Origin of the sequence: Actinomadura alba, assembly GCF_014323705.1 — a bacterium.
In the GTDB taxonomy this organism is placed as follows: domain Bacteria; phylum Actinomycetota; class Actinomycetes; order Streptosporangiales; family Streptosporangiaceae; genus Actinomadura_C; species Actinomadura_C alba.
The window spans coordinates 288,358-344,591 of the sequence record NZ_JABVEC010000003.1 but is presented as its reverse complement, the minus strand read 5'-3'; the positions used below and the strand labels follow the sequence as shown (position 1 = coordinate 344,591).

Annotated in this window: 51 protein-coding genes (1 of these 51 running past the window's edge); 29 read left to right on the top strand and 22 right to left on the bottom strand. The window is 68.6% G+C overall.

Features of this window, described 5'->3' with window-relative positions; genetic code table 11:
- Positions 1 to 127 precede the first annotated feature (127 nt).
- From HKK74_RS07095 to HKK74_RS07080, 4 genes are all read left to right on the top strand, one after another.
- Positions 128 to 805, top strand: a complete 678-nt coding sequence (locus HKK74_RS07095; RefSeq protein ID WP_187242252.1) for an HIT domain-containing protein — start codon at positions 128 to 130, stop codon at positions 803 to 805.
- 31 nt (positions 806 to 836) lie between these two features.
- Positions 837 to 1,913: a thiamine-phosphate kinase gene (gene thiL / locus HKK74_RS07090; RefSeq protein WP_187242251.1), complete on the top strand. Its 1,077-nt coding sequence runs from the start codon at positions 837 to 839 to the stop codon at positions 1,911 to 1,913.
- 729 nt (positions 1,914 to 2,642) lie between these two features.
- Positions 2,643 to 4,163 (top strand): tetratricopeptide repeat protein, encoded by a 1,521-nt coding sequence (locus HKK74_RS07085; RefSeq protein ID WP_486303392.1) that lies wholly within the window; start codon positions 2,643 to 2,645, stop codon positions 4,161 to 4,163.
- Positions 4,164 to 4,310: 147 nt separating this feature from the next.
- On the top strand, positions 4,311 to 4,946 hold the full coding sequence (locus HKK74_RS07080; protein WP_187242249.1) for a hypothetical protein: 636 nt from the start codon (positions 4,311 to 4,313) through the stop codon (positions 4,944 to 4,946).
- Positions 4,947 to 5,029: 83 nt separating this feature from the next.
- Here the strand turns inward: HKK74_RS07080 and HKK74_RS07075 are convergent, their stop codons facing one another.
- A complete protein-coding gene (locus HKK74_RS07075; RefSeq protein ID WP_222721952.1) occupies positions 5,030 to 6,568 on the bottom strand; it encodes a N,N-dimethylformamidase beta subunit family domain-containing protein in 1,539 nt (512 codons plus the stop codon).
- A 212-nt stretch (positions 6,569 to 6,780) separates the two neighbouring features.
- Here HKK74_RS07075 and HKK74_RS40725 point away from each other — a divergent pair, with 212 nt between their 5' ends.
- From HKK74_RS40725 to HKK74_RS07065, 3 genes are read left to right on the top strand one after another with little or no spacing between them, the layout of a single operon-like run.
- Positions 6,781 to 6,903: a hypothetical protein gene (locus HKK74_RS40725; protein WP_281397693.1), complete on the top strand. Its 123-nt coding sequence runs from the start codon at positions 6,781 to 6,783 to the stop codon at positions 6,901 to 6,903.
- Complete coding sequence (locus tag HKK74_RS07070) at positions 6,903 to 7,895, top strand: aldo/keto reductase (protein ID WP_187242318.1); 993 nt, start codon at positions 6,903 to 6,905, stop codon at positions 7,893 to 7,895. The genes HKK74_RS40725 and HKK74_RS07070 overlap by 1 nt, the downstream gene beginning before the upstream one ends.
- A gap of 32 nt (positions 7,896 to 7,927) precedes the next feature.
- Positions 7,928 to 8,080 (top strand): hypothetical protein, encoded by a 153-nt coding sequence (locus HKK74_RS07065; protein ID WP_187242248.1) that lies wholly within the window; start codon positions 7,928 to 7,930, stop codon positions 8,078 to 8,080.
- A 55-nt stretch (positions 8,081 to 8,135) separates the two neighbouring features.
- Here HKK74_RS07065 and HKK74_RS07060 read toward each other — a convergent pair whose 3' ends face one another.
- Entirely contained in the window at positions 8,136 to 8,708 is a 573-nt protein-coding gene (locus HKK74_RS07060; RefSeq protein ID WP_187242247.1) for a DinB family protein, read from the bottom strand.
- Between the two features lie 204 nt (positions 8,709 to 8,912).
- On the opposite strand from HKK74_RS07060, the gene nadD reads away from it, so the two are divergent.
- On the top strand, positions 8,913 to 9,494 hold the full coding sequence (nadD, locus tag HKK74_RS07055) for a nicotinate-nucleotide adenylyltransferase (RefSeq protein WP_246491275.1): 582 nt from the start codon (positions 8,913 to 8,915) through the stop codon (positions 9,492 to 9,494).
- On the opposite strand, the gene HKK74_RS07050 is transcribed toward nadD, so the two are convergent.
- Both HKK74_RS07050 and HKK74_RS07045 read right to left on the bottom strand, forming a co-directional pair.
- The gene (locus HKK74_RS07050) at positions 9,482 to 10,306 is read right to left on the bottom strand and encodes an SIR2 family protein (RefSeq protein WP_187242246.1); all 825 of its coding nucleotides are present in this window, start codon (positions 10,304 to 10,306) and stop codon (positions 9,482 to 9,484) included. The genes nadD and HKK74_RS07050 overlap by 13 nt on opposite strands.
- On the bottom strand, positions 10,303 to 13,836 hold the full coding sequence (locus tag HKK74_RS07045) for an ADP-ribosylglycohydrolase family protein (protein WP_187242245.1): 3,534 nt from the start codon (positions 13,834 to 13,836) through the stop codon (positions 10,303 to 10,305). Before HKK74_RS07045 ends, HKK74_RS07050 begins: the two co-directional genes overlap by 4 nt.
- Before the next feature lie 145 nt (positions 13,837 to 13,981).
- Here HKK74_RS07045 and HKK74_RS07040 point away from each other — a divergent pair, with 145 nt between their 5' ends.
- The gene (locus HKK74_RS07040; protein ID WP_187242244.1) at positions 13,982 to 15,010 is read left to right on the top strand and encodes a glycosyltransferase family protein; all 1,029 of its coding nucleotides are present in this window, start codon (positions 13,982 to 13,984) and stop codon (positions 15,008 to 15,010) included.
- 192 nt (positions 15,011 to 15,202) lie between these two features.
- Positions 15,203 to 16,438, top strand: coding sequence for an epoxide hydrolase family protein (locus HKK74_RS07035; protein ID WP_187242243.1), 1,236 nt, complete (start codon positions 15,203 to 15,205; stop codon positions 16,436 to 16,438).
- Between the two features lie 223 nt (positions 16,439 to 16,661).
- Here the strand turns inward: HKK74_RS07035 and HKK74_RS07030 are convergent, their stop codons facing one another.
- Together HKK74_RS07030 and HKK74_RS07025 are read right to left on the bottom strand one after the other, a co-directional pair.
- Positions 16,662 to 17,978: a glycoside hydrolase family 16 protein gene (locus tag HKK74_RS07030; protein ID WP_187242242.1), complete on the bottom strand. Its 1,317-nt coding sequence runs from the start codon at positions 17,976 to 17,978 to the stop codon at positions 16,662 to 16,664.
- A gap of 354 nt (positions 17,979 to 18,332) precedes the next feature.
- Positions 18,333 to 19,046: a DUF998 domain-containing protein gene (locus HKK74_RS07025; RefSeq protein ID WP_187242241.1), complete on the bottom strand. Its 714-nt coding sequence runs from the start codon at positions 19,044 to 19,046 to the stop codon at positions 18,333 to 18,335.
- A 52-nt stretch (positions 19,047 to 19,098) separates the two neighbouring features.
- Between HKK74_RS07025 and HKK74_RS07020 the strand changes: the two genes are divergently transcribed.
- Positions 19,099 to 19,671, top strand: coding sequence for a PadR family transcriptional regulator (locus tag HKK74_RS07020; RefSeq protein WP_187242240.1), 573 nt, complete (start codon positions 19,099 to 19,101; stop codon positions 19,669 to 19,671).
- Between the two features lie 346 nt (positions 19,672 to 20,017).
- On the opposite strand, the gene HKK74_RS39675 is transcribed toward HKK74_RS07020, so the two are convergent.
- A complete protein-coding gene (locus tag HKK74_RS39675) occupies positions 20,018 to 20,500 on the bottom strand; it encodes a hypothetical protein (RefSeq protein ID WP_246491274.1) in 483 nt (160 codons plus the stop codon).
- Between the two features lie 38 nt (positions 20,501 to 20,538).
- Here HKK74_RS39675 and HKK74_RS39670 point away from each other — a divergent pair, with 38 nt between their 5' ends.
- Positions 20,539 to 21,297 carry an RNA-guided endonuclease TnpB family protein gene (locus HKK74_RS39670; RefSeq protein ID WP_246491273.1) on the top strand — a complete coding sequence of 253 codons (759 nt, stop codon included), beginning with the start codon at positions 20,539 to 20,541 and terminating at the stop codon, positions 21,295 to 21,297.
- On the opposite strand, the gene HKK74_RS07010 is transcribed toward HKK74_RS39670, so the two are convergent.
- From HKK74_RS07010 to HKK74_RS07000, 3 genes are all read right to left on the bottom strand, one after another.
- A complete protein-coding gene (locus HKK74_RS07010; RefSeq protein ID WP_187242239.1) occupies positions 21,284 to 21,790 on the bottom strand; it encodes a DUF6644 family protein in 507 nt (168 codons plus the stop codon). The genes HKK74_RS39670 and HKK74_RS07010 overlap by 14 nt on opposite strands.
- Complete coding sequence (locus tag HKK74_RS07005) at positions 21,787 to 22,428, bottom strand: hypothetical protein (protein WP_187242238.1); 642 nt, start codon at positions 22,426 to 22,428, stop codon at positions 21,787 to 21,789. Before HKK74_RS07005 ends, HKK74_RS07010 begins: the two co-directional genes overlap by 4 nt.
- A gap of 162 nt (positions 22,429 to 22,590) precedes the next feature.
- Positions 22,591 to 22,995: a hypothetical protein gene (locus HKK74_RS07000; RefSeq protein ID WP_187242237.1), complete on the bottom strand. Its 405-nt coding sequence runs from the start codon at positions 22,993 to 22,995 to the stop codon at positions 22,591 to 22,593.
- A gap of 209 nt (positions 22,996 to 23,204) precedes the next feature.
- Between HKK74_RS07000 and HKK74_RS06995 the strand changes: the two genes are divergently transcribed.
- Together HKK74_RS06995 and HKK74_RS06990 are read left to right on the top strand one after the other, a co-directional pair.
- Positions 23,205 to 26,018 (top strand): hypothetical protein, encoded by a 2,814-nt coding sequence (locus HKK74_RS06995; protein ID WP_187242236.1) that lies wholly within the window; start codon positions 23,205 to 23,207, stop codon positions 26,016 to 26,018.
- A 24-nt stretch (positions 26,019 to 26,042) separates the two neighbouring features.
- Positions 26,043 to 26,516 (top strand): hypothetical protein, encoded by a 474-nt coding sequence (locus HKK74_RS06990; protein WP_187242235.1) that lies wholly within the window; start codon positions 26,043 to 26,045, stop codon positions 26,514 to 26,516.
- 192 nt (positions 26,517 to 26,708) lie between these two features.
- On the opposite strand, the gene HKK74_RS06985 is transcribed toward HKK74_RS06990, so the two are convergent.
- Entirely contained in the window at positions 26,709 to 27,227 is a 519-nt protein-coding gene (locus HKK74_RS06985; protein WP_187242234.1) for a hypothetical protein, read from the bottom strand.
- Positions 27,228 to 27,598: 371 nt separating this feature from the next.
- On the opposite strand from HKK74_RS06985, the gene HKK74_RS06980 reads away from it, so the two are divergent.
- A complete protein-coding gene (locus HKK74_RS06980; RefSeq protein WP_187242233.1) occupies positions 27,599 to 29,185 on the top strand; it encodes an alkaline phosphatase D family protein in 1,587 nt (528 codons plus the stop codon).
- Here HKK74_RS06980 and HKK74_RS06975 read toward each other — a convergent pair.
- The 3 genes from HKK74_RS06975 to HKK74_RS06965 are packed head-to-tail and all read right to left on the bottom strand — an operon-like array spanning position 29,106 to position 30,991.
- Positions 29,106 to 30,389, bottom strand: a complete 1,284-nt coding sequence (locus tag HKK74_RS06975) for an MFS transporter (protein ID WP_187242232.1) — start codon at positions 30,387 to 30,389, stop codon at positions 29,106 to 29,108. The genes HKK74_RS06980 and HKK74_RS06975 overlap by 80 nt on opposite strands.
- Positions 30,390 to 30,426: 37 nt before the next feature.
- Complete coding sequence (locus HKK74_RS06970; RefSeq protein ID WP_187242231.1) at positions 30,427 to 30,774, bottom strand: type II toxin-antitoxin system PemK/MazF family toxin; 348 nt, start codon at positions 30,772 to 30,774, stop codon at positions 30,427 to 30,429.
- Positions 30,761 to 30,991: a DUF8778 family protein gene (locus HKK74_RS06965; RefSeq protein ID WP_187242230.1), complete on the bottom strand. Its 231-nt coding sequence runs from the start codon at positions 30,989 to 30,991 to the stop codon at positions 30,761 to 30,763. The genes HKK74_RS06970 and HKK74_RS06965 overlap by 14 nt, the downstream gene beginning before the upstream one ends.
- Before the next feature lie 202 nt (positions 30,992 to 31,193).
- Here HKK74_RS06965 and HKK74_RS06960 point away from each other — a divergent pair, with 202 nt between their 5' ends.
- From HKK74_RS06960 to HKK74_RS06950, 3 genes are read left to right on the top strand one after another with little or no spacing between them, the layout of a single operon-like run.
- A complete protein-coding gene (locus HKK74_RS06960) occupies positions 31,194 to 31,820 on the top strand; it encodes a dihydrofolate reductase family protein (RefSeq protein WP_187242229.1) in 627 nt (208 codons plus the stop codon).
- A gap of 28 nt (positions 31,821 to 31,848) precedes the next feature.
- The gene (locus HKK74_RS06955; protein ID WP_187242228.1) at positions 31,849 to 32,184 is read left to right on the top strand and encodes a YciI family protein; all 336 of its coding nucleotides are present in this window, start codon (positions 31,849 to 31,851) and stop codon (positions 32,182 to 32,184) included.
- Positions 32,181 to 33,437: an RNA polymerase sigma factor gene (locus HKK74_RS06950; RefSeq protein WP_187242227.1), complete on the top strand. Its 1,257-nt coding sequence runs from the start codon at positions 32,181 to 32,183 to the stop codon at positions 33,435 to 33,437. Before HKK74_RS06955 ends, HKK74_RS06950 begins: the two co-directional genes overlap by 4 nt.
- Before the next feature lie 20 nt (positions 33,438 to 33,457).
- On the opposite strand, the gene HKK74_RS41290 is transcribed toward HKK74_RS06950, so the two are convergent.
- From HKK74_RS41290 to lexA, 3 genes are all read right to left on the bottom strand, one after another.
- Positions 33,458 to 34,123 carry an endonuclease domain-containing protein gene (locus HKK74_RS41290; RefSeq protein WP_187242226.1) on the bottom strand — a complete coding sequence of 222 codons (666 nt, stop codon included), beginning with the start codon at positions 34,121 to 34,123 and terminating at the stop codon, positions 33,458 to 33,460.
- A gap of 412 nt (positions 34,124 to 34,535) precedes the next feature.
- On the bottom strand, positions 34,536 to 37,025 hold the full coding sequence (leuS, locus tag HKK74_RS06940; RefSeq protein WP_187242225.1) for a leucine--tRNA ligase: 2,490 nt from the start codon (positions 37,023 to 37,025) through the stop codon (positions 34,536 to 34,538).
- Between the two features lie 284 nt (positions 37,026 to 37,309).
- Positions 37,310 to 38,008: a transcriptional repressor LexA gene (gene lexA, locus HKK74_RS06935; protein WP_187242224.1), complete on the bottom strand. Its 699-nt coding sequence runs from the start codon at positions 38,006 to 38,008 to the stop codon at positions 37,310 to 37,312.
- A gap of 190 nt (positions 38,009 to 38,198) precedes the next feature.
- Here lexA and HKK74_RS06930 point away from each other — a divergent pair, with 190 nt between their 5' ends.
- The 9 genes from HKK74_RS06930 (at position 38,199) to fusA (ending at position 49,249) form a co-directional block, all read left to right on the top strand.
- Positions 38,199 to 38,564, top strand: a complete 366-nt coding sequence (locus tag HKK74_RS06930) for a LysM peptidoglycan-binding domain-containing protein (RefSeq protein ID WP_187242223.1) — start codon at positions 38,199 to 38,201, stop codon at positions 38,562 to 38,564.
- 317 nt (positions 38,565 to 38,881) lie between these two features.
- Complete coding sequence (gene nrdR, locus HKK74_RS06925) at positions 38,882 to 39,340, top strand: transcriptional regulator NrdR (protein WP_187242222.1); 459 nt, start codon at positions 38,882 to 38,884, stop codon at positions 39,338 to 39,340.
- Between the two features lie 139 nt (positions 39,341 to 39,479).
- Entirely contained in the window at positions 39,480 to 42,314 is a 2,835-nt protein-coding gene (locus HKK74_RS06920; RefSeq protein ID WP_187242221.1) for a vitamin B12-dependent ribonucleotide reductase, read from the top strand.
- A gap of 141 nt (positions 42,315 to 42,455) precedes the next feature.
- Positions 42,456 to 42,869 (top strand): hypothetical protein, encoded by a 414-nt coding sequence (locus HKK74_RS06915; protein WP_187242220.1) that lies wholly within the window; start codon positions 42,456 to 42,458, stop codon positions 42,867 to 42,869.
- Between the two features lie 2 nt (positions 42,870 to 42,871).
- Entirely contained in the window at positions 42,872 to 43,285 is a 414-nt protein-coding gene (locus HKK74_RS06910) for a type II toxin-antitoxin system VapC family toxin (RefSeq protein WP_312881309.1), read from the top strand.
- Between the two features lie 921 nt (positions 43,286 to 44,206).
- Positions 44,207 to 45,139 (top strand): hypothetical protein, encoded by a 933-nt coding sequence (locus HKK74_RS06905; RefSeq protein WP_187242218.1) that lies wholly within the window; start codon positions 44,207 to 44,209, stop codon positions 45,137 to 45,139.
- Between the two features lie 290 nt (positions 45,140 to 45,429).
- On the top strand, positions 45,430 to 46,422 hold the full coding sequence (locus HKK74_RS06900; RefSeq protein ID WP_312881307.1) for a Fic family protein: 993 nt from the start codon (positions 45,430 to 45,432) through the stop codon (positions 46,420 to 46,422).
- A gap of 174 nt (positions 46,423 to 46,596) precedes the next feature.
- On the top strand, positions 46,597 to 47,013 hold the full coding sequence (locus HKK74_RS06895; protein ID WP_187242216.1) for a hypothetical protein: 417 nt from the start codon (positions 46,597 to 46,599) through the stop codon (positions 47,011 to 47,013).
- Between the two features lie 142 nt (positions 47,014 to 47,155).
- Positions 47,156 to 49,249: an elongation factor G gene (gene fusA / locus HKK74_RS06890; protein ID WP_187242215.1), complete on the top strand. Its 2,094-nt coding sequence runs from the start codon at positions 47,156 to 47,158 to the stop codon at positions 49,247 to 49,249.
- Between the two features lie 145 nt (positions 49,250 to 49,394).
- Here fusA and HKK74_RS06885 read toward each other — a convergent pair whose 3' ends face one another.
- Positions 49,395 to 50,372, bottom strand: coding sequence for an AraC family transcriptional regulator (locus tag HKK74_RS06885; protein ID WP_187242214.1), 978 nt, complete (start codon positions 50,370 to 50,372; stop codon positions 49,395 to 49,397).
- Between the two features lie 89 nt (positions 50,373 to 50,461).
- On the opposite strand from HKK74_RS06885, the gene HKK74_RS06880 reads away from it, so the two are divergent.
- On the top strand, positions 50,462 to 51,295 hold the full coding sequence (locus HKK74_RS06880; RefSeq protein ID WP_187242213.1) for an NmrA family NAD(P)-binding protein: 834 nt from the start codon (positions 50,462 to 50,464) through the stop codon (positions 51,293 to 51,295).
- A gap of 41 nt (positions 51,296 to 51,336) precedes the next feature.
- On the opposite strand, the gene HKK74_RS06875 is transcribed toward HKK74_RS06880, so the two are convergent.
- The 3 genes from HKK74_RS06875 to HKK74_RS06865 form a co-directional block, all read right to left on the bottom strand.
- Positions 51,337 to 51,837 (bottom strand): TIGR03618 family F420-dependent PPOX class oxidoreductase, encoded by a 501-nt coding sequence (locus HKK74_RS06875; protein ID WP_187242212.1) that lies wholly within the window; start codon positions 51,835 to 51,837, stop codon positions 51,337 to 51,339.
- Between the two features lie 52 nt (positions 51,838 to 51,889).
- Complete coding sequence (locus HKK74_RS06870) at positions 51,890 to 53,377, bottom strand: DHA2 family efflux MFS transporter permease subunit (protein WP_187242211.1); 1,488 nt, start codon at positions 53,375 to 53,377, stop codon at positions 51,890 to 51,892.
- 78 nt (positions 53,378 to 53,455) lie between these two features.
- A complete protein-coding gene (locus HKK74_RS06865; protein ID WP_187242210.1) occupies positions 53,456 to 53,944 on the bottom strand; it encodes a MarR family winged helix-turn-helix transcriptional regulator in 489 nt (162 codons plus the stop codon).
- Positions 53,945 to 54,377: 433 nt separating this feature from the next.
- Here HKK74_RS06865 and gdhA point away from each other — a divergent pair, with 433 nt between their 5' ends.
- Entirely contained in the window at positions 54,378 to 55,769 is a 1,392-nt protein-coding gene (gene gdhA, locus HKK74_RS06860; protein WP_187242209.1) for an NADP-specific glutamate dehydrogenase, read from the top strand.
- 25 nt (positions 55,770 to 55,794) lie between these two features.
- Here the strand turns inward: gdhA and HKK74_RS06855 are convergent, their stop codons facing one another.
- On the bottom strand, positions 55,795 to 56,234 hold the 3' portion of the coding sequence (locus HKK74_RS06855) for a 3'-5' exonuclease (RefSeq protein WP_187242208.1). 184 nt of this gene lie beyond the right edge of the window; the window shows 440 of its 624 coding nt (coding positions 185-624); its start codon lies off the right edge, out of view; its stop codon occupies positions 55,795 to 55,797.

The window sequence follows — 56,234 nt, the reverse complement described above, 5'->3', positions numbered from 1 at the left end:
CTTACCGATTAGCCCAGGGTGTGCTTCAATGTATCTCACATGTCGGGCGGCGGTAAATACATTGAATCTGACGTTACGGCCCACCCGTAAATGGTAGGCATGTCGCTCCGGAATTGGCTGGTACTCGATGTCCGAATCACGAGTTGGCTCTTGTGCTGGCGCGGACCTCTGCCAAGAGCTGTCCGGCGCGGCCGATACTGACTTCACGCGCACGTATCAGGGAGATCCCGACAGCAGAGTCATCTGCCGTAGTGACAACCTCACGTTGCTGGCTGACATGTCACCTCTGGTGGTCGGCCATCTGCTACTGGCTTCAAACGATCATTATCTCAGCTTCGGAGAGGTGGTCCGCGATCACGTGGAAGAGGTCGAGGGCCTGCTAAGTGAGATATTTGACCAGTATGCGGCGACGTTCAGCGAGCCGGTGATCATGGAACACGGGTCATCGCAGGTTATGGAGGGTTCAGGGTGCATTACGCACGCTCATATGCACGTTCTCCCCTTGCGACTGGACGGCGTGCACAGGGTGATGACTCGGGATGGCCTGATCGCCTCGGAGTTGGCTGATCTAAGGGAATTAAAAGATCTAGGGGACCGTGGACTGCCGTATTTCTATTGTAGAGACAGGATGAGACATCGGGTGTATGGTGTAGCGCGCAAGATGCGCCGACAGTATTTGAGATCGGTGGCCGGTCGGTTACTCGGGATCGCCGACCCGGAGTGGGATTACGCTGTTGTAGTCCGTAAAGAACTCCTTAGAATCACCCTCAATCGGACGGCAGACTGGCGCATCCTTCCGTACTAAGAAAATCCGTGGCAGAGAGGCGAATTCCGACATGTCAACGACGAGTCCGGCCTCCGACGAACCCACCCGGCTCGCCAACATCATCAGCACGATGTTCGCCGGCCAGGCCGGCCGGTCACACCGCCTTTCCAACGGTGAAACCGTGCAACTGCTGGTCGGTGCCGACGCACAAGACGACTGCGCGGTGTTCCGCATGGACGGTTCCCAAGAGATAGTCCTGGGATCCGACTATGTCCGGGGATCCAAGTTCATCCTCTACGAACTCGGCTACCTCGATGACTATGACGTGGGCTACTACCTGGCGATGGCGAACTTCAGCGACATCGCCGCGATGGGCGCCCAGCCCATCGCTCTGCTGTCAGTCATCCGATATCCGAAGACGATGCCTGACGAACAGTTCGCCCAGGTATTGCGTGGCATCAACGATGCCTGTGAGTTGGTTGGCGCGCCAAATGTGGGTGGCGACATCGGCACGGCCGAACGCCTGATTCTCTCGGCCTCGGCGATGGGTGTCGTCGAGTCCGGAGGTTCACTTCTGCGCAGCGGAGCCCGTCCAGGTGACCGGCTGTGCGTCACGGGGCCGACGGGGATCGCGGCGGCGGCACAGAAGTACTTCACCAAGCCGCACATCGCTGACGGTGCGATATCTGCGGCCGCCGAGAAGGTCCTTCTCAACTCCTGGAGGAGGCCACAGGCACTGGTCGGTCAGGGACGGTGCCTGAGCACCAGCGGACTGGCGACAAGCTGCCAAGACTCCTCTGACGGGCTCAAGGCGGGAATTGAATCGATCGCGGCCCGCAGCGGCGTCGGGTTCATTGTAGAGGAGAAAGCACTGCCGGTCTTGGACGTGGTGAGGGAGGTCGCCGAACTGAGCAATATCGAAGTGACGTCCCTCATCCTCGGCGACTCGGTGGATTTTCAGTTGATATTCACCGTGCCCGAGGAATATCTGGAAGAGCTCAAGAAGATTTTTGAGGGCCACGGGTACACGTTCCACGACATCGGGTTCGCCACGGAATTGCCGGATATCGTGCTGCGTAGTAGCGACGGGGCGACGCGAGAGCTGCCAGGCGCCGCCTGGCGACACGCCAACCCTGATCTTCCGTAAGGCCGTTCCCGGGGCCGAGGATCGGGACGCTGTCCTGCCCGCACCAGGAGTCAACGAGCAGCAATCTGGCTGCGGCGTCGCCTGCCTTGAACATGACTCCCTTAGATCCATCCAACGATGTTGTAACTCGTCACCCTAACCATCGATTGTGCCCGGCACGAAATGTCATAAACTACACAAACCCTTGACTGGCCTGTGTTGCCAGGCGAATCTCAAAGTACTCAACGCCTGCACGAACACCACCAAGGAGGCAGTCATGGCGCTACGGTTCATTGGCATAGACCCTGACACCGCAGGGGGCAACTGTCCTTCGGTATGGGTTGACGAGGCCACCGGGGACTTCATTGTCCAGGGATGGGAGGTCACTGACGGTGCCACTTTGGCCGAAGTTGAGGCGGAAAGTCCCATAGCGGGACACGAGAAGGTCGTCAGGCTTCCAGCGCGTATGCGAGCGATCCTCCAGGAGGCATGTAGTGGCGGAGCAACCGGTCTTAGATGAGACGTTCGCCAGGTGTACGGAGTCAGCCGTACACCTGGAGATGCGAGACGGATGCCCAGGCCGCGCTTTTCCGGTCTCTTCTCGATGGGAAACGCATGCTCGTGCTCATCGACAATGCGTCCTCGTCGGCGCAGGTCCGTCAGTTGCTGCCGGCGTCGCCCCAGTGCTGTGTCGTAGTGACAAGCCGAAGTGCGCTCCCGGGTTTGGTCGCGAGGGAAGGAGCAGTACGCGTGACGCTGGACACGCTGTCGCCCGAGGAGTCCGTTCGGCTCCTGTCGGAAGCGGTAGGGAGTGCCAGGATCGAAGCCAAGTCTTCCAGCGCTTTGCGAGTCGCCGAACTCTGTGGCCATCTGCCGCTCGCTCTCAGGGTCGTCGCCGAGCGTGCGGCCGGCCGGCCTCGGCTTTCGATGGCAGAGCTGGTTGAAGAGATCGTTGGTGAGCAGCACCGGCTCGATGCCCTCGCATCGGACGAAGACGAGCTGACTGACGTACGTGCGGTCTTCTCCTGGTCCTATCAGGCCTTGGATCCGGCCCTGCGGCAGGCATTCCGGCGGCTGGGACTGCATGCCGGCGGGGAGATCGGGATCGAAGCCGCCGCTGCCCTCATGGGGATCGGCGTCGCGGGCGCCAAGCGCAGGCTGCGCGCGCTGGCCGACGCGCATCTCCTGCAGGAGATCACGGTCAACCGGTTCCGGCTGCACGATCTGTTGAGGTCTTACTCAGTAGAGCGTGCCCTTGCGGATGAGACGCAGGAGGAACGGACGCAAGCCGTACGTCGTGTGTTGAGCTGGTACTTGCTCACTGCTGATGCCGCGAGACGCGCGTACCTGCCGTACTCGCCGGCCGTTCCGCTGGTCCCGGCGGGCCAGGTCGAGGTCACTGAGGCATTCGCGGACGGGCCCGAGGCGATGCGATGGTTCGAAACGGAACGGCTGAATCTCCTTGCCGCACTTCGGCAAGCGATCGAACTGGGGCAGTACGACATCGGCTGGAAGCTGCCGATGGCCACGACGGGATTCTACGAGCTGCAGTCGCACGTCTCGGATTGGGAGAACAACCACCGGATCGGTCTGCAGTCAGCGCTTGCCTTGGGGGACCCATTGGGTGAGGCGACCAACCGGGTCATGCTGGGTGACGTTGCCTGGCGACTCGGTCGATGGGTGGAAGCGACGGATATGTACGAACACGTCGCACGTCTTGCCCACGATCTTTCGGTGGGATGGCTTGAGGGGTTCGCGCTGCGTGGACTTGGGCTGGTCCAAGAAGCGCAAGAGAACTTCGATGCGGCAGCTGAGCTCTTCGATTCGGCGCTGTCGGTGTTTCGATCGAGCGACTTCCGGCGAGGCGAGGGGATGTCGCTGCTCAGCCTTGGAAAGTGCGCTCGGTCAGTCGGCGACCTGTCAAGCGCCGTGGCCTACGGGGCGGAAGCCGTGGCGACCTTCGAGGACATCCAGGACACCTGGACCGTCGCGTGGGGCAAGGTCGCATTGGCCGAGAGCCTCACCGACCTCGGCCGCCGGGTTGAAGCGGTTGCACACCTTCGGTCGGCCGTAGAGGTGTTCAGGCGGTTCGGGGACCAGCGCAGCGAAACGCTGGGACTCCTGCCGCTGGGCGAACTGCTCCTGGAGTCCGGCGACGCGGACGGCGCACGGGACTGCTGGAGCAAGGCCGCAGACCTGCAGGAGGCTCTGCGCGATCCAACGGCTACGGAGACCCGGGCGAGGCTTGCGGGCCTGGAACCGCACGCGTGACATAGCCGCTCTCGTCACCCCGACTGCCGCACCGGTGCATGACCTACTCACCAGCTCGTAACGAACGGTTTGCCGTTACCAAGGTTCGATGGGAAGGTCTGATCGGCGGGGCGGATTGCCGGGTTGGTGCGGATTGGGGGCGGTCACATGTGGCCTGGGGCGAGCTCGCCCGGAGTACCGGCGGGTCCGCCGCCGCAGACGGCGGCGCCCATCCGGACGACGGCGCCCATCCGGCCGGCGGCGGGCTGGTATGTGCTTCCCGGTGCCCTGACCCTGGTCGCGGTGGTCGGGCTCGTGGTCTTCGTCATCCTCAACTTCGGCAGCCTGCGGGTCAGCGACGATCCCGAGGCGACGGGTTCCGCGGCGGCGGGAGCCCGGATCTATCTTGTCGAGGGCCATCGCTACTTCGTCTACGTCGAGGACTCCGCCGCCAAGCCCACGTCCTGCGGGGTCGCCGCGGCTGACGGGTCCGGGTCCGTTGCCCTTAAGAATTCCTGGAGCGCGCCGACGACCGAGTCCGTGGCCGGCCGGTCCTACCGATACACCGGGTCGTTCATGTCACCGGCTACCGGCACGGCCATCGTGAACTGCCAGGGCGTCGATGGCGAATTGATGGTGAAGCCCGACGGCACCGTGCTGGGCATGTTGGGCCTCCTCATGTTCGTCGCCGGTGGCCTGATGCTGCTGGCGTTCATCATCTTCCTGATCATCATTCTGCGGCGCAGCGGCGCCAAGCGAGCGGCGCTCGCCGCATCTCGTCCTTTCAAGGGGCCGTACGGCTGACCGCCCGCCAGCGCCATCCCCAGGGCTCCCCGAGGTTGCGGTAATGGGCCGTGCCATTCCAACTCACCGGTGCACAGCGCATCCTAGGACCCGACGCGCTCGGCGTTGTCACGCGCCGGATGCGCGAGCCCGAGCGGACCCGCCGCCATTCCGCGCAGCAGCGTTTCGGTCACCCGTTCGACGAAGTGCTTGGCCGAGTCGGTCACCCCGTGGCCGCATCTCCTCCCGCGCATCGCGCAGACCCACCGCATGGTGCCCGCCGCGAAGACCCCCGCTCCGCTCGGTACGGTGTAGTAGGCGGAGTCGGCATGGCTGTCGAGGTTCAGGCAGCGAACCGGGGAATGGGCAATGATCTCGATGGGCCGCGGGGTCTTCACCCGCAGATCGACCCGGTCGTACTCGGGCCCGACCATCCCGGGGAACCGCTGGCCCTTCCGCACCCTCGTACCGGCGAACAACCAGTGCCGCGGCCGGGTGACCACATAGGCGGCCTCGGCCGGATTGCACTCGTAGAAGACCCCGGTGAGATCGCTCTCGGGCCACGGCTTGGCCGCCAAACGCCAGTCGATGGTGACCTCGGCGGGACGCTTGGCGGCGATCGGGTCGTCCATCCCCTTGTAGCAGATCACCAGCCGGTCCTCGCCCAGTTTCGTGGCGTCGAACCGGATGTGCCGGTTGACCTCGTTGGCGCCGAGGAAGGCGATGTTCATCCCCGCGTCCCGCGCCCTGGTCGTCGCCTTGCGCATCTCCGTCGACCAGTACTCGTCGTGCCCCAGCACCGCCAGTCCGCGGGCCTGGTCGAGCAGTCCGGGCCGGGCGTGCAGGTCGTTGTCGGTGGTGTAGGCGAGCGGCAGCCCGAGCCGCTCGGCGAGTGCGATGGCCGGCTGCTCGTACGCCATGAACTTCACCGCGCCGTCCTTGTCGTACGGCCGGTCGAAGCTGACCGCGCGGGAGCGGCTCTCGTAACCGTACGGTCCCTCGTACAGACTGTGACCGCCCCACAGGTTGTACGCCTGCCAGGTGGTGGTCCCGTTCAAGATCGCGATCTTGCCGGCCAGGTCGCTGGAGCGCACGGTGATCGGCACGTAGCGCTGCGCTCCCGAGTCGGCCCGCAGCCGCAGCAGGTACGACCCGGCGGGCCAGTCCTGGGTCGGTACGGTCAGCGAAGGCTTCCACGGTGCCGTCACCGTGTTGGTCCGCCCCTCGACCCTGGCCGGAGCCTGCTCGATCCCGGGCCGGCGCGGTGCGGCCCAGACCCGGCGGGCCAGGGCACCGCCGTACCAGCCCATCCGGAACGCCTCCACCGTGAAGCCCTTGGTGGTCGTCGACACGAACAGCCGGAACGACTCGCCGGGAAGCACGCTCACGTGGTCGGCGAAGCCCTCGATCTCGTGCTCCGAACCGACCTTGCGGACCCGCCAGTCGGGCGTTCCCGGCCTGGCGTTCTCGACCTCGACCTCGGTCGCGGACCGGGCGGGCGTACTCGACGTCGTCACCGCGGGCGGCACCCGGCGTACGGGAGACCCGTCGGCACGCGGACCGCCGCAGCCGACCAGTACGCCGCAGACCAGGAGAAGCGGGACGCAAGCGGCGGCCAACCGCCACCCCCGATGATCGACCATGAGGCCGCATTGTGCCGTACCGCCATGCCGGGGTACGGCAGCGACGCGGCGTCGCAGCCGCTCGGCTCCTTCTGTTGACCATCTCCTTTACTCTGCGACGTTCACCCGTCTCGTGGTGAACCTGGAAGTTCGTCGCGAGCGGATCGTCGCCCCGTCAGGGCTAGCCTTGCCACGGCCTCCCAGCGCCTGCCCGTTCCCCACAGACTGAACACATGACCTTCACCCCCAACGAGATCGAGTTCGACTCGGCGTGGATCCGCATCCGCCCGCGCCGGATCCTCGCGCGCGGGATCGACACCGGCTCCTTCGAACTGTCCGCAAGGGACGTGGCGTGATGCGCTACCGGCTGCTCGGCCCCACCGGCCTGCGCGTCTCGGAGCTGTTCCTGGGCGCCATGACCTTCGCCGGGCCGGACGAGGCCCGCAAGATGATCGATCTGTACGCCGACGCGGGCGGCAACGTCATCGACACCGCCTCCGCGTACGGCGACAGCGAAGAGGTCCTCGGCGGGCTGCTTCAGAACCGCCGGGATCGGTTCGTACTGGCCACCAAGTACGCGCTGTCCCGGGACGGCAAGGACCCGAACGCGGGCGGCAGCCACCGCAAGAACCTCACCCTCTCCCTGGAGGCCAGCCTGCGGCGGCTGCGCACCGACTACATCGATCTGTTGTGGGTGCACACTTGGGACGAGCACTCGCCCATCGAGGAGACCATGCGGGCGCTGGACGACGCCGTCCGCGCCGGGAAGGTCCTGTACGTGGGCGCGTCCAACCTTCCCGCGTGGCTCGTCTCCCGCGCGAACACCCTGGCCGAGTGGCGGGACTGGACCCCGTTCGCCGGTCTGCAGGTGCCGTACAGCCTGCTCAAGCGGGACATCGAGCGGGAACTGCTGCCCATGGCCGAGGCGTACGGAATGAGCGTGGCGACCTACGGGGCACTCGCCGGCGGCGTGCTCTCGGGCAAGTTCACCGGCACCGGCGAGGCCCCGACCGGTACCCGGGTCGACCCCGCGTCCCTCACTCCGCGCGACCATCGAGCGGCGCGGGCCGTACAGGAGCTCGCCGGGGAACTCGGCGTGACCGCGTCGCAGGTCGCCATCGCCTGGACCCGCGTCAGATCCCGCGCGGTGCACCCGATCATCGGCTCGCGCAACGCCGAGCAGCTCGCGGACAACCTGGCGACTCTGGACGTCACCCTGCCGGCAGAGGCCGTGGATCGCCTGGAGTCGGCGGTGACGTTCGACCCGGGCTACCCGACCGACATCAACACCGGCCCCCGCCCATGGCTGCTGGGCACCGCGGAGGCCAAGCTGGAGGGCCGCCGATAGGCGGGAAGCCGCGCGGACGGCACCCGATCGACGTGATCGTGCACCTCGGTAATGAGAAGATCGAGGTGGAAGTCGCGCTGAGCGACGCTGACCTGACCTTCCTCATGCGGGTGCTTTCGCCGGACGCGCTCTTCGATGACGGAGCTCGTGGTCGCCTCGACGGGGAGAACGAGCCGGGTCGATGACCGGTCTCAGCCGGTGCGGACACCGCGCCGCGGCGATGAGATGAGTTCGCGCGGTTCAGCCCATGGACTTCGCGCCGTCCAGGGATTCGCGGATGATGTCGGCGTGGCCGGCGTGCTGTGCGGTCTCGGCGATGATGTGCATGAGCGCCCGGCGCGCTGACCACTGTTCGTCGGGTTGGAACCAGGGGGCCTTCGGCAGCGGTTGTGCGGCGTTCAGGTCGGGCAGGGTGCCGACCAATTCGTCGGTCCGGCGGGCCACCTCGGCGTAGGCGTCCAGCACGCCGGCCAGCGTCTCATCTGCGAGCAGTCGGAACTGGTCGGCCCGCTGCGCGAAGTCGTCTTCGGTCATGGCGGAGAAGTCACCCATCGCCGACGGCCCATCCAGGATGAAGCCGACCCAGTTCCACTCGACGGCCGTGACGTGCTTGATCAGGCCGCCCAAGCACAGCTCACTCGCGGTGCTGCGCTGCCCGGCCTGCTCGTCGGTGAGACCGCGGGTCGTCAAGCGCAGGAAGTGCCGGTGCTTGGCCAGCATCGCCAGCAGGTCGGCGCGTTCACCGCCGACGGTCGATGTGTCGACCTGGCCGCTGGTCGCCAGGCCGCCTGTGTTCGGGTCGCTGCTGGACATGGTCCCCGCCTTTCGTGGTCACGAGTCGAGATCTCGTTCTCCGTCTAGGACCACGCTATGGGCCATAGCGGCCACTTTCTGACCTGAATAGAGCGAGGGGCCGTACAAGGCTGAAAGCGCCGCACTGGTCCTTCCCGACGTGGCCTGAGCCACCGGCAGGAGAAGCCCCCCGGATTTATCCGGGCGGAGGAGTCACACTCAGTCATGGGCGTACGGCTGGGGATTATGGGCGGGACTTTTGATCCCATCCACAACGTGCATTTGCTGAAGGCGAATAAGGTGGCCCGGTGTCTCGGCCTGGACGAGGTCGTCTTCGTACCCGCCGGACGACCCTGGCAGAAGGACATGGTCTCGCCCCCCGAACAACGACTCGCGATGACGACCATCGCGACTCGACCCCATCCGAGGTTCTCGGTGAGCCGGATCGAGATCGACCGCAGCGGGCCGACGTACACCGTCGACACCCTGCGGGAGCTCCGCCGGACACTGGGCTGGGAGGTCGAGCTCTTCTTCATCGCCGGCGCCGACGTACAGGCCCGCCTGCACACCTGGCGGGACGCCGAGATCCTCACCGACTTCGCGCACTTCGTGTTCTGCTCCCGGCCGGGCTACGTGCTGCGTGACGACGGGCGGCTCACCGAGCGCGTCACCCTGCTCCAGATCCCCCACGGGGAGATCTCCTCGACGCTGATCCGGCGGCGGGTCGCGGCGGGCGAGCCGATCCGTCATCTGGTGCCGGGTCCGGTCGCCTCCTACATCGAGGAGCACGGGCTCTACCGACGCTGATCGAGAAGGATCGCGGCCAGCGCGGTCAAACCCGCGTCCGAGCTCGTCACCGAGGCGATGGACGGCTTGCGGATCTCGAAGATCCGCCGAGCGGCCCGGCTGGGCGGCCCGCACTGCAGCCAGCGGACCCGTCGGCCGGTGGTCCTGCACAGGGCATCGCACAGGGGCAGGTCCCAGCTCGCCGACCATCCGCAGACCAGCAGGTCGAAGTCGGTGAACACCCGGTCGAGTAGCGTGTCGATGATCGGATGGTAGGTGTGCAGCGCCCGTGCGGTGTGCCGGATGCCGATGTCCCGGTAGTCACCGTGCAGCTTGACCAGAGCAGGCCCCTCGAGGGACACCCGGGCCATGGCGTCGAGGTCGAAGGCGACCGGGACGGCAGGGCCCACCTGGTTCAGCGCCCGCTCCAGCAGCCGGTCCAGGTTGGTGGTGAGGACCGGGCCAACGTGCCCCGCGGCCACCAGCTCCGCGATCGCCCGATGCGCCGGCGTCGGCGCCGGTCGCTCGTACAGTTCGCCCGGCAACACCTCCGATGACGACCGCTCGTACGGTTCGCCCGGCAACGCCTCCGACGACGCCGAACCGTCCCGCACCATGCCGAAGTAGTCCGGGAAGCCGCCGGTCGCGGTGAGATACCAGGCGACCGGGTCCGGGCCCGGATCCTCACCGCGCTCCCGCGCGGCGCGGCGGAGCAGTTCCTGGCCGGTCAGCACCCCCGCCGAGTCCGACACCCCCGCCCCGGCGAGCACCGCGATCGGCCGTGGGCCCGCCAGGATCTCCGCCGCCAGCTCGTCGATCCGTACGGTCCTCACCGCACGTACCGGCTCCGGCGCAGCTCGTGCAGGCGGGCGGCGAGGTCCGGGCGCTGGTTGAAGTCGACGAGGGGCAGCCAGTCGAGCTCGTCGACCTGGCCGGGGACGCGGGCGCCCAGGATGCCGCCGACCATGGCGGCGACGGTGTCGGTGTCGCCGCCGAGTGATACCGCCAGGGGGAGCGCGGCGGCGAGGTCGGGTGCGGTGCGCACGACGTGCACGATCGCGGCGACGGTCTCCGCGGCGTCGAGGGAGACGCCCGCAGCGGGCGGGCGCCACGAGCCGGCCAGGGCATCGCGTACGGCGGGCAGATCGGCGTGGTGCCGTGAAACCCACTCGACCTCGGACGCCGCCGCGGCGAGTACGGTCTCGACGCTGACGCCCTCGATGGCCCAGGACCCCATGGCGGTCACCACGCACGCGGCGCCGATGGCCTGCGGTGCCTGGTGGGTGCCGACCGCGAGGGTACGGGTCAGCTCGCGCCGCCGCTCGGGGTCGGTGGCCGGGGTCGCCCAGCCGACCGGCAGCATCCGCATCGCCGCGCCGTTGGTGGGCCGCTGCCCGGGGTCGGGCTCCGGCAGAGAGCCGGTCTCGCGGAAGTGCTCGATCGCCCGGCCGGTGGTCGGCCCGATGCCCCTGATCTCGTCGGCGGCGTCGGCGAGCCGGCCCATGAACTGCTCCGCCGTCGGATCGCCGCCGGTGTCGGCGAGCAGCTCGGCGACCAGCAGCACCTGCGCGGTGTCGTCGGACGTCGCGCCGCGCGGCCAGCCCCACCTCGCGGCGGGCAGGGCGGGGATCTCGGCGGGATCGATCGCGCCCGGTTCGCTGCCCTCCCAAGGGACGCCGAGCGCGTCTCCGGCCGCGAACGCGAGCATCGCGGCGGCGATCCGCTCGGCGGCCGGGATCCGGATCTCGGGGCAGCGCGCGTAGAGACTGCCGAAGCTCTCCGACTCGATCTCCGTCCGGGCCCGGTCGGCCAGCTCCAGCCAGCCCGCGTCATCGCCGCGGGCCCGGTGCACCCTGGCCTGCGTGACCCACGCGTGCGTCACGTCGTACGGGATCATCGCCCGTTCGAAGCCGGCCAGCGCCTCGCCGGCCAGCCGGTCGGCGTCGTCGAACCGGCCCGCGAGCGTCGCGGCCTCGGCCCGCCCTCGGGTGATCTTCGCCAGCAGCAACTCTTCGCCCAGGTCCCATGCGATGGCCCCGGACTCCAGGAACCGCTCTTCGGCCTCCGCGTGGTCGTTCATCTGCAGAGCGGCCAGCCCGAGCCCGTTGAGCGCGTGCGCCACCCCCCGTACGTCGGAGATCTCGCGCCGGATGCGCAACGCCTCGGCCTGCCCGTGCCGGGCGTCTAGCGGCCGGTCCTCGGCCTCGGCCACCACCGCCTCTTCCACCCGGAGCCCGGCCTCGGCCGCTCGATCCCGATCGGCCTCCGGAATCGAGTCGAGCCGCTGGTTCGCGAGGGTCAGCTGCTCCTTGGCCGCGTCGATCGCTCCGCGGAAGAACTCGATGGAGGCGAGCTTGGCGTGCCATCGGACGGCGTCGTTGGCGTCGCCCTCGGGGCCGATGATCACCAGGCCCTCCTCGCAGAGCCGTCGGCCCTCGTCGAACCGGCCGAGGAAGAGCATCAGCTCCGCGGACATCAACAGGAACGGGAGTCGCTCCGGTCCGGGCCGGCTGGCCGCCAGGGCCTGGGCCGCCAGGCCCTCGGCCGCGTCGAAGTCCCCTCGTACGAACGCCAGATCCGCTCGGAGCAGCAGGCTGTGCGGTGCGGTGGTGGGCAGCCCGTCCAGCCGCTGCTCGGCCTCGTCCCACCGGCCGAGCGCGATCTCGGCACGGGCGACCTGGTAGGCGCACGCCTGCGCCACCGACTCCGACGGCATCTCCAGCTCGCCCAGGACGCTGAGCAACGACCTGCACATGTCGAACCTGCTGATCGCCAGAGCCCGGTCCATCTCCCGCAGCCACAATTCCACTCCGCCCGCGGGATCGAGCCGCGCGCGATGATAAATGTGATCTACCCGGCCGGTGAAATCGTCGTGGGGCACTGTCGAATAGTAGTCGGCCAGCACCTCGTGGGCCTGCCGGACCGCGTCCGGCGCGATGTTCTCGATCGCCCGGCGCAGCAACTGATGGATGGCGAATCGCTCGTCACCGGTTTGCGGCGTGACGAACGAGAATCCGACCAGCCGACGGAATATCGCCTGGCTGACCGGAAAATCCAAGTGCGTGCCGAGGTAGACGAATGTCTCGTGGTCGAAGGATCGCGCGGCGGAGACCGCGGCGATCGCCTCCTCCAGCTCGGCGTTGACCCGGGAGAGCAACCGGGCGACCAGCATCCGCTCCCGGCCCCGCAGTTCGGCGTTGTCGAGGAAGTCGCCCGGGGCGAGTGGTGTGCCCCGCTCTCCGGCCGAGAGCGCCACGTCGGTGGACAGTCCGAGCAGCAGTGGATGGACCAGCCCTGGCTCGACGGTCGAATAGTCGATCAGCGCGTCCTGCAGTTCCCCCTCGGCGACGCCCGCCTCGGTGAGGTACAGGTGGGCGAAATGGTCGGGCAGCGCGCCCAGCGCCGTGATGCTGATGTACTGCTCGGGGATCGGATCGGTGAGCGCTCTCGGCCAGTCCGGTGCCACCCGCCCGGCCACCACCGGCAGTACGCCGTCGGCCAGCGGCAGGTTGCCCAGCAGCGACCGGATCCAGCGTGGGCCGCCGACGCCCGTGAACCGCGCCCGTTCGCCCTCACCCGCGACCGCCTCGTAGGTGTCGAACAGCAGCACGATCCGGCTGGGCCGGCGCCGCCCGCTCGTCAGCGCCTCGTGCAGGTCCGCGCCGAACAGCCGGGGCAGGATCTCCAGCAGGTCGGGCTCCGGTGGCAGGGAGAGCACCTCTTCGACCACGTCACGAGGCACCCGCTGGCGCAGCCGTTTCTGTTCCAGCAGGTTGTCGAGGCGCCCGTTCATCCACCTGAACAGGGCCGTGCCCAGCTGCACCGCCGGAACCTGCAGGAACGCGTCCGCGATCCCGACCGCCGACGTCAGCTCCGATCGGGGAAAGAGCTCCGCGATCAGCGCCTTGACGTCCGCGCCGGACCGGTGCAGATAGGTGATGGCCGCGAAATCGAAGCGCGGAGTGTTGACGCCGTGCGCGGCGAGCTGCCGCTTGAGCATGAACAGCGCGCTCAGCGGCTCCTGTGGCCGGTTCGCTCCCGAGGGCTGCGCGCCGAAGTCGAGGAAGGCGACTGGGACCTTGACCGCGTCAGGCGCCCGCCCGAGCGCGTCGACGAAATATTCGTCCGGATACTGCTGGAGTTCCTGCCATTGTTCGGCGGGCATCCGAAAGGCGCAACGGTTCTGGAAGGTACGGAGGAGAGCGGACTTTCCATTGCCCCCTACGCCGACATAGGCGAGGATCGTCTGCCGCGGTGGATCCGTGTTCAATTCGGTGGCGAAGTCGCGGCACGGAGTGTGCCGATCGACGAACAGGCGGGCCCCCGCCGGCCGATGCCTGCTCAGGTCGTCAAAGATCGACATATGGCGATTCCCTCGGCTCGCTCAGATGAGTTTAAATGACCCTATTCTCCTTTGGGGGCGTCATTTGAGGATTCTTTTTGTACAGACGTATCGCCATCGAGGCGAGGCCGGGCGCGCGGGAGCGAGCGACGCCCTCGGGTTCGGCGTGACCTGTTCCGACGCGCTGGTCGCCGGATTGCGCGCCGTACGGGTGGGGGTCGACGTGGTCGGTTCGGACGCCGGACCGCAGACGGCCTGGGTCGGGCAGGTCCTGGAGCGGGTCGAGCGGGCGGTCACCTCGGCCCGCTACGACGCGGTGCTGGCCTTTCACGCCTTCTGGCCGTTCACCGCCGATCTGCGACGGGTCCTCGACGACTCGGTGCCGCGTCCGCTGGTGACGTACACACATGGCAGTCACTGGGATGAGAGCGACCTGTTCCGGTTCGAGCGGTATCCGGGCCTGCGGTGGGCCGACCTGGGCAACCTGCTGGCCGCGGACCGGGTGCTGGTGGTGAGCCGGTACCTGCGCGACGTGCTCGTACGGAATGTGCACGCGGTCAGCGCGGCCGCGGGCGCCGAACTCGACCGACGGGTACGGGTGGTCGGACTCCCACTGGACCTGCCGCGCATCGACGCGGCCCGGCGGCCCCCGGAGCCGGATCGCCCGACCACCGTCTTCAACCACGCGCCGATCGCGGCGAAACGGCCGGGTGCGTTCCTCGACGTCACCGCGGAACTGCTGACGAGGACCACCGGACGCGTCGTACTGACCAGGCATTTCCCGAGGGGATCGCCATGGGCGGCACGCGTGCGGGAGTTGTCCGACGCCTTTCCCGGCCGGGTGATCCAGGGCGACGACCTGCCCACCGACGAGTACTACCAGGCGTTGTGGCGCGGCCATATGCAGGTGAGCACCGCGGTGCACGAGAGTCTCGGCGTCGCGACCCTCGAGGCGATGGTCACCGGCAACCACTGCCTGCTCCCGAGGATCGGCGCCTATCCAGAGGTCGCGGCCGGCGATCCGGCCGTACTGTACGACGACCTCAACGACCTCCTCGCCCGGCTGGTCGCGGGCCCGCAGGCCGAGGTCGTGGCCCGCCACGACGCCCGGATCCGGGCCCGGTACGCACCCGAGACGGTCGCGGCGGCGGTGCGCGACGTCCTCGCCGAGGTGGTCAAGACCGTGCGTGGGTGAGGGCGTGGGCGGGTGGGTAGCGCAGTGCCCGGCGCGGTGCGCAACCCGACCAGGTCGACGGTGCCCGCACGGGAACCCGTGCCGGAGGTGGAGGACCATGGACAGCATGTCGTTGTCGGTGACGCCGGCGCTGCCGAACAACCACTAACCGGCCGACGGCACCGCTCGCTCCACCCAGTTAGGAACCGCGCCATGACCACCCCGCACGCCTTCCCCCTGGAGCCCACCCCGATCCATGTGTCCGACGAGGTCCTCGATGACCTGCGCGTTCGTCTCACATTGACCCGTCCGCCGCTGGATGAGGGGAATGGGGACTGGTACTACGGCGTCCCGGACAGCTATCTCCGTGAGCTGGTCGCCTACTGGCGGGACGGCTACGACTGGCGCAAGGCCGAGGCCGCCATCAACGCCTACGAGCACTACCAGGTGAGCGTCGCCGGTGTCCCGGTGCACTTCATGCGCAAGCCCGGCCGCGGCCCCCGCCCGATCCCGTTGATCCTCACCCACGGCTGGCCGTGGACGTTCTGGCACTGGTCGAAGGTGATCGGCCCGCTCGCCGACCCGGCCGCGTTCGGCGGTGACCCCGCCGACGCGTTCGACGTCATCGTGCCGTCCCTGCCCGGCTTCGGTTTCCCCGGCCCGCTCACTGGCTTTTCGGACGTCAACTTCTGGAAGGTCTCCGACCTCTGGCACACCCTGATGACCGAGACCCTGGGATACGAGAAGTACGCCGCCGGGGGCTGCGACATCGGCGGGATCGTCTCCAGCCAGCTCGGCCACAAGTACGCCGACGAGCTGTACGGCATCCACATCGGCTCCGGGCTGCCGCTCGACTTCTTCACCGGCCCCCGCGCCTGGGACTTCGCCCGGAATCGGCCCCTCACCGACGACCAGCCCGCCGACGTCCGCGCCCGCATCATCGAGCTGGACCTCCGCTCGGCGTCCCACCTCGCCGTGCACATGCTCGACGGCGCCACCCTGGCCCACGGGCTGAGCGACTCACCCGCCGGACTGCTCGCCTGGCTGCTGGAGCGCTGGAACGCCTGGAGCGACAACGGCGGCGACGTCGAGTCCGTCTTCACCAAGGACGACCTGCTCACCCACGCCACGATCTACTGGGTGAACAACTCCATCGCCACGTCGATGCGTTACTACGCCAACGCCACCCGCTACCCCTGGGCCCCCGCCCACGACCGCACCCCGGTCGTGCAGGCCCCGGTCGGCCTCACCTTCGTCACGTACGAGAACCCGCCCGGCATCCACACCGCCAACCAGCGCGTCCGGGCGTTCAAGACCAGCCCGCAGGCCGATTGGTTCAACCACGTCAACGTCAACGCCCACGACCACGGCGGCCACTTCATCCCCTGGGAGAACCCCGACGCCTGGGTGAGCGACCTGCGCCGCACCTTCCACGGCCACAGGCCCTGAACGACCCTGACTTCGTGAAGTCGGTGGCCGGTACCTTCACCACATCATGCACCGGGCACTTTGAAGATCGACCCTGGCCGTCGACCGACGCCGGCAGGACCCGTCTGCCGCCGACTGACCGCTGTGCCGTACGCCGTCGCGTTTGCGGCACGGCGAGCCAGACTCTGATGGGACATCGGCGGCGCCCGGCAGGGACCTGTGAGCCGGGGCGCCGCCCGCGTCATCAGCTGGTGGAGAAGGTGAGCCAGTTGAGGTTGACGAAGTCGGCGGGTTGGCCGCTGTCGAAGGTGATGCAGACGGTGTGGGTGCCGGTGACGGGGGTGATGTTGGCGGGCACGGTTTGCCAGTTCTGCCAGCCGCCGGTGTTGGCGATGGCGAAGGAACCGATCGGCGGGGCGGTGGGGCTGCCCAGCCGTACCTGCACCAGGCCGCTCACCCCGCCCGGGGCGCCCGAGGCGACACGGGCCTTGAACTGGGTGGCGGCCGCGGTGCCGAACCGGACGCCGTCGTAGCGCAGCCAGTCGCCATTGGCGATGTGCGAGGCGTTCTGGCCGCCACCGGTGTCGGTGGTGGTCTCCAGCTGGATGCCGGACTGCGCCGAGTGGCTCTCGGCCTGGATGGTCGAGCGGGCGTCGAATCCGCCCGAGCCGGGGGGCGGCTCGGTTGTGTCGTCGCCGCTCTGCCAGACGGCGACGTAGTCCACGAGCATCGGACGGCCCGAGACCGTGTCGGCGGTGGGCGTGCCGTGCCCGGCCACGCCGTTGGGGAACGCGCCGCCCATCGCGACGTTGAGCAGCAGGAAGTAGCCGCCGTGCCCGGTCATGTTCGACCAGGTGGTGGCGTCCATCTGGCTCTGGCTGACGCTGTGGAACTGCTGACCGTCCACGTACCAGCGCAGCTGGTTCGGGGTGGCGCTGCGGTCCCACTCGAAGCCGTAAGTGTGCATGGCGGACTGGCATGAGCTGCCCGGGCAGGCCCGGCTGGCCCCTAGTCCGGTGGTCTCGTTGCAGGGCCCGCCGGGATTGACGCCGCAGTGCAGAACCCCCCAGACCGAGTTGATGCCGTTGACGTTCTCCATGACGTCGAACTCGCCGATCGCCGGCCAGTTCCAGTAGTTGCCTCGGTAGGGGGAGCCCAAAGCCCAGAACGCCGGCCAGTACCCGAGCGCCTGTGGTCCGGTGACATTGGGCATCTGGATCCGGCCTTCGATGCGCAGGATTCGGCCATCGGCCGGTTTGAAGTCGCCGCGGCGGGTCTCGATCCGGGACGAGGTCCATTCGCCCGACGCGCTCTTGATCGGGGTGATCCGCAGGTTGCCGCCGCCGTCGAGGCTGACGTTGGCGGGGTCGGCGGTGTAGCGCTGGATCTCGCCGGTACCCCAGTTGGCCGGGCCTCCGGGGTAGCCGTGGCCGGTGCTGAACAGCCAGTTGTCCGACGACGGGAGGGCGCCGGCCGATCCGTTGAAGTCGTCCGCCCACACCAGGCTCCAGCCGGTCGGGGTGGGGGGCAGCGACGCGTCGGCGGGCGATGGCACGGCCATGACGGCCGCGGCCGGGAGCGCGATGGCGACGGCCGCCGCGAGGACGGTCCTCCAACGGCGGGCGCGGGCGCGGGGGGAGCGGAGGACGCGGGCGCGAAGCGAGGATGCGCCAGTATCCGCCTTTGCGGATGCGGGGACTCGGTCGGCTGGATGGGAGGAATGCGGGGGTGGGAGGGGCATGGCGGGGCCTCCACGCAGCGGGATGACATCCGGCGCGCACCTGGTGATGGGCGGTTCCCGGATTTCGCTCAATGTCACCCTGGCGCGTCGGGCTGTCAAGGTCGCCCGCGAGGGGAGCGCAAACGGTGCAGGCCGAGACTCATCTCGACCCGCACCGAAAGACCGTCTGTCGGGTCACTGACCGTAGGTGGACACGCTTGTCTTGCGCCGCCGGAGGGCCAGCAGGCCCATGGCCACGTACCAGGCGTGGACCTCCAGCACTCCGGCGCGCTGGACGAGTCCGGCGATGCCGTGTTCGGCGCCGTCGGCGGTGGGCTGGAACGTCGCGAAGAACGCGATGAGCAGGGCCAGAGTGAGCGGGCCGCCGAGTAGCAGCCAGGTGCCGAATCGTCGCCAGCCGGGGATGCCGCGGAAGTAATGGCCGGCCACCGGAAAGGCGACCATCGGGGTGCCGAGGGCCAGGACGAACCCCAGCATGTGCGGCATGACCGCCTCGAGGTCGAACACGCCGCACACGATCTGACCGGCGCCGGTGCAGGCGAGCAACACCAGAGCGGTGCGGCGCAGGACCGGCCGCTCTGGACCGCCCGCGCTACGGAACACACCGGCCACCCCGACGATCAGGATGAGCCCGGTGACGACGAAGGCGGTGTTCATGTATCCGGCGGTGGCCCCCATGCCGAGCCCGCTGATCGGCTGGCTGACCGGCGAGTATTCGGTGAACGTGTGGTCGAACAGGGTGTAGCCGGTGCTGACGAAGCCGAGCACCAGCCAGGCGGCGGTGAACAGCATGGGGCCGGCCACGGCTCCGAGAGCGAGCCGGCCTGCTTGCGGTGCTGGACCTGTCGGGGCTTCCGGTGCGCGATGGCGCTGCAGGAGAGAAGTCATATTATGACTATACATATTATGACCATCTCTTGTCGACGGTTAAACTCGGCGGATGACCGCGCCACGCCGTTCCGTGCTCGCTGTCGCCGTGCTGTCGATGCTCGGCGAGGAATCCATGCACGCCTACCGCATGCAGCAGCTGATCAAGGAACGCCACATGGGCAACGTGGTCAACGTCAATCAGCGCAACAGCGTCTACCAGACCATCCAGCGACTTGTGCGCGACGGCCTCGCCGAGGTCGAGGCGACCGAACGGGCCGACAACCGCCCGGAGCGCACCACGTACCGGATCACCGCGACCGGCCGGGCGATGCTGGACGAGTGGTTGCGCACCATGCTGTCCACGCCTGCACCGGAGTACACCGAGTTCCCGGCTGCGCTGTCGTTCCTGCCAAATCTGGCCCCGCCGGAGGCGGTCGCCGCGCTGACCGCCCGGATCACCCGGCTCGAGGCCCAGATGGCCGCACTGGACGCGGAGATCGCCCAGGTCCGCAGCTTCCTGCCCCGGCTGTTCGCGATCGAGTCCGAGTACCAACAGCGGGTTACAGCGGCGGAACTCGGCTACGTCCGAGGCCTCGTGGAGGATCTGCGCACCGGCGAGATCACCTGGCCGTCCCCCGGCTGAAGCTTCGCGGGTGGCACCGCACGGTACCGAACACGTCGTCCCAGTCTGAGTAGAACATGTGGTCGGCGGCCGGCTGCCTCAGCCTGATCTTGCGAGGAGCCCTGGCCTTCAGCTTCAGGTCTGGGGAGGAATCGCATCCTGAGCTGCGGCGCGGAGCGCCGCAGCATCATTCCGAAGTGCTCCCGCGGCGGGGCTGTGCTCTGTCCGGGCGCTTCTGGTTTTCGATGTACTCCTTGTCCACGGTCAGTGGTGCGCTGCCGCAGGACCCGGTGAAGTAGGAGGGCGACTTCGGTTGCTACGTCGGGGTTCGGTTTCTCCGGTGTGGTGACGTAGGTCGCTGCTATGGTCACCCGCTGTGAAGGTCGTCACGCAGGTGAAGCTCATGCCGGATGCCGCGCAGACACCGGCGCTTGAGCGGACCTTGCCCGCGATCAACGAGGCCGCGAACTGGGTCTCCGCCGTCTCCTTTGAGAATTTCCAGCTCAAGGGCGGCGTCCGGGAACTGCGGAAGCTGTGTTACGGCGAGTTGAAGGACCGTGGTTTCGGGGCGCAGGCCGCGCAGCACATCATCAAACGCGTGGCTGATGCGTACACGACGCTGCGCGCGAACATACGGGCCGGGAACCTCGGCCCCGAGGGATCCAGGCGGCGGCGCAAGGCCACCTCGAAGGCGATCGTCTTCCGCCCTGAAGCGGCGCATACCTACGACGACCGGTGTCTGTCGTGGAACTACGACGCCCAGACGGTGAGCATCTGGACTTTGGACGGCCGGATCAAGAACGTCCGCTTCGCCTGCTCGCCGGGCGCGCTCAAACAACTCACCCAGCACCGCCCGGGCGAATCCGACCTGGTGTTCCGTGACGGGAAATGGTTCCTGATCGCCACCTGCGAGGTTCCCGAGGCTCCCCAGTTCGAGCCAAAGGGCTTCATCGGCGTGGACCGGGGCATCAACAACCTCGCCACCACCAGCGACGCAGACAACCACTCCGGCCGCCGCCTGGACCGGTACCGGCGCTGGCAGGCCCGCAAGAAGGCAGAACTCCAGGCCAAGCAGACCCGCTCCGCCAAGCAGCTCCTCAAAAGCGCGCCCGCCGTGAGGCCCGGCACGCCACCCACATCAATCACAAGATCGCCAAGACTGTCGTTGCTGTCGCCGCACGCACCGAGCGTGGAATCGCCCTGGAAGAGCTGGGCGGTATCCGTGATCGGGTCACGGTTTCCCGCGACCAGCGAGCACGCCAGTCTTCCTGGCCGTTCCACCAGCTCGGCTCATTCATCGCCTACAAGGCCAAACGCGCCGGAGTGCCCGTCATCGAGGTGGACCCCAGGTATACCTCGCAGCGCTGCCCGCGCTGCGGCCACACCGAGCGCGCCAACCGGCCAACTCGGGACCACTTCCACTGTCGTCGGTGCGGCCTCGCTGGGCCGGCCGACCACGTCGCCGGGGTCAACATCGCACAGCGAGCGGCCACGGCGTGGGTATTCGTCACCATGCCCGAACCGGCCCCCGCAAAGCAGGAACCGGTAGATGTGACCTGTCACCGCCCTGTCGTAGGGGGGAGTCGGGAGCATAAACGGAGCCGTACCCAACCGAGCCCGCAAGCTCGGTCGTTCACGGCCGAGTAGTTGGCACGTAGGCGATCAGCCGGCCGCAGATGATGACGGCCGGCCAGACGGTCAGTGAGATCACGGCCGCGGCCCGGGCGGACGGCGGGGTCCGGACGTCGGCGTCCCAGTCCTTCACGTCGCGGAACAGCCCGGTGTGGAACAGCAGGATGTTCAGCCCGGCCGCCGCGATGAGCAGCATCTTGAGCTGGAAGACCGTGTTGTAGGCCAGTTGGGTCGCGTGCGCCATGAACATCAGCGACCCGGTGAGGGCGACCACCGTGAAGCCGATCCGCGACCACCGCAGGGCATGCCCGGCCAGCGCGGTGACGCGCAACTGCCGCGCCGCGCCCAGCAGGCGCAGGTCGAAGAGCACGATGGCGCCGACCATGATGGCCAGCCCGGTGATGTGCGCCGCCTCGGTCAGTGGATAGCCCCACCGGCTGTCTCGTACAGCGCTGGCGGGAGGGACCGTCTCCAGCCAGGTCAGCACCGTATCGACGGCGCCGCTCACCGCGACCGGGTCCGCCGGTTCCGGAGCCTGAGCAGGGCGATGATGAAGCCGGCGGCGACCGCGGCTCCTCCGCCCAGCAGGACCAGCGGCGGATCCTCGGAGGGGCCCCGGGTGTCCACAGCCTGTGGAGGGGCCGATTCGTCCGGCGGGCAGGCGTCGACGATACGGGTGATCGATCCGCGGTAGTGGAGCGACCGCCCGTTGACGTAGAGCATCTGGACCCGCAGTTCACCCGCGTACTCGTCGCCGTCGGCGGCGCAGCGCCGGTAGGCGATCGCCGAGACGTCGTCGCCGACCTGGGGCAGGTCGTTCATGGCTCCCACCTCGCCGGTGAGGTCCGGCGGCAGCAGCAGTTCCCGCACCTTGCCCGCGCCCTCCACCACCGGCGGGCCGTCCCAGTCACGGTGACCGCGCAGCCGCTGTACGTCCGGGAGCGGGTCGGGAACCTCCAGATCGGCCGGCACCTCGATCCGTAGCCGGGCGTGCGGGAAGCCGTAACGTGCCTGGATCAGTCGGCCCCGCAGATACAGCGGCCTGCGCGCCTCGTAACTTCCGCTGCCACCGTGATGGCCGACCAGGCCGTACAGGATGAGGATCCCGATCGCGGTGCCCGGCCCTAGTCGCGTCCTTCGCGGCATACGCACATCTCCTCACACGGCGGCGGCACCCCAGATATATGTGGCCCTACATAAAGACGCGTGAAGGACAGAGCGGCTCCCGGCTCTGCACCGCGGACGCACTCCCACGACGACGGTGGCGGCGATCTCTGCAGATCGCCGCCACCGCAGGTGTCGGCCTGGCTAGGCGGTGCCCGTTGAGCTGTTCCGGCAGTTGGTGCTGGCCCCGGTCGAACTGTTGTAGCGGCATACCCTGATGTAGACGGGCGACCGCTCTGCGACGTTGATGGACTTGGTCACACATGCACCGTTGGTAGTCGTGTCGTCCACGTACCCGACAGGGTTGAAGTCGATCGCGGGGATGCCGTTCTGGTCGGCGTAGAGCGTGGCCCTGGCCCGCAGACCGTCCAGCTTCAGATCGCAGACCTTGACCTCGTCGCCGCTCGAGTAGAAGTAGGCGCCGGCCCCCGGATTGGAGTCCGTGGAGTAGGTCGGGCCGATATCGGCCAGCGCCGGATTGGCGGTGATCATAACGACCGCCGCGCTGAGGATGCCTGCCGTCAGGAGCTTGCGCTTTCCAACTCTCACGAGTCACCTTTCGTCGCGTACCGAGTACGTACCGGCCTGGGCCACGGTGCACCGCCGTGGCTCGGCGATCCCCGATACAGGTGACCGTGACGAGCGTCTGCCGACCGTCAAGTGATGCGGCCCGACGTTTCTTCCGAAGATCGATGCGATGCCGCAGAGACCTTCGCTACCTGGGGATCTTGTCAGGTATTACTGCCACGATGCAGCACATGTCACAAGCGACGGGAAACGTCTGGGTTGCTGCCGGAGACGGGTACGAGGTGAGCCTCGACGGAGGGGAACTGGCGTGCCGTGACGACCAGGGCGACGCGTGCGAGCCGATCCCCCGGCGAGTGCTGGAGACCAGGGCTTATCCCGCCTGGGCGCTGATCCACGATCCGGGCGACGCCGAAGCCGCACTCGAGGTCGTCGCCGGTCTGGAGCGGGCCGCCCGCAGTGAGTCCAGCGATGCCGCCGCCACCTACGAGTGGCTGGCGCGCAAGCTGCCCGCCCCGCACCTCCCCGTCTTCTGGGAGCATGCCGGCCGAGCCCTGATCAGGTCGGGTGACGCCAAGCGCGCCGCCGTCGCGTTCGGCCGGGCGCGCGAGGCGGAGGAGACGCACGCGCTGCCGGTCGACGAGACCGTGTGGCCGGCGTCGCACTTGGAGTTCGCCGCGGCAGGCGCGCTGAGCGGCAAGACGACCGAGGGGTTCGCGGCCGGGCTGCGCAAGAGGCTCGAACCGGTGCACGCCTTCGAAGCGCTCACCGAACTGGCCGTGGTGCGCACGCGGAGCGGGTCACCGCCGTGGCCCGGGCTGGCCCGTCAGCTCACCGCGCTCGCCCGGCCGGCCGGCCGGGACGCGACCGCAGAGCAGCAGCGGCTGATCGAGCGGCTCCTGCCACTGCCCGCGATCCGCCAGACCCCGTTCGCCCTGTGGAAGGCCTGGCGGCCGGCGCTCGTGCCGCCGGCCGAGACCACACCCGGCGTACGGGCCCTGCTGCTCGATCTGTTCCCGGTCGCCGACGACCTCGACGGCTGGTGGCTGGACCTGCTCGACGAGTGCGGGGCGCTGGCCGCCCTGACCGGCGACGACCCCTCCGGACCAGAGCCCCTCGACGGCGCGGCCGGCTGGCTCACCCGCGCCGTCGTACACCCGCAGCGGGTCCGCCGTGACCGGACCCGCCGGCCACTGCCACGACAGATCGCCGCACTCATTCCCAGGATGAGCGCCCGGCTCGCCGCCGACGCGACGCCCGTACGGCTGGGCGAGTCCGACCGCTGGGACGGCCCGCACGGGTGGGATCGCTTCCTCCGCATCATCGATGTACGGGTCCTGGAGGCATGCCTCGCGCACGACGTGCCCGTGGCGCCTCCAGCAGCAGACGCGGCACTCGGTCTCGGTTACTGGATGTCCGACCGGGATCCGGGCGAGGACCTCCCCGCGCTGGCCGCCGACCCCGGCTTCGCCCCCCTGCTGCACGAGGCGATGGACCGCTTCTGGGACCGCGGCGATCTGGAACGAGTGCCCGCGCTGCGTCCGCTGCTCCGGGCGGCGGCCGGCGGAGGGCCGACGGGACCAGCGGCGATCTCACGGCACCCGATGGACGACGCCAAGGTCGCCAGTGCGCTTTACGGGCTGGCCGAACGTTGGGGCTCCTCGAACGACACCGGAATGCTGCGCGGCATCCAGCTTGCGGGCCGCCTCCTGGACGGCTCGCTCGCCCCGGACGCGCTGGAGCCGGACGGGCTCAGGGCGGTGAACGGCGACATGTGGCTGCCGCTCATCGGCCGGATCGGGGCGGTGGCGCTGCGCGCCGTGGCCGCGTCGACCCGCGACGAACGCAGGGAACGGCTGCTGGCCCTGCTGGAGGTCTGGGCCGAGACCCCGTTCGCCGACACCGGCGCCCGGCTGCGCACCGGTGTCGCCGAGACCGAGCGGTCGGCCGTACGCGGTGAGCACGGTACGGCCATCGCCGTCGGCTGGGCGGGCGAAGGGCGGCGCCGCTTCATCGACGTGCGCGACGGTGCGGGCGAACCGCCGTCGCTGGGACCCGTCACCGACGTCACCGATGTCCCGAGGGGCTGGGGCGAAGCCGACCGGCTGCGCCGCCTCGTCGCCCTCGTCCGGGACCGCGGTCCCGTGCCGTGGGACCCGGAGGCAGTGGGCCTCCTGGCAGGACGCACCGGGCTGAGCCGCCCCGCGGCGGCCCTCACCCTCGCTGGCGTCCCCGGCTCCAGTGGCTACAACCCACCGTTCCTGGACGCGAACGAACGCAAGATCTTGCGGATCAAGGCCGCGGAGGCCGACGACGCCAGAGCGGAACTCGGCGGCCTCACCAACGAACAGCGGCTCGACCTGCTGGCGTCCGTACTGCCCGCCGACCCCGCCGACCTGTGGGAGCCGGGTGGGCTCCGTGCGGTCGCCGAGCGGGTGGCCGAGACATGGAACGCGGAGTTCGGCCGCCGGGTCGGCGTGCCCGAGGAGACCGTGGCGGCGGCGATGGCTCTCGGCACGCGCCTGCCCGCCGCCGAGGTCTGCGCGGCGCTCGCCGACCCCCGCGCCGTCCCCGTCCTCACCACCGACGTGGACTCCTGGGTAGAGAAGGGGAAGTACGGGTGCACGGTGGCCAGCCACGACCTGGCGGCCTGGCGGTTCGAGGGGTTCCTCACCACCCTCGCCCTGGGTGTCCGCTGGGCCTATGCCGAACTGCTCGCCGGTGACCCGGTCCGGGTCGGCGCTCCCGAGGCGGTGGAACTGCTGCGCGAGCGGCTGGCCCACCCGGGGTTGCTGCTGAAGGCCGGCAGCCCCGGCTTCGGTGACGAGACGATCGAGGACCTGCGCGCCCGATTCGGCGACGAACCGTACCAGGGACCGGAACCGCTCGATGTGGACAGCGTCGACGACGGTCTGACCGTCGCCACCATGGGCTCCTGGTCACCGGACCTGTTCTTCCGGCCCGCGCTCCTGGGCGAGGACGCGCGCTCCCAAGCCCTGCTCACCACGGCCTCGTACGGCACCTGGACGCTCACCACCGTCCAGTGACTGCTCGGCGACGACTGCGAGCGCATGATGGCGCGGATCCGGTCCGGGGCACTTCCCGAGGGGGCCCACGAGGCGTACCCGCCGGCCGCCGTCCCCGACCTGGTCGCGGAGGTCGCCGAACGGTTCGGGCTGGAGCCCGACCCGGCCGTCCTCTACCTTCAGCTGCTGACGCTGCTGAGGCCCACCGACCGGAACGTCCGTACGTGGAACGGCTGGAAACCGGCTCGGCACAAGGCCGCGGTGACGGCACTGACCGGACGCGGCCTGGTGATCGAGGCCAAGCGGGCACGGGCCGGACGCGGGGTGTTCCTGCCCGGCGGATGGGTCAAGGCCGACAAGCCGCACCTCCCACTCGAAAGATGGAAAGCGGAGCTGTACGGTCTGTTGCTGTACGCCGACGGGACGGAGACCGGCGGCCTGTCCTGGCCGGGACGGCCGCTGCCCGAGCTGTACGCCGCGGCCTGGCAGCGGATCCTGGACGGTGACCAACCGGGCTGAGCCGGCGACCCCCGTCAAGGACGGCGGGCCGGGTGGGGATGCCATCGAGGAACAGCGCACTGTGGTGAGGCGACCGGCGTGGACCTGGTCGGCGCCTCGCTGCCGCGTTCCTCGATGCCATCCTGCTCCTGATGGAGCATCGACGGTCGTCAACGGCCGGTGCGGTCATTGGCCACCGCCATCGCGGCCGGCTCAGTCGATCTCATACGGGCCGTACTCTTCTTCCGGGCCGTACTCTTCTGCAGGACCGTACTCCTCTGCAGGACCGTACTCTTCAGGGCTGCGGTACTCTTCCTCGCCGGGTTCGTTATCGTAGCGGCGTTCGTCTCCCCACCTGTGGCGGTAGTACTCGGGCTCCTCTTCCTCTTCCTCCCTGTGGCGGCGGAACTCCTCCCCTTCTTCTTCCTCGCACTCTTCGCTGAAGCGGCCCTCTTCTTCGCACCATTCGGGTTGGTAGCGGCCGTCGGGGTCGGAGGCGTCGTCGTCGTGACCGGCACCGCTGCCTGCGTTAGCGGCGGTATTCGTGCTTGGGACTTGGGGCTTGATGTACGGAGTCTGGCTTGCGGAGGCTATTCCCGAGATGCTCAGGACGGACGCGAGTGCGACTGGTGGGACCAGGATCTGTGCTTTCTTTAATCCCTTCATAAGGATGTCCCTCCTTCGTAAGCCGGTTTCTGCGATATTCCGTGTACAGCGCTTGGGAGAAAGCATGCCCGCTTCTCCGTTGCACTGGTCGGGAACATTGATTCCGACATTAGGCGACAATTCGCCCGAAATAGGACAACCGGACATAAATTAGCCCTGAAGTCGCGTAATCTTTTTGGATGTGCTTCTCTCCGTGTGCACGGACGTGCACGGAGGGTGTTCGATCATCGGCCCGACGCGCGCGGGCAGGCGGGTGCCCGACCACGGGTTCGCCCTCAACCTCAGCGGCTCGCAGAACCCGCCATGCCGATCGGCGCCGTCGTCTTCACCGCTCCCCCTGCCCGCGACCTGATCGCCGACGAGGTGTTCGGCCGTGTGTCACGTCGCCGCCATGCGGGGGACGCCGGGCGGTAGGCGACGGCCGGTGATCTACCGCCATGACGCACAACACCCCCGTCCCGTCCGGTCTGAACCGCCGTCGCTTCCTCGGCGGCATCGGCGCCGTCGCCGGGCTGGCCGCCGCGAGCCAGGTGCCGCTCGAGGGCGACGCCCTCGCGGCACCGCGTATCCGCAGCGGCGAGTACCCGTTCAAGCTCGGCATCGCCTCGGGCGACCCGACGTCCGACGGCGTGGTGCTGTGGACCCGGCTCGTGCCCGATCTGTTCAGCCCGGACGGCGGCATGCCCAGCCGTCCCGTACCCGTCGACTGGCAGGTCGCGCTGGACGCGGGCCTGCGGAGGGTGGTCAAGCACGGCACGGTCTCGGCCCTGCCCGAGCTGGCGCACTCGGTGCACGTCGAGGTCGAGGGGCTCGAGCCGGGGCGGGAGTACTACTACCGCTTCCGCTACCGCGGCGACGTCTCCGACGTGGGCCGCACGCGCACCGCGCCGCGCGAGCACGGCTCGCTCGGGTCGCTCAGCTTCGCGTTCGCCTCCTGCCAGGACTGGACGCACGGCTTCTACTCGGCGTACCGCAACATGGCCGAAGAAGACCTCGACCTCGTCATCCACCTCGGCGACTACGTGTACGAGTACGGCGTCGCGGCCGACGGGGGAATGCGCAAGACACCGACGCCCGACGTGCTGCGCGAGGGACCGAAGAACCTCGACCGCTGGCGGATGCAGTACGCGCTGTACAAGTCCGACCCTGACCTGCAGCGCACGCACGCCCGCTTCCCCTGGCTGGTCACGTGGGACGACCACGAGGTCGAGAACGACTACGCAGGGGACTACGACGGCACGATCAGCGCCAACCGCGCCGCGGCGTACAAGGCGTGGTACGAGCACCAGCCCGTGCGCCGCCGCTCGCTACCGCGCAAGGACGGTTCCCTCAAGCTCTACGGCCGGTCCACCTGGGGCCGCCTGGCGCAGCTCGACCTGCTCGACACCCGGCAGTACCGCACCGCGCCGCCGTGCGGCTGGGGCGAGGCGCCGGCCTGCGACGCCGGCAACGACCCCACCAAGGGCACCATGCTCGGCGCCACGCAGGAGAAGTGGCTGCTCGACGGGCTGCGCCACTCGAAGGCGCACTGGAACGTCATCGCGACGAGCGTCATGATGGCGCGGCTGGACCACGACGGCCCGACCGGCGACATCATCTGGCACGACGCCTGGGACGGCTACCCGGCCTCGCGCAAGGCCATCACCGACACGTTCACCTCGGCCAAGGTGCGCAACCCCGTCCTGGTCGCCGGCGACTGGCACTCGACGTTCGTCAACGACATCAAGAGCGACTTCGACCGGCCCGAGTCCCGTGTCGTGGCGACGGAGTTCGTCGGCACCTCCATCAGCACCAATGGTGACGGCGAGGTCTACGGGCCGTACTACGGTCCGATGATCAAGTGGAACCCGCACATCAAGTTCTTCGACGGCGACCGCCGTGGCTACGTCACCTGCCGGCTCAACTCCCGAGAGTGGCGGACCGACCTGCGGATGGTGCCGACCGTCAGCCGGGCTGACGCGGCCGCGACGACGTTCGCCTCGTTCGTGGTCGAAGACCGCCGCCCGGGGGCCGTGCGGCTCTGATGGGCGGCCCCGCCGGCTGAATCCCGGGCCGGACGACCAGCAGGATCAGCAGACCGGCCGCGCACAGGCTCGCCCCGATGCCGTACGCGAGCCGGAAGCCGAAGTGCTGGGCCAGGCCGAGCAGCGGACCGGCCAGGATCGCGCCGATCGTGAAGGAGTTGGTGAACAGCGTCGTGGCGCGACCGGGTTGCCGTGGGAGCAGGTTCTGCATGTACGAGATGCCCAGGCTGGTCACCCCTGCGATGAAGGTCGCATTCACGATCTGCCCGGCGGCCAGCGTCCAGACGTCCGATGCCGCTGCGGCGTACGCGTAGTACGCGACGCCGCAGCCGGCGCCGGTGAGCACGAGGGGCCGCAGGCGGATCCGGGTCGTCAATGCGCCGAGACCGAGCATGAGCGGGATCTCGAGTGCGGCGCACAGGCCGAGAATCAGGCCGGCATCACCGGCATCGCCGCCGAGGTCGGTGCTGATGAACAGCGGCAACGCCTGCAGCCCCAGGGTGAGAGGGCACTGCAGGAACGTGAACGCGGCCGTGGTCAGCAACAGCGTCCACCGTGACGCCTCCTGCGAAGCGGGGACGCCGGCGATGGGTTCGTCGCGGGAGGCGGCCGGCGCCGACGGCGCGTCGGCCCCGCCGAGCCAGAAGATCGCCACCAGCGCGGCGACCGCGTACATCGCGGCGGACATCCCGTAGACATACGTGAAGCCGCCGGCGTCCAGCACGATCGCCGCCAGCGGCGCTCCGGCCGCCCAGGCGAGCGCGTAGACCGTCCGCAGGGTGCTGACGCCCATGGCGCCTCGGCCGGAAGCGTCGCGGGCCAGGACCTGACGGGCGTAAGCGAACGTCTGCGGAAACAACGCGCCGGCCGGCGCCGTCGCGATCACCGCCAACGCGAGCAGGATCCAATAGTCGCGCACGAACGTGGTCAGCCCCATGCTGATCATGCCTGCCACGGATGTGCCGACCAGTAGTGCCCGGCGGATCGGCCGCCGGTCGGACAGCCGGCCGATGAGCGTCGCCGCGACGATGCCCGCGATCGGCGCGACGACCATGAACACCGTGACCCGTACCGGACCGGCGTCCACGGCCGTGCTGAGGAACAGCGAGAGGAACGGCAGGACCACGGCCGTGGAGATGCCGAGGGCCAGGCAGATCAAGCCGAGGGGCAGCAGCGCCCGGCCGAGGTGCCGCGTGCCGGTCATGTGACCGCGTCGCGACCGTCCGTGGGATTCGAGCGGGTCACAGGCTCAGATGAAGGCGGAGGGCGTTGTCCAGCAGTCTCAGCGTGGGCCCGGGTACGGTGCCGATGCGTCCTCGCAGCCGGTCCAGCGCGACGGAACGGACCTGCTCGGCCTGCGCTTTGGAGTCGGCCTTGAGCCCGCATTCCGAGGCGCTGAGCGCGACCTGGAACGGGAAGACCTTCTCGATGTTCGAGGTGACGGGGACGACGGTGATGACGCCGCGGCCGGTCCGGTCGGCGATGCGGTTGGCGGCGTCGTTGCTGACGATCACTGCGGGTCGCAGCTTGTTGGCTTCGGATCCGCGTGCAGGGTCGAGGTCCACCAGATAGACGTCACCTCGCCGCATCGGCGATCCCGTCCGCCGAGGTCGCGTCCCAGGGTGCGGAGTCCTCGCCGTGCTCCCACTCCTGCCATGCCGCCGCGTAGGCGTCTTCGAGATCGACCGAGCGCAGCAGCGCGACGGCCTGGTGCAGTACGGCCGACCTGGATTTGGCTCCGGTCCGGGCCGCGTAGTCATCGATGAACGCGACGTCTTCATCCGGAATGCTCACACCGACCTTCATACCATCGATGCTACCCAGATTCCGACCGTACGACTAGGTCAAGGAAAGCGCCCGGTACCTCAGTCCGACCACGTAGCCGGCCACCGGCCATCGACCTCTTGGCAAGGACCTGGCGGGCTGTCGATTCCGGAGGACCTCGTTCGCCGTAGTGGGCGAGGGCGTCACCACCGGCGCCCGACGACAGGTGAACGAAGGAAACGACATGCGCAAACTGATGGTGACCACGTTCGTGTCGCTGGACGGTGTCATGCAGGCACCGGGCGGCGGCGACGAGGACCGCGACGGCGGGTTCGAGCACGGCGGCTGGGTCGTACCGCACATCGACCAGTGGATTCTCCAGCTGATGACCGCACTGACCGGCCGGGCGGGCGCGCTGTTGCTCGGGCGCAAGACCTACGACGTCTTCGCCGCCACTTGGCCGCTGGCCGGGGTCGACGACCCGATCGGGGCGAGGATGAACGGCCTGCGCAAGTACGTCGCGTCGCGGACTCTGGACACCGTGTCGTGGCAGAACTCGACGCTGCTCACCGGCGACGTACCTGAGGCGGTCGGCAGGCTCAAGCAGGGCGAGGGCGGCGAGATCCAGGTCCACGGCAGCGGCAACCTGGTCCAGACGCTCGTCGAGCACGACCTGGTCGATGAGTTCCACGTGCTGGTCTTCCCGGTTCTTCTCGGCTCCGGCAAGCGACTCTTCGCGGAGGGGACCATCCCGTCCGGCCTCAAGCTGGTCGACACCGCCACGTCGAGCACAGGTGTCCTGGTCAGCACGTACGCGCGGGATGGCAAGCTCGAGTACGGTGCGATGGGCCCCGAGACCGGCAACTGGTGATCGACGGAGAAGACCAGACAGGAGGGCCATGCCGCAGTACGCGATTCTGATCTACGAGAAGGAAACCCCCGGAGGCGTGGCGGACATCCCGCCCGACGTCATGGAGGCCAACATGCGCGCTGGGGAGAAGATCGCCGCGATGGGCGCGAGGGTCGTCAACGAGCAGGCGCTGCAGCCCAGCGCGACCACGCGGACGATCCACAAGAACGGCCTGGTCACCGACGGCCCGTTCATCGAGAGCAAGGAAGTGATCGCCGGATTCTTCGTGGTCGAGACCACGGACCTCGAAGCGGCGGTCGCCATCGGAAAGCTGCTCCCGATCATGGATGGCGCCGTCGAGGTGCGGCCACTGCTCGCGGAATGACCACGGTCCGACAGGCGGTCGCCGACGCGCACCGTCGCGAGTGGGCCATGGTGCTCGCCGCGACGGTCCGCGTCACCCGCGACCTCGACCTGGCCGAGGAATGCGTCCAGGACGCGTACGCCGCCGCGCTCGATGCCTGGACGCGCGGCGGCGTACCGTCCAGGCCCGGCGCCTGGCTGACCACCGCGGCGCGGCACAACGCACTGGACGCCCTGCGCCGGGCCAGGACCTTGCGGTCGAAGCTGCACCTGCTGGTGGAGCTGGCGGCGGCCGACCCGGATTTCCCCGCCGACCTGGATCTCTTGACCGGCCCGGTGGTGCACGACGACCGGCTGCGGCTGATCTTCCTGTGCTGTCACCCGGCGCTGGCCATCGAGGCCCAGGTCGCCCTCACGCTGCGGCTGGTCTGCGGCGTGACCACCCCGGACATCGCGAAGGCGTTCCTGGTCTCCGAGACGACCATGGCCGCCCGGATCACCCGGGCGAAGAAGAAGATCACGGCGGCGCGGATCCCCTTCCGGATGCCCGTCCCGGGCGAGTTGCCGGACCGGCTGGACGCGGCCCTCACGGTCATGCATCTGCTCTTCACCACCGGCCACACCGCACCGGCGGGTCCCGCGCTGACGAGGAACGATCCGGCCGAGCGCGCGCTCGACCTGGCACGCATGCTGCGCGACCTGATGCCGGACGACCGGGAGGTACGCGGGCTTCTCGCGCTGCTCCTCGCCAACCACGCCCGCCGGGCCACCCGTACCACCGCCGACGGGCGCCTGCTGCCGCTCGAGGAACAGGACCGGTCGGCCTGGGATCAGGAGGCCATCGCGGAGGCGCACGACCTGGTGCTGGGAGCGCTGAGCGGCGGGGATCCCGGCCGGTTCGCCTTGCAGGCGGCCATCGCGGCGCTGCATGCGACCGCACCGACGTACGGCGGCACGGACTGGGACCAGATCCTGGTGATCTACGACGAGTTGTTGACGGCCTGGCCGTCGCCGGTGGTCGCTCTCAACCGGGCCGTGGCGGTCGCGATGGTCCGGGGCCCGGCGAGCGCGCTCGCCGAGATCGAGGAGCTCGAACAGGACAGGCGCCTCTCCGGCTACCACTACCTGCCCGCTATCAAGGCCGACCTGCTGCGCCGGCTCGGCAGGAACGCCGACGCCGCCGTGGCGTACGAACGGGCGATCGCGCTGGTCGGCAACGACGCCGAACGCGCCTTCCTCGCCGTCCGGCTCGCCGAGACGGACACGCTTCATTGAGTCGTGGCGTGTCGGGGTCTTCACGCGGCATGATGCCCCGACACGCCACGACTCAACGAGCGGCGCACCCTGTTGATCACCTGCTCGGGGTGCTTGTAGAGCATTTCCTTGTCGACCCGGATGACGATCCAGCCGAGGTCGATGAGCCGGCCGTCGCGTTCGATGTCGTAGCTGTACTGCCGGGGGTCCTCGCGGTGATGCCCGCCTTCGTACTGAATCGCTATCTTCTGCGCGGGATAGGAGAGATCGGGCTTGGCGAGCCATACGCCCCAGCCGTTATGGACGTCCTGATTGGCGACGGGCCGGGGCAGACCCGCGTCGACGAGGAGCATCCGCAGCCGGGTCTCCGGCGGGGAATCGGCGTTCTTCTCCAAATGCGGCACGGCCGCTCGCGCCCGCTGCACGCCTCGGCGCCGGTAGCACTGGGACAGGAACCCCCGCAGCGAATCGGAGTCGGTGAGTTCGCGCCTGAGCATCTGGTCTCCCGCGACGATCAGGTCGATCCGCGGCAGCGCCGCCGAGAGCTCCAGGAATAACCGCTCCGGCCGCACGACCAGGAAGGTGTCGATCCGACCGATCTGCTCGGGCGCGATGGTGTATTCGTGCACCTTCATGCCACGGTGCCGAGGTGGGGTCGGCGTCTTCGCGGGCACCGCGACATGGATCCGCAGGTCAGTGCCCGGCACCGGCAGGCCGTACAAGCGGGCCGCGGTCAGGCCGCAGAACACCGCATCGCTGGGAAGAATCAGGGCAGCGGCCTGACAGCGCAGCTCTAAGGTGTCCTGCAGATGCGCCGGAATGTGCACATTGTGGAAGACAGTACGGAATCGCGGGCCGCGAAGCTCGTCCGCTGTTATGCCGAGTCGAATCGCCTCCGCGAACCGGAAGGGCCGGTCGATCGGAAAAGGTGTCTCCGCAGGTCGCGTCATGCGAGATGTCTGCACGCCGGTGAGATCGACAATGGGCCCGGCGGCTCAACTGCGACGAATTCGTGTCCAGGCCGTGCCCTACCCCCATCGAGTCGTGGCGTGTCGGGGTCATGGCGGCAAGCGCGGGCCCGACACGCCACGAGTCAACGAGGGGACGGGACCCGAGGGCTCAGGACGGGACGATGTTGACGATCTTGGGGGCGCGGACGATGACCTTGCGGACCCCGGCGCCGCCCAGTGCGGCCCGTACCTTGTCGGAGGCCAGCGCCAGCCGCTCCAGCTCGTCCGCGGCGATCTCGGGTGAGACCTCCAGACGGTCGCGCACCTTGCCGGCCACCTGGACCACGCAGGTCACGGAGTCCTGGACGAGGAGCGCCGGGTCGGCGACCGGCCAGTTGTCCTTGGCCAGCGGCGCCGTCCGGCCCAGTACCTCCCAGGTCTCCTCGGCGGTGTAGGGCGCGAACAGCGACAGCAGGACGGTCACCGTCTCGGCGGCCTCACGCACCGCCGGGTCGGCGGCACCGGGTCCGGAGTCGATGGCCTTGCGGGCCGCCGAGACCAGCTCCATGACGCGGGCGATCGCGACGTTGAACCGCTTTGACTCGACCAGCTTGGTGACCTCGTCGATGGTGCGATGGGTGATCTTGCGCAGTGCGGTGTCACCGGAGGCGGGGTCGGTGCCGGCAGGCGAGGCCACGTCGGCGGCCAGGCGGTGTACCCGGGACAGGAACTTGGCCATGCCGGACGGCGACACGTCGGCCCAGTCGATGTCGTCCTCCGGCGGACCAGAGAAGATCATCGCCAGCCGGACGACGTCGACGCCGTACTCGGCGATCTGCTCGCCGAGGTCGACCAGGTTGCCGGTGGTCTTCGACATCGCCTTGCCGTTGAGGATCACCTGGCCCTGGTTCAGCAGCCGGCTGAACGGCTCGGTGAAGTCGATCATGCCCATGTCGTACAGCACCTTGGTGAAGAACCGGCTGTACAGCAGGTGCAGGATGGCGTGCTCGACGCCACCGGTGTACTGGTCGATCGGCATCCACTTGCGGACCTGCTCGACGTCGAACGGGCCGCCCTCGTAGCCCGGCGAGCAGTAGCGGAAGTAGTACCAGGACGAGTCGACGAACGTGTCCATGGTGTCGGTGTCCCGGCGGGCCGCGCCACCGCACTTGGGGCAGTCGACGTTGACCCAGTCGGCCACCGAGGCCAGCGGGGAGACCCCCTTGGGCGCCAGGTCGGCCCCGCGGACGCCCTCGGGCAGCCGTACCGGCAGCTGCTCGTCGGGGACCGGTACCTCGCCGCACGACTCGCAGTGGATGATCGGGATGGGCGCGCCCCAGAACCGCTGGCGGGACAGCAGCCAGTCGCGCAGCCGGTAGTTCACCGCCGCGCCGCCGAGGTCCTTCTCCGCCAGGATCTCGGTGATCCGGCGGATCGCCTCGCTCTTGGCCAGTCCGTCCAACGGGCCGGAGTTGACCAGCGTGCCCTCGCCGGCGGTCGCGACGCCGGTCTCGGCCGGGTCGGCGTCGCCGGTCTCGACGACCACACGTACGGCCAGCTCGAACCTGCGGGCGAAGTCGAGGTCGCGCTGGTCGTGCGCGGGTACCGCCATGATCGCGCCGTGACCGTACTCGGCCAGCACGTAGTCGGACGCCCACACCGGCATGCGCTCGCCGTTGACCGGGTTGATCGCGTAGCGCCCCAGGAACACCCCGGTCTTCTCGCGCTCGGTGGACAGCCGGTCGATCTCGCTCTCGCGGGAGACCTGCTCACGGTAGGCCTCGAAGGCGGCCCGCTGTTCGGGCGCGCAGATCTCGTCGGCCAGCGCCGCGTCGGCGGCGACCACGAAGAAGGTCGCCCCGAACAGCGTGTCGGGCCGGGTCGTGAAGACGGTGACCGGCTCGTCCCGGCCCTCGATCACGAACTGCACATCGGCGCCCTCGGACCGGCCGATCCAGTTGCGCTGCATGAGCAGCACCCGCTCTGGCCACTCGCCCTCGAGCTGCGCCATATCGTCCAGCAGCCGCTCGGCGTACTCGGTGATCTTGAAGTACCACTGGGTCAGCAGGCGGCGCTCGACGGTGGCGCCGCAGCGCTCGCAGTTGCCGGCGACGACCTGCTCGTTCGCCAGCACGGTCTGGTCGTTCGGGCACCAGTTGACCAGGCCGCCCTTGCGGTAGGCCAGCCCGCGCTCGTAGAAGCGCAGGAACAGCCACTGCGTCCACTTGTAGTACTCGGGGTCGGAGGTGTGCAGCCGCCGGGACCAGTCGAAGGACGGCGCGTAGCGCTGGAACGACGCGGCCTGGGTGTCGATGTTGGCGTAGGTCCACTCCGCCGGGTGGGAGTCGCGCTTGATCGCCGCGTTCTCGGCGGGGAGGCCGAAGGAGTCCCAGCCGATCGGGTGCAGCACGTTGTAGCCCCGCTGGAACCAGTAACGCGCGACCACGTCGCCGATGGCGAACGCCTCGGCGTGCCCCATGTGCAGGTCCCCGGAGGGGTAGGGGAACATGTCGAGGGCGTACCGGCGCTCGCGATCGTCCGAGGCGGTCTCGGCGGCCGCGAACGGGTTCAGCTCCGCCCAGCGGGCCTGCCATTTGTCCTGGATCGCCCGCGGGTCGTACTGCTCGTCGGCGCTTGTGGTCACTGGTCCGGTCCTCATCTGGCTTGTACGGCTGCGCGACGTCGCCCATTCATGGGTCAGTCATGAAAAGGCCCCTCACACAGGAGGGGCTGCCGCGCTGACCTATCGTGTCAACGCGGCCGGCCAAGAAGCAGCCGAGATCGCATATATCAACGGTACCGCAACGGCAAGCCCGCATGCGGATGTCGCCTGTGCGCCGACGCGGAGATCGACACGCGTCGCCCTGGCGGGATCAAGGAATGGGCGGGCGGCCCGGTGTCAGCGGAACCGCTGACACCGGGCCTGCGCTCACGCCGCCCGGTTCAGACCTTGCGGAGTACGGCCACCACCCGGCCGAGGACCGAGGCCTCGTCGCCGGCGATCGGCTCGTAGGCCTTGTTCTGCGGCTGCAGCCAGACGTGACCGTCCTTGCGCTTGAACGTCTTGACCGTGGCCTCACCCTCGATCATGGCCGCGACGATGTCGCCGTTCTCGGCCACCGGCTGCTGCCGTACGACCACCCAGTCGCCGTCCGCGATCGCCGCTTCGATCATCGAGTCGCCGGACACCTTCAGCAGGAAGTGGGTCCCCTCGCCGACGAGTTGCTTGGGCAGGGTGAAGACGTCTTCGACCGCCTCCTCGGCCAGGATCGGGCCACCGGCCGCGATCCGGCCCACCAGCGGGACATAGGCGGGTGCCGGATGGGCGGAGGCCTCCTGGCCGTTCGCCACCTCGAAGGTGTCCGGCTCGCTCTGCGCCGCCGGCCTCCCCGGCACGCGTACCTCGACCGCCCGGGGGCGGTTGGGGTCGCGCCGCAGGAATCCCTTGCCCTGCAGCGTGCGCAGTTGGTGGGACACGCTGGACGTGCTGGTCAGTCCGACCGCCTCGCCGATCTCGCGCATCGACGGCGGGTAGCCGCGCCGCTGGACCGAGTCGCGGATCACCTCGAGCACCATTCGCTGGCGTTGAGTGAGTCCGCTTTCGTCCATGGGCCCGTCGGGCATCTCCCGGACCTTGCTCATGGTCCCCTCTGCCTCCCTACCTAGACCTTCTTCGCTCCGTTGTTGCACGTTAGCGCGGCAGAGCCTGATGATCAAACAATTGTTCGAAGAAAGTCCTCGCGTTTCGCCGGTGGCATGCGATAGAAATCGTACACCCGTTCGATCGAATTCTCATTCGAACGCGAGCGGCCGGTCGCGAGGGAGGCCGACAGTGATCGATGGCGTACGGATCGACAATGTACGGCAGGACAGGCGTGCTGGCGGCGTCAGGCTCACCCGGCGCGGCCGGGTGGTCCTGGTCGCCCTGGTCGTGATCATCTTGCTCGTCGGCTTCTGGGTGACCGTGCGCAGGGGCGCGGGCGCCAGTCCCGGCGGCGGCGAGACTCCTGCGGCCCGGGTGACGGGAGCCGGGCCCGAGTCCGTCGAGGTCCGGTGGCATGACACGCTGTGGGACATCGCGAGCCGCGGTCGGCCGGAGGTCGATCCCCGCGTCACAGTGCAGCGGATCATCGACCTCAACGGGCTGTCCGGTGCCATCGTCCAGCCAGGTCAGCGGCTCAAACTGCCGGCGCGCTGAGCGTCGCGGCGGCGGCCCGCGGGCGTGCTGCCAGCGTGCTGCGGACGGCCCCGTGAGGCGCCCGGTCCGGTGACACGCCGGGCCGGAAACTCGTGTTGCCGATGTGACCAGCGTCTACGGACGTGGTTTCCAATCCGGCTTGCGAACGTCCTCCGGTGGGCTTACGGTTGACCACAACATGTAGTACTTACACCGATGTAGTTCACCACAAGTTGTGCTCTTGTGGCGGTGTGTCGGCAACGGCGAACGCTGGGCGGAAAGATCCCCGGCAGCCCTGTCCGCACCGGTGATACGGCCCTCGGGGAAGGAGGAAGGCGATGCACTGTCCGTTCTGCCGCAACCCCGACAGCCGGGTGATCGACAGCCGGGCCGCCGACGACGGCGCCGCCATCCGGCGGCGGCGCTCCTGTCCCGAGTGCGGCCGCAGGTTCACCACGCAAGAGGCGGTGCTGCAGATGGTGGCCAAGCGCAGCGGCGTCACCGAGCCGTTCTCCCGAGACAAGATCATCGCGGGGGTGCGCAGAGCCTGCCAGGGCCGTCCGGTGGACGAGGACGCGCTGGCGCAGCTGGGACACCAGGTCGAAGAGACCATCCGGGCGACCGGCGGCGCAGAGATCGCATCGCACGAGATCGGGCTGGCCATCCTGGGCCCCCTGCGCGAGCTCGACGAGGTCGCGTATCTGCGCTTCGCCTCGGTCTACCGGGGCTTCGAGTCGCTCGATGACTTCGAGAAGGAGATCGAGTCGTTGCGGGGCGCGGCTCCCGGCGGACCGTAGCGAGTCCCCAGGGAACACGGCGAGACATGTGGTGCAAGGGCCCAGGTCGGGATTGAACCGGCCTGCGGCGAAGTATGACCAATAACGGGAATAGTTCCTGAACGGGGGCCCCGCGGGAGGGCCCCAGAGGGGGAAGGCAATGACCGAGACGGTGAGCGGCTCGACGGCCAGGCGCGGCAAGGGCCGCAAGGGGCTGAAGATGGAGCGCATCTTCACCAAGCCCGGGGTGCACCCGTACGACGAGGTGACCTGGGAGCGTCGTGACGTCGTCATGACGAACTGGCGTGATGGTTCCATCAACTTCGAGCAGCGCGGGGTGGAGTTCCCGGCCTTCTGGTCGGTGAACGCCACGAACATCGTCACCTCGAAGTACTTCCGGGGGGCCGTCGGCACGCCTCAGCGGGAGTGGAGCCTGAAGCAGCTGGTCGACCGGGTGGTGCGGGTCTACGCCGACACCGGTCGTGAGAACGGCTATTTCGCCTCAGAGCAGGATGCTGAGATCTTCGAGCACGAATTGAAGTACGCCCTGGTCCACCAGATCTTCAGTTTCAACTCGCCTGTCTGGTTCAACGTGGGGACGTCCAGCAAACAGCAGGTTTCAGCGTGTTTCATCCTCTCGGTCGACGACACGATGGAGTCGATCCTGGAGTGGTACAAGGAAGAGGGTGTGATCTTCAAGGGCGGTTCCGGTTCGGGGGTGAACCTCTCCCGTATCCGCTCCAGCAAGGAGTTGCTCTCCTCCGGAGGCACCGCCAGCGGGCCGGTCTCGTTCATGCGCGGCGCCGACGCCTCGGCGGGCACCATCAAGTCGGGCGGTGCCACCCGGCGTGCCGCCAAGATGGTCGTGCTGGACGTCGATCACCCCGACGTCGTCGAGTTCATCGAGACCAAGGCGCGTGAAGAGGACAAGATCCGCGCGTTGCGCGACGCGGGCTTCGACATGGACCTCGGTGGCAAGGACATCGTCAGCGTCCAGTACCAGAACGCCAACAACTCGGTCCGGGTGTCCGACGAGTTCATGCGGGCGGTCGAGGCCGGTGAAGAGTTCGGCCTGCGCGCCCGGATGACCGGCGAGGTGATCCAGACCATCCAGGCCAAGGACCTGTTCCGGCTGATGGCCAAGGCCGCCTGGGAGTGCGCCGACCCGGGCGTGCAGTACGACGACACGATCAACGACTGGCACACGTCGCCCGAGACCGGGCGGATCACCGCGAGCAACCCGTGCAGCGAGTATCTCCATCTCGACAACTCGTCCTGCAACCTCGCGTCGATCAACCTGATGAAGTTCCTGAACGACGACGACAGCTTCGACGTCCAGGGCTTCGTCAAGCTGACCGAGCTCGTCATCACCGCGATGGACATCTCGATCACGTTCGCGGACTTCCCGACCCCGGCCATCGGCGAGACCACCCGGGCCTACCGCCAGCTCGGCATCGGCTACGCCAACCTCGGCGCGCTGCTGATGGCGACCGGGCACGCCTACGACTCGGATGGCGGCCGTTCCATCGCCGCCTCCATCACCCAGCTGATGACCGGCACCGCCTACCGCCGGTCCGCCGAGCTGGCCGCCGTGGTCGGGCCCTATGAGGGATACGCGCGCAACGCCGAAGCGCACAAGCGGGTCATGCGCAAGCACGCCGCGGCCAACGACCAGGTCCGTACGCTCGACGAGGTGGACGGGGCCATCCACGCCGAGGCCACCAGGCAGTGGGAGCGGTGCCTCACCACCGGCGACAAGAACGGCTACCGCAACGCCCAGGCGTCGCTGCTGGCCCCCACCGGCACCATCGGGCTGATGATGGACTGCGACACCACCGGCATCGAGCCCGACCTGGCGCTGGTCAAGTTCAAGAAGCTCGTCGGCGGCGGATCGATGCAGATCGTCAACCTCACCGTGCCGAGGGCGCTGAAGAACCTCGGCTACCAGCAGGAGCAGATCGAGGCGATCGTCGAGTACATCTCCGAGCACGGCCACGTCGTCGACGCTCCGGGTCTCAAGCCGCAGCACTACGAGGTCTTCGACTGCGCGATGGGCACCCGCGCCATCAGCCCCATGGGCCATGTCCGGATGATGGCCGCCGTACAGCCGGGGCTGTCCGGCGCCATCAGCAAGACGGTCAACCTGCCCGAGAACGCCACCATCGAGGACATCGAGCAGGTGTACTTCGAGGGGTGGAAGCTGGGGCTCAAGGCGCTCGCGATCTACCGCGACAACTGCAAGGTCGGCCAGCCGCTGTCCGTCGCCAAGAGCAAGGGGGCCGCGAAGGCCGAGGAGGCCCCGGCGGCCGTCGTGGCTCCGGCGGAGGTACGGCCGGTCCGCCGGCGGCTGCCCAAGCGGCGGCCCGCCACGGTGACCCGGTTCTCCGTCGCCGGTGCCGAGGGCTACATGACCGCGTCGTCCTATCCCGACGACGGTCTGGGCGAGGTCTTCCTCAAGCTCGGCAAGCAGGGCTCCACCCTGGCCGGCGTGATGGACGCCTTCTCGATGGCGATCTCCATCAGCCTGCAGTACGGCGTGCCGCTGGAGACCTGGGTCGAGAAGTTCACCAACCTGCGGTTCGAGCCGGCGGGCATGACCGACGACCCGGACATCCGGATGGCCACCTCGGTGATGGACTACATCTTCCGGCGGCTGGCGCTCGACCACCTCTCGTACGACGAGCGGGCCGGGCTCGGCATCTTCACCGCCGAGGAGCGCACTCTGCAGGCCGAGGGCAAGGACCCGGCCACGCTGCACGCAGAGGAGGAGATCGACCGTGAGTCGCTCGCTCAGTCGACCGCGATCGAGAAGCCGGTGGAGAAGCAGCCGGTCGCCGTCGAGGCTCCCGCACCGAGGTCCTCGACCGAGGTGATCGAGAGCCATCAGGGCCGTACCGCCGACGCGCCGCTCTGCCTCACCTGCGGCACCAAGATGCGGCCGGCCGGCAGCTGCTACGTCTGCGAAGGCTGCGGCTCCACCAGCGGCTGCAGCTGATAACGCGCCTTCCAGGCGTTGAACTGCCTGGTCAGAGCGGAGAGTCGATTTCTGTGGCTCTCCGCTCTGCCTGTTCGGCAGCGCCACTCGGAAATGGGGCCTGAGGTGACAGGGTTTGCCACCGGCGGTAGCATGAGGCTTATGAGCGCTATGCCGTTGGAACCGGCCGCCGACGCCGCGGAGTCTGTGGCGTCGCGCTTGTGGTCGGCACGCGAGTTGGCGCCGTTGCTCGCCATTGCCCACGAGGTGGATAAGACACCTCGGGAGTGGCAGGAGCTACTGGAGCGGATCGGGATCTCCGCTGAGCCGGAGGCCGACCTCCGTTCCCTTGGGCGGGCGCGAAAGGTCAGCGTCTCGTTGCCTGAAGGACTCACGGCAGCCGTGCAGCAGCGTGTGGGCAAGGGGCAGTTCAGCCACTACGTGGCAGAGGCCGTCTCCCGCCAGTTGGAGCTGGATCTGCTGGCCGAACTCGCCGCCTTGCTTGAGGCCGAGCACGGCCCTGTACCGGAGGAGTTCCTCGCGGAGGCTGAAACCGCATGGCCAGACCACGAGTAGCGGTGGGCGGGACGCTGGTCCTCGACAGCGAGGGGTTGTCCAAGCTCGCGGCGGGCGACCCGCGCGCGCGGGCCTATCTGGAGACCGCGCGGGCTCGTCGGGCCAGAGTCGTGGTCAGCGCCATCACGTTGACCGAGGTGCTGCGTGGTGGGTCTCGTGATGCGCGGGTGCATCAAGTGCTATCGCGCGTTACCACACTCCCCGTGACGCCGGAACTCGCACGTCGGGCCGGTGAACTGCTCGGATCTACCGGGCTGACCGGGCATCGCTTCGCGATCGACTCCGTCGTCGCCGCGACGGCGCTGGAGATGGCCTGTCCAGTCGTGCTGCTCACCAGCGATCCTGATGATCTGAGCCGGCTCGTCGAGGAGCCGGGTCGGCCCAAGGGTCAGCGCGTCGTCGTGATCCACGTGTGAGCGGCGGGCGGGCGACGGCTAAATCCCTTGCGCCACTATCGTGTCGCTTATGGGAGAAGAGCGGCCGATGGGTCCGACTGGCTTCGGTTAGTCCGCCAGGAGATACCTGGCGGTGCTGCCCGAGGGGGCTCCGTGTCCCGCACCGCCCACCACATTCCCATCACGCACTCAGAGACAGGCGTTGAGTCCAGCAGGCCCCTGCGAGCAGTGACCGTCACAGGTCTGCGCTACAGCGCCACGTGTCTGCGGGAAGCGGCACATGAGGGCCGTCGCCTCCGCCCGCAGCTCATCCGCCGTGAAGTCGCCGTGTACTCCTTCGCCAGGGTCGGTACCAGAGATCGATCAGTGTCCTCGTGGGCGACCAGCGAGGAACGACAGGAACGGCAGCGCCTCCGCCGCTCAGCTGATGCGAGCCGGAGCGTTGCGAACGCCACGATCAATGGCCGTCTCGCGATCGAAGCTGTGGAATACGTTGAGATGCCCCAAGGACGACACCGCCGCAACGCGGTCTGGCTAGCTTGATCACTCCAGGAATGCCGCACTCTCCGAATAAGTGCACTGCACCAGTAGAACAACTACCGCTCAGGAGTGAAGTCCCTGGTCAGAAGCGGGTATCGGCAATGTGCCGGTACCCGCTTCGGCCTTCTCCCGAATTTTGTTGCAGCTGATGCGGTCGGCTGCTCGCGCCTGTAGGTGATCTTGTGATCCCCCGTTCGAGGGAACGGCCGGCGAGGCATTCATCCCGTGGCGGGATCCTTACGACCGGCGCCCGCAGAAGGATTGCCGGTGTCGGATCGGCCGGCGCGGAGGGCGGGTCACGTGATAGATGGATCAGCCGGAGAGGCGCTGCCGGTCGGGTGGAATGTCGGTTCGCGATGGAGCGTCGCCCGTAGAGCCGCGGGCTATTCGGCGGCGCTGACCATGTCCCTCTACCTGATGGTCAAGGTCATCTGGATCGTTGCCGCGCTCCTCGGACGTGGGCCGGAGGACGTCGGAACCGCCGGGTGGGTGGCGCTCAACACGGTCACCGTGGGGATGTCCGCGACCGGGGTCATATTCGGACTGGCGCTGGCCCAGCGATGGGGCAGTCGGCTTCCCGCGCCGCCGTTGATCTTCTTCGGCTGGGTGGGCGGTGGCTTCCTGGTGCCGATGCTTCCGTACATGGTCGTCAGCGGGGTTCTCGACGCGATCGGGGTCGACCGGGGCGGTGGCCGGACCGACGGTGGCGAGCAGGCACCAGATTGGGAGACGGTCCTCGTCAACATCGGCTTCGTCGGGATGGCGGTGGGACTGACCGTGGCTCTTCCGATCTATATGAGGGAGAGATGGCCGACTGCCTTTCTGGGCCGGGTCGGGGAGGGCCGGGCCCGCCCATCGAAGTTCGTGCCGCCGGCGATGACGGCGACCGCCGCGCTGGGTCTGCTCTGCCTGTACTGGGCGTTCGGCGGAATGTTCGGCCTCGACGCCGCTCATCGCGATCATTGGGACCTCAACGAGCGGCTGCTGAACGGGAGCACGGGGTTGTGGGCACTGATCGGCGGCTGGAGCGTCTGGGTGCTCAACCGCCGCAGCCCCGCTCGGTTGCCGCTGTGGGTTCCGATGACGCTGGCGTTCGCGGCCTCGGGGTCGCTGTTCGCCTGGAGCGGTTGGAAGCTCCCGATGGCCGTAATCCGGCCCGGGGACTACGTGACCGCCGAATACCCCGTCGTAGCGGTCCTCCAGCACACCATGAGCATCGGCGTGGGTCTGGTGCTCCTGGCCGCCACCCTGTCAGCCGCCTCTCCCGGCGGGCCCGCCCGATCGAATGCCGCGGTGGCGGCAGGGCTTCGGAGGGATACCGCACACCTCGAATGAGTGCACTGCCCCAGTGTTCTGAGCGTCGTCAACGTGTGAAGTACCTGGTCAGAGCGGGGAGTCGACGAGAGATCGGCTCCCCGCTTCTGTCCTGCCCCTGAGGCTGTGCCAGGGATGGCGATCCGGTCATACCTGGATGATGACCTTCCTGCTCCCTGCCGATCCTGCTACTTGATAAGTTTAATTAGCTCCTAGGATGAGTTATCAACTTGTCGAGGCCGTTCTGTCGCGCGGTCGGCCATTAGATGTGGAGGTGTGACGTGGGCAGGGGACGACCGAGCAGAGCGGTCGTGTACCAGCGGCTCGACAAGGCTCTGGCCGAGCTGGACCAAAGGTACGGCGGTCTGCCGGACCCACGTGAGGCACGGGCGATTTGGGACGACATCTGGCATCTGGAGGCTCATCACTCGACCGCCCTCGAAGGGAACACGCTGGTGCTGCGCGAGGTGCAGCTGCTGTTGGATCAAGGGCGGGCCGTCGGCGCGAAGTCTTTGAAGGAGTACAACGAGGTCCGTGGATATGCCGATGCCGCGCGATGGGTCTACCGGCAGGCGCTCGAGCCCGGGGATTGGCACGACGGAAGACTCCTGACGGTCGGGGAGGTGCGTCAGATCCATCACATGGCCATGACGCCCGTTTGGGACGTCGCGCCGCATCCTGATGCCACCAAGCGTGAGTCGCCAGGGAACTTCCGAGAACATGACATACAGCCGTTCTCCGCTGGCATGGTGCCGCCAGCCTGGCCGCTCGTCCCGGCTCGCTTGGAGGAGTGGATCGGGCAGGTCTGCCTGCTGGGCAAGGAAGCTGGTGCAGACGGCGATGGCCAGCCTCTTACGGAGCGCCTCGCGCGGTTGCACAACACCTTCGAGCAGGTGCACCCCTTCATTGACGGGAACGGCCGAACCGGCCGGCTGGTCCTCAACCTGATCTTGGTGCGCTTGGGATACCCGCCCGTGATCATCTTCAAGAAGCAGCGAGACGCATACCTGATGGCGATGCAGCGAGCGGACGTCGGCGACCCCGGATCGCTGGGTGAGCTGATCGCACGGGCGATGCATGACAACCTGAACCGTTTCATCGTGCCCAACGTGGCAGGACCGGCCCGCATGGTTCCCCTTGCAGCGCTCGTCGATGAGGAGTTCTCGCTCCCTGCCCTCCGACAGGCGGCACAGCGCGGGCGGTTGGAGGCGTTTCAGGGACACGATGGGATATGGCGCAGCTCCCGCAAGGCCGTGGACGCATACCGGGAATCAAAACACCGGCGGATGCCTAGGCAGGAGTGAATGACGAGGGTGTGTCGGCGAGGTGCACCCCTTCATTGAGGCCGGGCCGGTCGTGGTGGGGCGGTGGTGGATGGACGCTGGACCTGCATCCCGCAGGCCGGAACCGGCCGCCGGTGCCCACCGCCACCTCGCGGGCGAGTGGACAATCATGGTCGGCGACGAAAGGACCCGATCATGTCCACTCCTCCCCGCCCTCCCCGTGCCACCCTGCCGGTCCGCTACAACCGGCCGTTCGCAGGGCTGTTCCTCGCGCTCGGCTTGATCAACTTCCCGCTCGGGCTGCTTGTGCCCGGCTCATTGATCAACTTGTTGCTCAGTGCGCTGTTCATCGTGCTCGGCGCGCTCTTGCTCGGCCGCACGTACTTCACCTACACCACCCACACTCGGACGCTCGAGGTGATCGCCCCGATCGGCACCCGTCGCTCGTTCCGGGGGGCGGGCGAGGACACCCTCATCGTGGAGGGGAAACGGATCGTCCTTGTACGAGCAGGCGGCAAGCGCAAGAAGCTGCCGGTCAGCCGGTGGATGTCGCACGCCGAGGAGTGGGACGCCGTCGTCGAGGCCATCGGTCAGACGCCGAAGGCCGTCTGAACCGGCCCAGTACTCGCCGGCGATAGGCCTATAACCGGCGATAGGTCCATAAATGACATGCGCATTTCGCGCGGGCATTCGATACTCGTGGCCGAGTACGGCCGGTCGTCGAACCCCATCGAGCAGAGAAAGGACCGCCCCCATGGTCACCATCACCCGACTGGATCTGGCCAAGGTCCGCAATATCGGGATCATGGCGCACATCGACGCGGGCAAGACGACGACCACCGAGCGCATCCTGTTCTACACCGGTGTCTCCTACAAGATCGGTGAAGTCCACCAGGGAAACACCGCCATGGACCACATGGCCCAGGAGCGGGAACGCGGCATCACGATCACGTCGGCGGCGACGACCTGCCACTGGCCGGTCGACGGCGCCGAACACACCGTCAACATCATCGACACCCCTGGCCATGTCGACTTCACCGTCGAGGTGGAGCGATGCCTGCGGGTGCTCGACGGTGCCGTGACGGTGTTCGACGGGGTCGCCGGGGTGGAGCCGCAGTCCGAGACGGTCTGGCGTCAGGCCGACAAGTACGGCGTCCCGCGGATCTGCTTCGTCAACAAGCTCGACCGTGCCGGCGCCGACTTCCACCGCTGCGTCGACATGATGGTCGACCGGCTCGGCGTGGTCCCGCTGGTCCTGCAGTTGCCGATCGGAGCCGAGGCCGGTTTCACCGGCGTCGTCGATCTGGTCCGGATGAAGGCGTACGTGTGGTCCGCCGAGGCGGAACTCGGCGAGGCCTATGACGTCGTCGACATCCCGGACACGCACGTCGAGGCGGCGGAAAAGTGGCGCGGCAGGCTCCTGGCGGCGGTCGCCGAGCACGACGAGGAGACCATGCGGCTGTACGCGGACGGTCTGGAGCCGTCCGAGGAAGGGCTCCATGCGGTGATCCGGCGGGTCACCATCGCGTCCGGCCGGTCGAAGGGCACCACGGTCACACCGGTGGTCTGCGGCACCGCGTTCAAGAACAAGGGCGTTCAGCCCCTGCTCGACGCGGTGGTGCGCTACCTGCCGTCCCCGCTCGACGTCGGCGCCGTCGACGGCGAGAGGGGTGTCACGCGCAGACCGTCCGACGACGAGCCGTTGGCCGCGCTGGCTTTCAAGATCATGACTGATCCGCACCTGGGCAAGCTGACCTTCGTCCGGATCTACTCCGGCCGCCTGGAGTCGGGCGCCGCGGTGCTCAACTCGGTGAAGGGCAGGAAGGAGCGGGTCGGCAAGATCTACCGCATGCACGCCGCCAAGCGGCAGGAGATGGGATCCGCGGGCGCGGGCGACATCGTCGCGGTCATGGGGCTGAAACAGACCACGACCGGCGAGACGCTGTGCGACGACCGTGACCCGGTGGTCCTGGAGTCCATGGACTTCCCGACGCCGGTCATCGAGGTGGCCATCGAGGCCAGGTCCCGTGGGAACGGGGAACGGCTTCGCCTGGCGATCCAGCGGCTCGCCGAGGAGGACCCCTCGTTCCAGGTGCACACCGACGAGGAGACCGGCCAGACCGTGATCGGCGGGATGGGCGAGCTGCACCTGGAGATCGTCGTCGACCGGATGGAGCGCGAGTTCGGGGTCGAGGCGGACGTCGGCCGGCCCCGGGTCGCCTACCGCGAGACCATCCGGAGACCGGTCGAGAAGGTCGACTACACGCACAAGAAGCAGACGGGAGGCAAGGGGCAGTTCGCCAAGGTTCAGATCTCGATCGAACCGATCGCGGAGGGCTACGAGTTCGTGAACAAGGTCACCGGCGGCCGTGTGCCGAAGGAGTTCATCCCTTCGGTGGACGCCGGCTGCCAGGATGCGATGCGATTCGGCATCCTGGCCGGCTACGAGATGGCGGGCGTACGCGTCACGCTTCTCGACGGCGCCTTCCACGAACAGGACTCCTCCGAGCTCGCGTTCCGGCAGGCCGGCTTCCACGTGTTCAAGGAAGCCGCCCGCCGGGCCTCGCCGGTCCTCCTGGAACCGGTGATGGCCGTGGAGGTCACCACGCCCGACGGCTACCTGGGTGAGGTCATCGGCGACCTGAACGCGCGTCGCGGCCATATCCAGGCCATGGACGAACGGGCCGGTGCCCGGATCGTCCAGGGGCTGGTGCCGCTGTCGGAGATGTTCGGCTATGTCGGCGATCTCCGTAGTCAGACGTCGGGCCGGGCGAGCTACTCGATGCAGTTCGACTCGCACGCCGAGGTTCCGCGCAACCTGGTCGAGGCGATCATCGCCAAGGCGTGACCTGGGGGCATTCCGCCGCCGTACAGCGGCGGAATGCCCTCGGCCCCGGTCCCACGCCGCTGTGGCGCGGGACCGGTGTAGCGTGCCTGGCCCGTCCTGCCGGCCGCCCGGTGCGGGGCCGCGGATTTCGTCAGCGGCTTCAGCTTCACACCAGTAGGCGAGACCCGCCGTCGAGACCGGGAATCCTAGCCGCGTCCCGGTATTCGCTGGGGCTGACGCCCCGGAGCCGCTTGAAGGCCGCGCTGAAGCCGAACGCGTCGGCGTACCCCACCTGTTGCGCCACGGCGGCGACCGTCGCGGGCGACTCGGCCAGCAGGTCGGCGGCCAGCGCCATCCGCCACTCCGCCAGGTAGGCGAGTGGCGGTTCGCCCACGAGCTCGGTGAACCGTTTGGCCAGCGTGGTCCGCGACACCGCCGCCTCGGTGGCCAGGGAGGCGAGCGTCCACGGCCGGCCGGGCGCGTCGTGCATGGCGCGCAGCACCGGGCCCACCACGTCGTCGACCAGCGCGCGGTACCACGCGGGAGGGGCGGCCTCGGGCCGGTCGAACCAGTCCCGCAGCGTGCACACCAGCAGCCAGTCCAGCAGGCGGTCCAGCACGATCTGCCGGCCCGGCCGAGGCCTGATGAGCTGTGCCTCCAGATAGTCGCGCAGCGGGGCGCAGTCGTCGTCGTCCGGTATGAGCACCAAGGACGGCAGCACCCGCAGCAGCCGCCGGGCCACCTCGCCCCTCACGTGGTACGCCCCGGCCAAGAGCACCGTACGACCCGTCAGGTCCGCGTCCGGCTCGTCCAGGCCCGCGCCGCCGCACCGCACGTCCCGCGGCGTCCTCGCCGGCGCGGCCGCCCTCGGCTCGCCGGCCGCCAAGGGCTCGCCGGGGATGAAGGGCTCGTCGGAGAAGATGAAGGGCTCCGGACCACGGACCACCGCCACTTCGCCCAGCCGTAGCGGCCGCGGCTTCCCCTCTCCTTCTCGGCCGATCCAGCCCTCGCCGCGCAGCGGTACGCACAGTGTCAGGGACGCGCCGTCGGTGAACCGCAGCGCCCACGGCGGCGACAGCACCGATCTGCCGAAGACGGCGCCGTCGCCGCGTACGCCGCGAAGAAGATCGTCGAAGGGGTCCATAGCGCCACGATAGGCGGCCGGACGATCGGACATGACCGGCGAACGAACGGCCATGTCCCACCCCGCTCCTGGCCGGTTGACTCGTGGTCATGACGAATCATGCGAAAGAGATCCTGGTGCTGGGAGCGACGGGCAAGACCGGGCGCCGGCTGGTCCCGCGGCTGCGTGCGGCGGGCGAGACGGTACGGGCGGCGTCCCGGTCCGGCGAGGTGCCGTTCGACTGGTCGCGGCCGGCCGGGTGGGAGACCGCTCTCCAAGGCGTCTCGGCGGTCTACCTCGTCGCCCCGGACGACCCCGCGCCGATCCACGACTTCGTTGAGCGGGCGGTGAAGGCGGGTACGGGTCGCTTCGTGGTGCTGTCCGGACGGGGCATCGAGCTTGTCGGCGACGACTTCGGCGAGGGCATGGTGGTGGCGGAGCAGGCCGTGCGCGACTCCGGCGCCGAATGGACGATCATCCGGCCGAACAACTTCAACCAGAACTTCGACGAGGACCTCTGGCACGAGCCGCTGAGGTCCGGCCGCCTCGCGCTGCCGATGGGCTCCACGCCCGAGCCGTTCATCGACGTCGAGGACATCGCGGAGGTCGCGGCGACCCTGCTGACGAGGGACGGGCACGCCGGAGAGGTGTACGAGCTGTCCGGCCCGCGCTCCCTGACCTTCGGCGCGGCGGTCGAGACGATCGGGCGTGCGGCCGGCCGGTCGCTCCGGTACGTGGAGCTGACGCCGGGGGAGTACCGCGACGAACTGCGCGCCCAGGGCCTTCCCGAGCCGGTGGTCAAGGCCCTCGACGCGCTGTTCGCCCTGCATCGCGAGGGCCACACCGCCGAGCCGGTCGACGGAGTACGGCGGGTGCTCGGCCGCGACCCGGTGGACTTCGACGTCTACGTCGCACGCGCCGCGGCCGCCGGCGCGTGGTCCTGACACCGTGCGCGACATCGTGAGCGTGACGCCGGGCCGAAGGGTCATCCCCCGGTCGACAGGTCGATCGCGGTTCCGTACAGGCGGGACACCCGCAACCTGACCACCAGGCGCTGATCGGCGACCATGTTCGCCAGGAAGGCGGCGGTGTCCTCCGGCCGCTCGAGGGCCGGGTGCATGGCGAGCAGTTCACGCCCGGTCTCGTCGCCGGGCGTGCTGCTCACCGGCGACAGTTCGGCCCGGCCCTCCGCGACGACGAAGGACATGTGGTCGGCGCTCGAGACGTACAGGGCACAGCGTGGGTCCCGGCGCAGGTGGCGCACCTTGACGCGCTCGGCGGTCGTGCTGACGCGCGCGACACGTTGCTCGGGGTTCCAGGTGTATGCCACGGTCGAGAGGTGCGGGTGGCCGTCGCGCTTGACGGTCGCGAGGGCTCCCATGCCCTGCGAACCGAGCATCCGCGCGAATTCGTCGCCTGAGAGGGCCACGGCGCCGGGGCCTCTGCCCGGCCCGTAGGGGTTCTCGCCGGTCGATGTCCCACTCATGCCGGTCGTCTCCATGTTCTGCTCCGGCCGTACTTGGGGAGTCGGGGAGGGGTCACGCCGGGGTGGGGCACGCCGGCTCCCTGGTGGTCTCCTCGGTGGCGGCCGCCTCGGGCGCTTGCGGGCCGGCGGAGGCTCCCGGCTGCCGCAGGACGGTGGCGGCCAGGACGAACCCGGCGACGGCCAGGCCCGCGCCGATGCCGAAGGCGAGGTGGTACCCGCCGGTCAGCGCCGACGCGGTGCCGTGCCCGTCGGCGAGCAGGTCCTCGGTGCGCGTGGCGGCCAGCGTGGACAGCACCGCGACGCCGAGCGCACCGCCGACCTGCTGGGTGGTGTTGAAGAGACCGGAGGCGACGCCGGCGTCGCCGGGGCCGGCACCCGACATCCCGAGGGAGGTGAGCGCCGATATGGCCAGGCCGAACCCGCCGACGAGGAGCATGGTCGGCAGCAGGTGCACGACGTAGTCGGCCTCGACCGGCAGGCGGGTGAGCAGGCTGAGCCCCGCCGCGACCAGGACGAGCCCCGCGAGCAGCATGGTGCGTTCGCCGAAGCGCGCGTTGAGCCGGGCCGAGAGGCCGAGGGACACCGCGCCGATCGTCATTGCCGCGGGGAGCAGCGCCAGGCCGGTGCGCAGGGCGCCGTAGCCGAGCACGTTCTGCATGTAGAGGGCGACGAGGATCTGGAACCCGAAGGCGGCGGAGATCAGCAGGATCTGGATGAGGTTGGCCCCCGAGACGTTCCGTGACCGGAACATGCGCAGCGGCAGGAGGGGGGTGGCTGCCGTGGCCTGGCGTACGACGAAGGCGGTGAGCAGCAGGATCGCGAGGGCGGCCAGGCCGAGCGTGCGGGCTGAGCCCCAGCCGTGGCGCCCGGTCTCGACGATCGTGTAGACGCCGAGCATCAGCCCGGCGGTGACCAGGAGGGCGCCCAGGGCGTCGGCCCCGGCGCGCAGCCCGCGTCCCCGGTCGGAGTCCAGCACCCGCAGGGCCAGGACGGCGGCCGCGACGCCGATCGGCAGGTTGATGAAGAAGATCCAGTGCCAGCCGATGGCCTCGGTGAGGATGCCGCCGAGGACCTGACCGATCGAGGCGCCCGTGGCCCCGACGAAACTGAAGGCGCCGATCGCCTTGCCGCGCTCATGCGGTTCGGGGAACAGCGTGACGATCATTCCCAGGCTCACCGCGGAGGCCATCGCTCCGCCGATGCCCTGGACGAACCGTGCGGCGATCAGCATCTCCGGGCCGGTGGACAGTCCGCACAGCAGTGAGGCGGTGGTGAACAGCAGCAGGCCCGCGATGAACATGCGCTTGTGGCCGATCAGATCGCCGAGCCGTCCGGCGAGTAGCAGCAGCCCGCCAAAAGCGATCATGTACGCGTTGACGGTCCAGGTCAGGCCGGCCGGTGAGAACCCCAGATCGTCCTGGATGGCCGGCAGCGCCACCGTCACGATGCTGCCGTCGAGGATGATCATCAGCATCCCGGCGCAGAGCACGATCAGGGCTGCCCGGCGCGATCGGGAGGCGGGAGGTGCGGTGGGGGACATGGCGTCCTCTCCTGGTCGACGAAGCGTCACAGGAGAGACCGTAACAGATGATTTTGTTATAGACGATCCGCTGTGGATCTAAATTCTCTTCTGTCGTGCCCGCCGTACCGGCCGCGGCGACTCCGCCGGCGTGGACAGGTGCCCCTCGGCCAGCCGGGTCAGCGCGTCGACGAACACCTCGCGATGCTGCTCCGGAAGCGCCTCGAGTACGTCGCGGTGTACGCGGTCGCCGATCCGGGTGCCCGCCTCGACGACCCGCGCGCCCTCTTCGGTGACCGAGATGATCCGGGCCCGGCGGTCGGTGCTCGACGGCCGGCGCTCCGCGAGCCCCGCCTTCTCCAGCTGGTCGACCGTCACCACCATCGTGGTCTTGTCCAGGTCGGAGATCTCGGCCAGCTCGATCTGGGTGCGCTCCGCCTCGAGGGCGTGGAACAGCACGCAGTACCCGCGCGGCGTGATCCCGAGCTCGCTGAACGCCGCCGTCATCTGGGTGGACAGCACATGGCCGGCATGCGTGAGCAGATAGGACAGGTCGGCGACGGTTCGCGTGGGCGCACTCGTGGTCATGGCCTTGAGTCTACCCAGACTGGTCCATTACCAGATTATCTTCGTACGGACCACCGGATTGGCGATGGCGGAACCGAAGGTGACTCCGTCGGCGGAGATCGGGATCCTGGACCCATGCCGAACGGTGTCACCGGTCAGCAGCGCCACCCGGCCGGCGAGGTCCATAAGGCGGGGTCCCCCGCGTCCCGAGTGCGGGTTCTCCCCGCTCGACCAGGGGTTACACGAATATGATCGAACGGTTCGGAACTCCATCGGCGCATCCGCGCCACGGGACACCCGGGGGTGAACCGGTCGTCGATGGCGATCTGGCACGGGTCCGGTCCGGCCGCGTCATCTGAAACGGCGCGGGCGATGACCGCTGCCCTGGAACGCTTTGAAAGCTGCGCGATGCACTGCCGCTCCACATTACCGACCTGTAAAGGAGTCTTCACGCATGTCACCGTCATCTCAGACGGCGCACTACCAAGAGCAGGAGCACGGGCTTCCCACCCCCGAACTGAGCTCGATCTACTCCGCGGTCATGCGACGCAACCCCGGCGAGCCGGAGTTCCACCAAGCGGTCCTGGAGGTGCTCGAGACGCTCTCTCCGGTGCTCGCCGCCCGGCCGGAACTCCTCGACGCCAGGGTCATCGAACGGGTCTGCGAGCCCGAGCGCCAGATCATCTTCCGGGTGCCCTGGCAGGACGACTCCGGCCGGGTGCACGTCAACCGTGGCTTCCGGGTCGAGTTCAACAGCGCGCTCGGGCCGTACAAGGGCGGGCTGCGGTTCCACCCGTCGGTCAACCTGGGGATCGTGAAGTTCCTCGGCTTCGAGCAGATCTTCAAGAACGCCCTCACCGGCATGAACATCGGTGGCGGCAAGGGGGGCGGCGACTTCGATCCCAAGGGCCGCTCCGACGCCGAGGTCATGCGCTTCTGCCAGTCCTTCATGACCGAGCTCAGCCGCCACATGGGCGAGCACACCGATGTCCCGGCCGGCGACATCGGCGTCGGGGGGCGTGAGATCGGCTTCCTGTTCGGCCAGTACCGGCGGATGACCAACCGCTGGGAGGCCGGCGTCCTCACCGGCAAGGGCCTCGGCTGGGGCGGTTCGCAGGCGCGGACCGAGGCCACCGGATACGGGAACGTCCTCTTCATGACCGAGATGCTCAAGACGCGGGGCGAGGACATGCACGGCCAGCAGGTCGTGGTGTCCGGCTCCGGCAACGTCGCGATCTACTCGATCGAGAAGGCCCAGCAACTCGGGGCCAACGTCCTGACCTGCTCCGACTCCGGGGGCTACGTCGTCGACGACAAGGGCATCGACCTCACCCTCCTCAAAGAGATCAAAGAGGTCGAGCGCGGCCGGGTCGCCGACTATGCCGAGCGCCGTGGCGCCTCCGCCAGGTACGTCGCCGGCGGCCGGGTCTGGGATGTTCCGTGTGACGTCGCGTTGCCGTCGGCGACCCAGAACGAGCTCGACGCCGACGCCGCGCGGGCCCTGGTGCGCAACGGCGTCAAGGCCGTCTCGGAGGGGGCGAACATGCCCACCACCCCGGAGGCCCTGCGGGTCCTGCGGGAGGCGGGTGTGATGTTCGGCCCGGGCAAGGCGGCGAACGCGGGCGGGGTCGCCACGAGCGCGCTCGAGATGCAGCAGAACGCGGGCCGGGAGTCGTGGTCGTTCACCCGTACCGAGGAGCGGCTGGCCCAGATCATGCGCGACATCCACGAGACCTGCCGCGAGACGGCCGAGCGGCACGGCGTGCCGGGCGACTACGTCGCGGGGGCCAACATCGCGGGTCTCGAGCGCGTGGCCGACGCCATGCTGGCCCAAGGCCTCATCTAGGAACGGTGCCGGGTAACGGTGTCGATCAAGGATCGTGGTGTGTGGGGGTGCTCTGATCCTTGATCGACATCGCCGTGGTCCAGGGGTTGCCCGGCTGCCCCTCCAGCCGGGCGGCCATCTCGAGCACGAGGGCCGCGATGTTCCAGGCGTCGTCGACCCCGCTGTGGTGGCGTCCCTCCAGGGGAAGCCCCGCATGCGCGAGCGCCCCTTTCATACCGAGCCGGCGAGACAGCCCGTACACCTCGGAGAACGTCTTCTTGGCGTTGGTGTGCCGGGAGCCGAAGGGGTAACGGGCGCCACCGGCGCCGCACTGGCGCTCGAACTGGCGGCGGTCGTAGTCGCCCCAGCTCGCCCAGGCGCGATGACGCGAGTAGTGATCGCGTTCTAGGATCCGGCACGCCTCGCGGAAGCCGACGCCTCCGTCGACCTCGTCCTGGGTCAGCCCGGTGAGCTCGGTGCAGAACT

What these genes read in the sequence shown, in the direction of transcription:
- HKK74_RS07095 (WP_187242252.1), top strand. Translation starts at nt 128, where the DNA reads ATGTCCGAATCACGAGTTGGCTCTTGTGCTGGCGCGGACCTCTGCCAA.
- thiL (WP_187242251.1), top strand. Translation starts at nt 837, where the DNA reads ATGTCAACGACGAGTCCGGCCTCCGACGAACCCACCCGGCTCGCCAAC.
- HKK74_RS07080 (WP_187242249.1), top strand. Translation starts at nt 4,311, where the DNA reads ATGTGGCCTGGGGCGAGCTCGCCCGGAGTACCGGCGGGTCCGCCGCCG.
- HKK74_RS07075 (WP_222721952.1), bottom strand. Translation starts at nt 6,568, where the DNA reads ATGGTCGATCATCGGGGGTGGCGGTTGGCCGCCGCTTGCGTCCCGCTT.
- HKK74_RS40725 (WP_281397693.1), top strand. Translation starts at nt 6,781, where the DNA reads ATGACCTTCACCCCCAACGAGATCGAGTTCGACTCGGCGTGGATCCGC.
- HKK74_RS07070 (WP_187242318.1), top strand. Translation starts at nt 6,903, where the DNA reads ATGCGCTACCGGCTGCTCGGCCCCACCGGCCTGCGCGTCTCGGAGCTG.
- HKK74_RS07060 (WP_187242247.1), bottom strand. Translation starts at nt 8,708, where the DNA reads ATGTCCAGCAGCGACCCGAACACAGGCGGCCTGGCGACCAGCGGCCAG.
- nadD (WP_246491275.1), top strand. Translation starts at nt 8,913, where the DNA reads ATGGGCGTACGGCTGGGGATTATGGGCGGGACTTTTGATCCCATCCAC.
- HKK74_RS07045 (WP_187242245.1), bottom strand. Translation starts at nt 13,836, where the DNA reads ATGTCGATCTTTGACGACCTGAGCAGGCATCGGCCGGCGGGGGCCCGC.
- HKK74_RS07035 (WP_187242243.1), top strand. Translation starts at nt 15,203, where the DNA reads ATGACCACCCCGCACGCCTTCCCCCTGGAGCCCACCCCGATCCATGTG.
- HKK74_RS07030 (WP_187242242.1), bottom strand. Translation starts at nt 17,978, where the DNA reads ATGGCCGTGCCATCGCCCGCCGACGCGTCGCTGCCCCCCACCCCGACC.
- HKK74_RS07025 (WP_187242241.1), bottom strand. Translation starts at nt 19,046, where the DNA reads ATGACTTCTCTCCTGCAGCGCCATCGCGCACCGGAAGCCCCGACAGGT.
- HKK74_RS07020 (WP_187242240.1), top strand. Translation starts at nt 19,099, where the DNA reads ATGACCGCGCCACGCCGTTCCGTGCTCGCTGTCGCCGTGCTGTCGATG.
- HKK74_RS39670 (WP_246491273.1), top strand. Translation starts at nt 20,539, where the DNA reads ATGGTTCCTGATCGCCACCTGCGAGGTTCCCGAGGCTCCCCAGTTCGA.
- HKK74_RS07005 (WP_187242238.1), bottom strand. Translation starts at nt 22,428, where the DNA reads ATGCCGCGAAGGACGCGACTAGGGCCGGGCACCGCGATCGGGATCCTC.
- HKK74_RS06995 (WP_187242236.1), top strand. Translation starts at nt 23,205, where the DNA reads ATGTCACAAGCGACGGGAAACGTCTGGGTTGCTGCCGGAGACGGGTAC.
- HKK74_RS06990 (WP_187242235.1), top strand. Translation starts at nt 26,043, where the DNA reads ATGATGGCGCGGATCCGGTCCGGGGCACTTCCCGAGGGGGCCCACGAG.
- HKK74_RS06985 (WP_187242234.1), bottom strand. Translation starts at nt 27,227, where the DNA reads ATGCTTTCTCCCAAGCGCTGTACACGGAATATCGCAGAAACCGGCTTA.
- HKK74_RS06980 (WP_187242233.1), top strand. Translation starts at nt 27,599, where the DNA reads ATGACGCACAACACCCCCGTCCCGTCCGGTCTGAACCGCCGTCGCTTC.
- HKK74_RS06975 (WP_187242232.1), bottom strand. Translation starts at nt 30,389, where the DNA reads ATGACCGGCACGCGGCACCTCGGCCGGGCGCTGCTGCCCCTCGGCTTG.
- HKK74_RS06970 (WP_187242231.1), bottom strand. Translation starts at nt 30,774, where the DNA reads ATGCGGCGAGGTGACGTCTATCTGGTGGACCTCGACCCTGCACGCGGA.
- HKK74_RS06965 (WP_187242230.1), bottom strand. Translation starts at nt 30,991, where the DNA reads ATGAAGGTCGGTGTGAGCATTCCGGATGAAGACGTCGCGTTCATCGAT.
- HKK74_RS06960 (WP_187242229.1), top strand. Translation starts at nt 31,194, where the DNA reads ATGCGCAAACTGATGGTGACCACGTTCGTGTCGCTGGACGGTGTCATG.
- HKK74_RS06955 (WP_187242228.1), top strand. Translation starts at nt 31,849, where the DNA reads ATGCCGCAGTACGCGATTCTGATCTACGAGAAGGAAACCCCCGGAGGC.
- HKK74_RS06950 (WP_187242227.1), top strand. Translation starts at nt 32,181, where the DNA reads ATGACCACGGTCCGACAGGCGGTCGCCGACGCGCACCGTCGCGAGTGG.
- leuS (WP_187242225.1), bottom strand. Translation starts at nt 37,025, where the DNA reads ATGAGGACCGGACCAGTGACCACAAGCGCCGACGAGCAGTACGACCCG.
- lexA (WP_187242224.1), bottom strand. Translation starts at nt 38,008, where the DNA reads ATGAGCAAGGTCCGGGAGATGCCCGACGGGCCCATGGACGAAAGCGGA.
- nrdR (WP_187242222.1), top strand. Translation starts at nt 38,882, where the DNA reads ATGCACTGTCCGTTCTGCCGCAACCCCGACAGCCGGGTGATCGACAGC.
- HKK74_RS06920 (WP_187242221.1), top strand. Translation starts at nt 39,480, where the DNA reads ATGACCGAGACGGTGAGCGGCTCGACGGCCAGGCGCGGCAAGGGCCGC.
- HKK74_RS06915 (WP_187242220.1), top strand. Translation starts at nt 42,456, where the DNA reads ATGAGCGCTATGCCGTTGGAACCGGCCGCCGACGCCGCGGAGTCTGTG.
- HKK74_RS06905 (WP_187242218.1), top strand. Translation starts at nt 44,207, where the DNA reads ATGTCCCTCTACCTGATGGTCAAGGTCATCTGGATCGTTGCCGCGCTC.
- HKK74_RS06895 (WP_187242216.1), top strand. Translation starts at nt 46,597, where the DNA reads ATGTCCACTCCTCCCCGCCCTCCCCGTGCCACCCTGCCGGTCCGCTAC.
- fusA (WP_187242215.1), top strand. Translation starts at nt 47,156, where the DNA reads ATGGTCACCATCACCCGACTGGATCTGGCCAAGGTCCGCAATATCGGG.
- HKK74_RS06885 (WP_187242214.1), bottom strand. Translation starts at nt 50,372, where the DNA reads ATGGACCCCTTCGACGATCTTCTTCGCGGCGTACGCGGCGACGGCGCC.
- HKK74_RS06880 (WP_187242213.1), top strand. Translation starts at nt 50,462, where the DNA reads ATGACGAATCATGCGAAAGAGATCCTGGTGCTGGGAGCGACGGGCAAG.
- HKK74_RS06875 (WP_187242212.1), bottom strand. Translation starts at nt 51,837, where the DNA reads ATGAGTGGGACATCGACCGGCGAGAACCCCTACGGGCCGGGCAGAGGC.
- HKK74_RS06870 (WP_187242211.1), bottom strand. Translation starts at nt 53,377, where the DNA reads ATGTCCCCCACCGCACCTCCCGCCTCCCGATCGCGCCGGGCAGCCCTG.
- HKK74_RS06865 (WP_187242210.1), bottom strand. Translation starts at nt 53,944, where the DNA reads ATGACCACGAGTGCGCCCACGCGAACCGTCGCCGACCTGTCCTATCTG.
- gdhA (WP_187242209.1), top strand. Translation starts at nt 54,378, where the DNA reads ATGTCACCGTCATCTCAGACGGCGCACTACCAAGAGCAGGAGCACGGG.